Below are 57,671 nucleotides of genomic sequence, written 5' to 3'. Positions count from 1 at the left end.
CGCTGATGCAGCGAGCGAACGACATGACGCTGCGCGTTCACCAGGCCGCGGCGGCGATCTTGAGAGAAGGCATCGCTACCGATGAAGTGCTCGACTTCATCGACGACGCACATCGCGCGGTGGGAGCGCGGCGCGGGTCGACATTCTGCATCGTGCTGTTCGGACCGGACACGGCTTACCCGCACGGCGTCAAGCGTCCGAAGCGCCTCGAGCACAACGACATGGTGCTCATCGATACGGGCTGCCAACTATACGACTACCACTCCGACATCACGCGTACATACGTGTTCGGCAGTGCTGACGCGCGTCAGCGCGAAGTCTGGGAGCACGAGAAGCACGCCCAACGGATCGCGTTCGAGCGCGTGAAGGCGGGTGTCTCGGCGGAAGAGGGCGATCGTGCGGTCCGCACGTATCTGCAATCGATCGGCTATGGTCCGGGGTATACGTTGCCGGGTCTGCCGCATCGAACAGGACACGGAATCGGTCTCGACATCCACGAATGGCCCTATCTTGTCGGCGGCGATCGAACCGAGCTCGACGTAGGCATGTGCTTCAGCATCGAGCCGATGCTTTGCGTTCCGAACGAATTTGGGGTTCGTCACGAGGATCACGTCTACATCACCGCCGATGGCCCGCGATGGTTCACTCAGCCGGCAAGAAGCATCGATGATCCGTTCGGATTGGGTTGAGCATCCAAGCCGTTGTCGGGGGTGTCGGTGGTCGACGCTATCGATAGTGTCGGCACCTCGTTGTTACACGGCCGACAGCGAAGGCATGTCGGCGGTCGGCGTCGACATCGGCATGACGAGCGAGTCGGCGGAACGTGCGTTGTGTCCTGTACGTATCGCGCCGAGCGGCCGGATTTTTGCCGGTGATCGCTGCGTCCCAAAAACGTCTGACCATCGCCGATCACGCGCCGGTTCCGCTCCGAAAAAGCAATGAGGCCAACGCGGCACGCAAGCCGCATCCGAGGTTTGACGAACATTGCAGCCGCGGTGCGGACGTCGACTGCAGGGCGACGCGGATGATCATCTTGGACATCCAGAGTACCTTGCATCGATTCGGACGGTGCCGCAGGCATCGCATTGCGGATGCGTCAACAACCTCGGCTGCATACCCGATCGCGAAGATCGGGATGCGTTCGCTCACGATATCGCTGTTGCGACGGCTCGGTTCGAAACGTCACAAGCAGCGTTTCAGCGTGACGCCAATTTCGGGAGCGCAACTGCGCGCGCAATCGGCGCACTTCGACATGTGCGACATCCGTCTGTCGCTTTTGGGGCGACGCGTGCTGCGCATTGATGCAATTCGCTCACGGCCGCAGTCGATCGCGTCGACTAACGGTGTGATGGACACCGGATTGCGACGTACGATGCACACATCTTCGGTACTGCTATTCGCCGGCATCGATTGTCGGATTGCAGGCACGCGCCAACACATACCGATCGTTCGCAACGGGTATACATTTCGCTGCTCGCTGCTTGGAAAATCGATGCTGATGTCTTGTGTATCTTGTGTATAGTCTGTTCGCGCCGGGCAGGGCTTGTTGCGTATCGGCCTGCGAGCCTGCCCGAACTCGCTGGCGCGGTGCTGGCCAGATCGCTCGCCGGCCGTGCGATGTCGGTCGTTTCTTTCGAGCAGGCAGCATCCAAATCGTCGCGTGGCGCGATTCATCTTCGGGCATGCCGGTGCGGCATGCCTGCGCGGCAGACCTTTCTCCTTTGCCGGAAGGTTGCGTTCGTTTAAGCTGGACGAAAATTTAAGCTTGACGCAATTTCACCCGAAAGGTAATTTTTTTGCCTATCGGCCGCGGCGATAGCGGCTGCGCGCTTACTGACATCAATTGGGACAGCCGATGATCGACCGACTGAAATACAGTTTTCCCGACCTCACATCCTACTGCGCATCGATCGTCGACACGCATGCAGGGCTGTCTCGTCTGATCGACACGCTACAGCTCGACGCGCTCGTGGTCACGTCCCAGGACGAATACATCTCCGAGTGGCTGCCGCGCTGCAATAACCCGCGCTACGCGTTGTCCGGATTCGACGGTTCGGTGGGCTCGGGCATGTTCCTGAGCGCCGCCGCGGCGAAACGCATCGGCGCGCCGCAATTCGTGCTGTTCGTCGACGGCCGCTATCACTTGCAGGCGGAAAGGCAGTGCGATCCCGCGCTCGTGCAGGTCGAGAAACTGGGGCTCAACGTTGCGATGTGGCCGGCGATTGCCGACTGGCTCGCCGCGCACGCGGCCGAAATCAAGCGCGTCGGCTACGATGCGCCGCGATTGAGCGTCGCGCAGCGCGAGCGCTTGTTCGCGCACACCGCGAACGCCGGATTGCAATGGGCGGGTCTTGTAGGCGGCGAGATCGGTAAGGCGATCGAATTGCCGGGCTGGAGCGTCGAGCGGCCGATCTTCGAGTTGCCGCGATCGGTGACGGGCGTCGATATCGCGGAGAACATCGCGACGCTGAACAGGCGCATCGGCGAGCATCTCGGCGATTCGCACGCGAAGGCCGCGTTTCTTTCTTGCGCGGCGGACGATCTGAGCTATTTGCTGAACAGCCGCGGCTACCATCTGCCGTACGCGTCGTCGCACGTCGGCTTTCTGTTCGTCGTCGGCGAGGCCGTCGCGCTGTTTCTGCCGGACGGTTTCGATCGCTGCGCGGTGCGGATCGAATCGTATCCGGCGCTGCGCGTGATCCGCAACGACGTCGCCGAGCTCGAGCGCTTCCTCGCGCAATTCGACGTCGAGCACGTGTACTACGGCTTCGAAGCGGTCAATTGCGCGCTGCCCGATACGGTGCGCCGCGTGTGGCCCGGCGCCCGTCACGTCGATCACAATCCGGTCGAAGCGATGCGCGCGAGCAAGACGCCGCAGGTGCTGGACCAGTTCCGCGACGCGTTCGCGCGCGGCTCCGAGGCGATTGCCGAGGCGATGCGCTGGGCGAAGACGGGCGAGCCGGGCAAGCGGCATTCGGAATTCGATCTCGCGCGCGTGATCAGCGAGGCATACGCCGCGCGCTCGGCCGTGGCGCTCAGCTTCACGACGGTGGCGGCGAACGGCGCGAACAGCGCATCCGCGCACTACACGGCGGTGAGCCCCGACGTCGAGCTGACGGAAGGCGAACTCGTGCTGCTCGACAGCGGCGCGTATTTCGGCGGCGGCTTCGCGACCGATTGCACACGCGTCGTGCTGCGTCGGACCCGCGCCGATACGCAGCCGCAGCCGTGGCAACGCGAGATCTACACGGTCGCGCTGAAGGCGTGCATCAAGGGGCTCGTCACGCGCTTCTCGAAGGACGCGACGGGTGCGGACGTCGACGCAGCCGTGCGCGATGTCTGCCGCGCGCACGGCTACGACTACAACCACGGCACGGGGCACGGAATCGGCATTCACGTGCATGAAGGCGGCGTGCGATTCAACATGGGCTCGAAGTACGGCCTCGTGCCGAACGCGGTGATTTCGGTCGAGCCGGGCATTTATTTGCCGGGCAAGGGCGGCGTGCGCATCGAGAACATCGTCGTCATTCATCCGAGCGATCAAGAGCCGAATGCGATGGAGTTCGAAAACCTCGTGACGGTCGGCTACGACTGGGATCTGATCGATCTCGATCTGCTCGCCGATGACGAGCGCGCCTATCTGCGTGATTACGAGCGGTTGTGCGTCGAGCGCGGCACGAACGTCACGCATTGCCCGCTGCTGTAGAGAGAAACGTGCGGTGCGCCCGGACGCGTGCCGGACATGAAAAGAAAAAACGCCGCCGGATGATCGCCCGGCGACGTTTTTTGCGAGCGCTCGGTGAATGTGCCGACTGCGGCGCGACCGAGCGTCGCGCGCCGCCCGCCGCGCGCGTCACGCGACGCGCGTTTCGCTCCAGCGGTTCGCGCGACGGAAGGTGCCGATGTCGTTGAAGCGCACGCCGACCGCGCGCATCGCCGCGTGCGCCCGCTTCGCGGTCAGCTGGCGGATGTAGAACGGATCGCGCACGACGAAGTGGTGAATCGCATGCGTGCTGCCGAAGTTGAAGCAGAACAACTGCACCGGAATCAGCCACCACGGATTGAGCACTTGCGTTTGCTGGATGACGTTGCGCGAATCGATGTCGCCGAAGTAGTGCATGTTCGAGCTGATGAAGTTGATGCAGAAGCTGCGCACGAAATTCGGCCCGAGCCAGGTCACCGCGAGAAAGTCGACGACATGCATTGCCTGCTGGACGAACGTCGGCACGTCCGGCTGATAGCCGAGCGCATGCAGCGCGAAAAGCCCGACGTGGTATGCGATGAACGCATGCCAGAGCACGAAGTAGACGTGGCCGATCGGCATGTACGACATCAGTTGCTCGACGCGCAGCCGCACGCGATCGCCGCGCTGCTGGGCAGGCTGCGCCGCGACGTATTGCAGCACCTTGCGGCGCATGCCGAGCGGCCGCAGCGCGACGGCGAGCATGCCGTCGGCGAGCATCAGCAGGCGCTTCAGGCCCCAGCGCTCGCCGTTGGTGATTCCGTATTCCTCGAGATCGGATTCGCCGCCCGACACCTTGTGATGGTGCAGATGCATGCGGCGACGCGTCCACGGGTTGATCGTGCCGGGGCGGGTGAGCCAGCAGAGCGTCATCATCAGATGATAGGCCCACGGCGTCTTCTTGAAGTACATCAAGTGGATCAGGTCGTGCTCGAGTTCGTGGATCAGCGACGTCGCGAGCGTCGCGACGGGGAGCGCGACGTACCACGCGATCACGCCCGCCGCATACAGATATGCGCTGCCGAGCAGCGTCGCGACACACAGCGCCATCACCGTCGCGCCGACGAGATTCTGATTGTCGAGCAGCGGGTATTTCGCGCGCACGGCGTCGCTCGCGGCGTTGACCTCGTTGCGAACGTACGCGACCTTTTCCGCGTCGTTCTTGAAGCGCAAAGTCTTGGACTTGTTCATTGTTCGAATCCGTATCCCTGAAATCGGCGGTGTGCCGATGACACCATCTTAGAGCCGCCGGCGCATCACGCGTGAGAGCCGGTCGTGCCAAAGGGCGAGTCATTTGAGGCCAATTTGCGGCACTGCGATGTGTCATCTGAGGCCATCCGTCGCTATAATCGGCCGGTCAACGCTCGGAGTCGATGCATGGCCACGTCCATTCCGGACCCTACGAGGCAATTGAACAAGGCGACCGTGTCGTCGGCGTATGCACTCTTCATGCTGATGCTGGCCGAGGAGCGCGGCATTGCCGATGCGGACATTCTCGCGAACACGGGCGTCACGCGCGCGAAGCTCGAAGAGCCGGACGCGCGCATCACGCCGCTGCAGCAGGCGGCGATCGTGTTCAATTTGCTCGGGAAAACGAACGATCCGTCGATCGCGATCGAGATCGGCTTGCGCAGCAGTCTGACGAAGTCGGGGCTGATCGGCTTCGGCCTGATGAGTTGCGCGACGCTCGGCGAGGCGATCCAGCTCGGCATCCGCTATCTGCCGACGCGCGTGCCGTTCTTTTCCGTGCGTCTCACGGAATTCGAGCACACCGTGCAGATCGACATCCTCGAAGCGTTTCCGCTCGGCAGGCTGCGGCAATTCGCCGTCGAGAACTTCATGGTCGAGACGGCGATCCTGTTCAACTCGTTGCTCACGCCGTCGCATGACAAGACGATGAAGGCGAACGCCGAGCTGTGCTTCGAGTGGCCCGAGCCGCCTTATTTCGCGCGTTACCGCGATCGCCTGCCGCGCTGTCATTTCGATGCGCCCGCCAATCAGATCCGCTGCGAAGCCGCGCTGCTCGACGAGCCGATCAAGACCGCGAACGCGCAGACCGCTCAGATGATCGTCCAGCAGTGCGAAGCGGAGCTCGCGCGGCTCGGCTATGCGGAGAGCATCGTCGAGCGCGTGCGCAATCTGCTGATCCGCGGCAGCGACGGCTACCCGTCGCTCGACGAACTCGCGCGCGAGCTGCATCTGTCCGAGCGCACGCTCAAGCGCAAGCTGAGCGACTACGGCGCGACGTATTCGGCGCTGCTCGACGAAATCCGGCTGCGCGACGCGCTGCGCCTGCTCGAAGGCACGCTGCTGACGGTCGACGAGATCGCGGTGCGCGTCGGTTACACGGATCGGGCGAACTTCAGCCGCGCGTTCCGGCGCTGGACGGGCACGTCGCCGAGCAGCCGGCGCTGAGCGCGACGCGCGGCCCCGCGATTGCGCGACGCGCCTCGTCCCGGAGAGACGAGGCCGATGCATGCCTGAAGTGCGCGCAACGCGCATTTCGGATACACCTGTCGCGAGCAGGGACGTTCGCGTTCGCGTCGATGCGTTTTCGCGACATCGCGTACGCATTGCTTCGGCGATCTCAAGCCGCAATTCCCCACGCAAAATAGGATATGCCGGCAAGCTTGTGTTGCGCTGGCTCAAGGCATACGATTTTTGGACGGCGGCGCGAGATGCGCGGCGTAGTGCGAGATCGGTGCGAACGGCTCGTGTGCGTGCGCATGCCGCGTCGGGATTCCCGGCTTTCGTCACGACTCGTTCAACACGCTCCGCAACATGACTTCCGTTCTTCTTCTCGAAAACATTCACGACAGCGCATCCCGGTATTTCATCGACGCGAACGTCGAAATCGAGCGGCGCAAAGGCGCGCTCGCCGGCGACGAGCTCAAGCGCGCGCTGCAGCCTCATCAACTGATCGGCATTCGCTCGGCGACGCATCTGATGCGCGACGAGATCGACGCCGCGCGGCATCTGCTCGCGATCGGTTGCTTTTGCATCGGCACGTCGCAGGTCGATTTGTCGGCCGCCGCGCACCACGGCATTCCGGTGTTCAACGCGCCGTTCTCGAATACGCGATCGGTCGCGGAGCTCGTGATCGCGGAGGCGATCCTGCTGCTGCGGCGCGTGCCGGAGAAAAGCGCGCTCGCGCACGCGGGCGAATGGGCGAAGGGCGCGGGCGGATCGTTCGAGACGCGCGGCAAGACGATCGCGATCGTCGGCTACGGCAACATCGGCGCGCAGGTGGGCGTGCTGGCCGAGGCGCTCGGCATGAAGGTCGTCTATTTCGACGTGCAGGCGAAGCTGTCGCTCGGTTCCGCGCAGCCCGCGCGTTCGCTCGGTGAGGCGATCGCGCAGGCGGACGTCGTCACGCTGCACGTGCCGGCGAACGCGTCGACGCGCAACATGATCGATGCCGCCGTGCTCGCGCAATTCAAATCGAATGCAATCCTGATCAATGCGTCGCGCGGCACCGTCGTCGATATCGATGCGCTGCGCGACGCGCTCGCGCAAAAGCACCTGAGCGGCGCCGCGATCGACGTGTTTCCGCACGAGCCGAAGAGCAACGCGGATCGCTTCGAATCCGTGCTGCAAGGATTGCCGAACGTGATCCTGACGCCGCACATCGGCGGCAGCACGCAGGAAGCGCAGGAGAGCATCGGCGCGGAAGTGTCGTCGAAGCTCGTCGCGTTCCTGACGCGAGGCGATACCGCGGGCGCGGTCAATTTTCCGCAAGTGAGCCCCGGCGAATGCACGTCGGCCGCGCGGCTCCTGAACGTGCACGGCAACACGCCGGGCGTGCTTGCGGTGCTCAACACGCTGCTCGCGCAGGAAGGCGCGAATGTCGTCGCGCAGCATTTGCAGACGCGCGGCGACATCGGCTATGTGGTGACCGATCTCGACCGGGTGCCGTCGGATGCATTTCTCGACAAGCTGAGCCGCGATCGCGCATTCACGCGCAGCCGGCTGCTTCGCAGCGCATGAGGCGGCGCGCGGGCGTAATGGCAAGGGACCGGGCGTCATGCGGCATGCATCTTTGATGCACTGCCGCAGCCCTGTCGATTTTGACAGCGTTGGATTTCTCGCGCCCCGCGTGTAATATTGCGCTCCAATCGAATCGTCGCGCGGCGACGGCGCTCGAACGGATCTCCGAATCCGGAGCGCACGAGCGACAGGCTCGCCCATTCGCGTTACACGGCAGAGCCGGAATTGGCCGCGACGAATCACATCGCCGAGACGCGATGCACGCTCGATGGAGTCGAATCGAGATCCTGAGATTTACATAGAACAATAACGAATTTATCTGGGGAAGGGGGTTCGTGTATCGTGCGGCTTTCGATCCGCACGCTGTCGGTGTTCCATCCGGCGTCCTTATGACACCGCTTCGGCGGCGTCGTGCGCGCACGCTTGCATCCCGAACGATTGCACGAAGCCCGCGCGGCGGTTCGCGCTTGGGTCTGCCGCGGCTGACAGGCGTTTCATCGGCGTCGTGCACGACATGTGCGAGTGCGTTCGCGCCGATTTCTCGAAGAGGGCTGACGATGCAGTTCGAAGAGTTGAGCGATGACGAATGGGCGCGTATCGAGGGATTGCTGGCGGCGCAGCCGGTGAGGAACACACGCTGCGGCCGGCCGCGCGCGCAGGCGCGGGCGGTCGCGAACGCCGTGTTGTGGGTGTTGACGACGGGCGAGTGCTGGGCCGCGCTGCCGCGTCGCTATCCGTCGTCGCCGACTTGCCGCCGTCGTTTCGACGAATGGTCCGCGGACGGCACGCTTGCCGCGTTCGTCGAGCGATTGCGTTCGGCCGGGCGGCAGGTGGAACTGCGCGATCGGATCGGCTCGGCCGATGCGAAGCCGCACGCGCGGGCGCGCCGCCGGTTCCGGCACAACGCGCTCTGGAGCAGCCCTGAATCCTGGTGCGCGCCGGCCGCCGGCGGCGGCGCGGCCGATGCGGGCAGGGACGGCCGCGCGCCGGAATGCGGAGAGGGCGGCGCGGGCTGACGGACGGCGGTGCGTGCGATGCTTCGCGTTGCGGGCTGTGGAATTCGTCGTCGCGGCCCGGTGACGCTCGGCGGTCGACGAGCAATCGACCGGTTGCGAATGGCCCGTAGTATGCCGCGCGCGTTCGATGTCGTGGCTGGGCGTGATGCAAACGGCCGCGCGAGCGTGTGTCGCTCGACGCATCCATCGACGCGTTCGAGCATGCCCGCCCATTCGATCCTCGTGCAATGCGCGATTGCCTGATTTGGCCGATGCGACGAGCAATCGCGCCGTATCCCATGCGAGCGGCGAACGGATGTCGGCGCATCGTCCGTCGCAAGCGAGCCGCGCTCGGCGTTTCGCTCGCGACAAGTGCGACAGGCGAGGACCTACGCCGCTTGCCAGCGCGCGGCCGCGACGTCGATCTTGCGCGGAATCAGCTTGAGGCTCGCAAACGTATCGGCGATTTGCTGCTGATATGCGAGCGCCGAGGCGTCGATCGGCTGCACGCCGTAGCTTGCGCGCTTCAACGCGCGTTCGAGCGTCGCCGTGTCGAGGCCGACGAGCGGTGACAATTGCGCCGCGACGGCGGCCACGTTCTCGCGCGCCCAGCGATCGACCGCGCCGACTTCGTCGAGCAGCGCGCGCACGAGTTGCGGCTCGGCGTCGGCGAACTTCCGGCTCGCGAGGTAGTACTGCGTGTTGTTCACGAGCCCCTCTCCGTTCGCGATCACGCGCGCGTTCGCTTGCCGCTCGACCGCGGCGAGATAGGGGTCCCAGATCACCCAGGCGTCGACGCCGCGTTGCGCGAACGCCGCGCGTGCGTCGGCGGGCGCGAGATAGACGGGCGTGATGTCGCGGTAGTCGATCTTCGCGCGCTGCAGCGCCTTGACGAGCAGAAAGTGAACGTTCGAGCCTTTGTTGAGCGCGATCTTTTTGCCGCGCAGATCGGCGAGCGCGCGAATCGGCGAATCGTGCGGCACGACGATCGCTTCGCCCTGCGGCGCGGGCGGCTCGCTGCCGACGTAGACGAAATCGACGCCGCCCGCGAGCGCGAACACGGGCGGCGTCTCGCCGACGGTGCCGACGTCGATCGCGCCGGCGTTCAGGCCTTCGAGCAGTTGCGGCCCGCCGGGAAACTCGACCCACTGGATCGCGACGTGCTGATCCGCGAGCCGCTTCTCGAGCGAGCCGCGCGCTTTCAGGACGACGAAGTTGCCGTATTTCTGATAGCCGATCCGCAGCGTTTTCGCGTTGCGCTGCGCGCGCGCGGCGCCGCTTGCCGACAACGCGGCGAGGCCGCCCAACAGCGGGGCGGCGAACGCGGTCGCGCCCGCCGCTTTGAGCAGCGTGCGTCGCGTGTCGTCGTGGGCGCGGGGGAGAGCGGTGGTGGTGCGAGGCGTATCGTGATCGGTCATGTGGCTTTTCGGTCGATGCGGTTCTTGCGCGCGATGCGATCGCGCCGCTTGCACGATTCGCGGCCGCGCGGCCGCGTCGCGAATCCGTCGTCATCATCGTCGGCGCGCGCGAAGCGGGTCAATGGCCGGCTTCGACTTTGTTCTGCTATCGATTTCGCGTGAAAGAATTTGTGAGCGTGGCGTGGCGTGGCGTGGCGTGGTGTGGCTCGGCTTGGCTTGGCGTGCGTGCGAGGGCGCAGAACACAGGGCATGGAGCACGGAGCACGGAGCACGGAGCACGGAGCACAGAGCACGGAGCACGGAGCACAGAGCACAGAGCACAGAGCACAGAGCACGGAGCATCGCCGATGAATGCCTGCCGTGCGCGCGTGGCGCATTGGTCGAGCGCATGTCGGCGCGTCGAGCATTCGTGGCGCGCCACATCGCGCCCGGCTCGGACCGCCATGCTCGATGCGCGGCGATTATCGGGTGGCGCAGTGCACAGGCTTGACGGTGCGATTTCGGGAGCGGGAAGCGGGCGACCGAGCCGGGCCCTGAGCATCCGATGAGCGTTGTCGCACGGAGGAACTCGACGACCATCGCCCGGTTCGACGCTCGAGGATTCGCGCTCCAACATCATCGAGCGGCCCGGCGCACGGCACTCGAGCGCCAGGCGTGCGAATCCCGAGCCCCGCAGCCCGCCTGGGCGGAACCGATCCATCTCCGCGAAAGCACGATTGCTGCGTCGCAGCGCCCACGCCCGCCGCCGATCCCGCCCGGTGCGCCCCTGCTTTTCATGAGTCAAGATCGATTTCATAATAGGCGCGCCGCGGGATCGCGCGACATGCCCGAGCAGCGAGCAAGCTTGCCGATGGGGGGAACCAGAATGGGCGAGTTGGCGGACGAATCGAGAATTTTCCTGTCGACGCTACAGCCGGAGCGCCGCGAGCGCAGGCTCGCGATGACGGCGGTGGTGCTGTCCGTGGTCCTGTTCGCCACGCTCGCGCCGTTCGTGCGCATCCAGATGCCGCAGGTCTGGGCGTTCATTCCGATCTATCAGTCGGCGATCGTGATCTGCGATCTGATCACGGCGGGCCTGCTGCTCGGCCAGTTCGGCATCCTGCGCACCACGTCGCTCGTCGTGCTCGCCGGCGGCTATTTGTTCACGGCCTGCATGGCGAGCGTGCACATGCTCACGTTCCCCGGCCTCTTCCTGCCGAGCGGACTGCTCGACGCGGGCCCGCAGACGACCGCATGGCTCTACATGTTCTGGCACGGCGGCTTTCCGCTTTGCGTCATCGCCTATACGTTCGTCAGCCGCCGCGAGCGCGGGCAGCCGCTCTACACCGGGCGGCTTGCGCTGCCCGTGATCGCCTGCGTCGGCACGGCGCTCGTCGCGACGGGCGCGTTCGCCGCGCTCGCGACGAGCGGCCGCGAACTGCTGCCCGCGATCATGCAGAATCAGCACTACACGCCGCTCATGCGCGGCGTCGTCACGACGGTCTGGCTGACGACGCTCGGTGCGCTGATCCTGCTCGCGTCGCGTCGGCCGCATTCGGTGCTCGATCTGTGGCTCGTCGTCGTGCTGTGCGCGTGGCTCCTCGACATTGCGCTGTCGGCCGTCCTCAATCACGGGCGCTTCGATCTCGGCTTCTACGCGGGGCGCATCTACGGCCTCGTCGCGTCGAGCTTCGTGCTGCTCGCGCTGTTGCTCGAGAACGGCAAGCTGTACGCGCGCACGGTTCATGCGCTGCAGGGCGAGCGGGTCGAGCACCGGCGCGTGCAGGAGAAAACCGTGCAGTTGAACGAAGCGAACGAGCTGCTCGAGCAGCGCGTCGCCGAGCGCACGCGCGAGCTGCTCGCCGCGAACAGCGAGCTGCGGCGCGAGATCGCCGAGCGCGAGCGCGCGGAGGAGGCGCTCGCGCGCTCGCGCGAAGAGCTGCGCGAGATCGCCGCGATCAGTTCGACCGCGCGCGAGCAGGAGCGCGGCCGCATCGCGCGCGAGTTGCACGACGAGCTCGCGCAGACGCTCGCGATGCTGCGGCTCGATCTCGAACGCGTGTCGACGGCGGGCAATGAGCTCGCGGGACGTTTCTCGGAGATGCGCGGGCTGCTCGACGGCGCGGTGGCGGCGACGCGCCGGATCGCGTCCGATCTGCGGCCGCTGATGCTCGACGATCTCGGGCTCGTCCCGGCGATCCAGTGGCTCGTGCAGGCGTTCCAGCAGCGGCATGGAATCGATTGCTCGCTGATCGTCGAGCCGCCCGAGCTCGATCTCGGCGAGCCGCAGGCGAGCACGACGTTCCGCATCCTGCAGGAATCGCTGACGAACGTCGGGCGTCACGCGCGCGCATCGCACGTCGACATCCGGCTCATCGCCGACGATCGCGAGGTGATGCTGTGCATCCGCGACGACGGCGTCGGCTTCGACACCGCGAATCCGCGCAAGCCGAATTCGTTCGGGCTCGTCGGCCTGCGCGAGCGCGCGTACCTGGTGCAGGGCACGCTGTCGGTGGAGACGGCGCCGGGGCAGGGTACGACAATCGAGGTCCATATTCCGCTCGTGCAGTCGCACGGCGTGACTGTCCTGCAAAGCGGCGAGCTGCGCGAGTGACGCGGCGGTGCGGTGTGGCGCGGTGAGGTGCGATGTGGTGTGATGTGGTGCGGCGAAGCCGCCGCGCGCGTCAGCGGCCGGCGCCCGGGCTGCGCGGGTCGATCACGACTTCGCCGTCTTCCTTCGTGAACGGGCCGCGCAGCGGCGACGGCAGGATCTCCAGCACGCGCTCGGACGGCCGGCAGAGCCGCACGCCGAGCGGCGTGACGACGAACGGCCGGTTGATCAGGATCGGATGCGCGAGCATCGCGTCGATCAGTTGCGCGTCGGTGAGCGTCGCGTCGGCGAGGCCGAGCTCCGCATACGGCGTGCCCTTCTCGCGCAGCGCGTCGCGCACCGCGAGACCCGCGTCGGCGATCAGCCTGACGAGCGTCGCGCGTTCGGGCGGCGCGTTCAGATATTCGACGATGCGCGGCTCGATGCCGGCGTGGCGGATCATGGCGAGCGTGTTGCGCGACGTGCCGCAGTCGGGGTTGTGATAGATCGTGACGGACATCATGGACCTCGCTGGATTTCGGTCAGGCGTCGCGCTCGAGCGCCGACGCATACCAGCGGCGCGACCGGTTGACGACGCCGACGACGAACAGCATGACGGGCACTTCGATCAGCACGCCGACCACCGTGGCGAGCGCGGCGCCCGAGCGCACGCCGAACAGGCTGATCGCGGTCGCGACCGCGAGCTCGAAGAAATTGCTCGCCGCGATGAGGCTCGACGGCCCGGCGACGCAGTGCGCGACGCGCAGGCGCCGGTTGACGAGATACGCGAGCCCCGAGTTGAAGAGCACTTGCAGCGTGATCGGCACGGCGAGGAGCGCGATGACGAGCGGCGCGTCGACGATCGCCTGGCCCTGGAACGCGAACAGCAGCACGAGCGTCGCGAGGAGCGCGGCGATCGACCACGGGCCGAGCGCGGCGATCGTGCGTTGCAGGCGGTTTTCGCCGCGCGCGAGCAGCACGCGGCGCAAGCACTGCGCGAAGGCGACGGGCGCGACGATGTAAAGGCCGACCGACACGAGCAGCGTGTCCCAGGGCACGACGATCGCCGACAGGCCGAGCAGCAGCGCGACGAGCGGCGCGAATGCGACGACCATCACCGCGTCGTTCAGCGCGACCTGCGACAGCGTGAAATACGGATCGCCGTCGCAGAGCTGCGACCACACGAACACCATCGCGGTGCACGGCGCCGCGGCGAGCAGGATCAGGCCGGCGACGTAGCTGTCGAGCTCGCTCGCGGGCAGCCAATGCGCGAACAGGTGGCGCACGAACAGCCAGCCGAGAAGCGCCATCGAGAACGGCTTGACGAGCCAATTGACGGCGAGCGTGACGCCGATCCCGCGCCAGTGTCGCCCGACTTGCGAGAGCGACGCGAAGTCGATCTTCAGCAGCATCGGCACGATCATCACCCAGATCAGCAGGCCGACGGGGACGTTCACGTGCGCGATCTCGAGCCGCGCGAGCGCATGGAAGAAGCCGGGCAACAGCTTGCCGAGCGCGATGCCGGCGACGATGCAAAGCGCGACCCACGCGCTCAGATAGCGCTCGAAGAAGCCGATCGCCGGGCGGGGCGGCAGGCCGATGCGGGCCGATTGCGTCATTGCCCGGCCTCCTTGCAGACGGCGCCGCGCGCGATGCCGCAAGGCGCGCCCGCGCAGCAGTTGTCGGTCAGAAAGCCGATCAGCTCGTTCATCGCGCCGAAGTTGGCGGAGTAGATCACGTAGCGGCCGTCCTGGCGCGCGTGCACGAGCGACGCGTGCGCGAGGTCCTTCAAATGGAACGACAGGCGCGATGGCGCGATGTCGAGCGCTTGGGCGAGATCGCCGGCCGGCATGCCGTCCGCGCCGGCGACGACGAGCAGGCGGTAGATCGCGAGCCGGGATTCATGAGCGAGCGCGCCGAGCGCGCGGATGACGATGGATGAGTCCATGCGCGGAGGATAGCCGCATCGATTCATTATTTCAAGAAATATTGAAATAATGCGGCGGCGGAGCAGGCGGCCGTTGCTCGTGCCGGCCTGCTTCGCTTTGTCCCGTTCACGTTGTCCGGCCTTCCGCCCATGCCGTCCCGGCCCTCGCGAGCCGGCGGCGGCAACCGGCGCGCTGCCGGCTCGGCGGGCGCGGCGCGCGGCGTTGCGCGAACGAGCGGCGGAGCGGCGCCAGAGCGCATTCTTCGAAAAGGCGCGAACAAAAGTCGACAGCACGCCGCAGCGCGTTTCGATAGAATCGCCGATCCTTACATCGTGTTTTCGTCGAGCGGGCGCGCGCCGTCCGCGCGGCTTACGACGCGGCATCGGACGCGGCATGCGCCGCGATTCGCCGTTTCCCGCGATGGTCCGCCCATCCTCACTTCGCCTCGCGCTTCCCGCCGTTCATGGTTCAACACGCAATCGCCTCGATGCCGTCGCCGACGCGCGCCGCATCCGCCTTCCTCCGCCGCGCGCCGCGCGCGTTGCCGATCGTCGCGCTCGTGTGCGCCGCCGCGCTTCTCGCGGCCGGCTGCCGCGAGCGCGACGAGCCGCCGCGCGGCGTCATGCCGGTGCTGAGCGCATCGTTCAAGCCGACGAGCGGCTTCGTCGTGCCCGTCGCGATCGCGGGCAAGACGTATCACTTTCTCGTCGACACGGGCGCGAGCCACACGGTGATCGACAATCGGCTCGCGCAATCGATCACGCAGCCGTCGACCGACGAACAGATTCCGATCGCGTACCGGACGATGCTCGAAAAAGGCCTGACGACCTCGGATGGCGTGCTGCCGCAGGAGCGCGTGCGCCTGTGGCAGCCGCTGCCGATCGCGCTCGGCAGCTACGAAGTGCCGAGCTTCTATCCGTGGCTCGGCCTCGATCTGTCGTTGCTGTCGCAGGTGTTCGGCACGCGGATCGACGGCGTCGTCGGCATCGAGATCTTTCGCCAGCTGAGCTGGATCGCCGACAATCGCAGCGGCACGCTGACGGCGTGGCGCAATCCGCCGGCCGGGCAGCGCTTTCAGCATTGCGTCCCGTATCAGGACAGCTTCGGCCAGTCGCCCGCCGTGAGCGTCGATTTCGGCGATCAATGGGCGATGTTCCGCTTCGATACGGGCGCGCGCCATTCGATCGTGTCGGCGCCGACGCTCGCGTTCCTCGCCGGCCGTCAGGCCGCCAAGCCGCTCGGCGGCACGGTGCCGAGCGTGTCGGCGAACGGCGTCGGCCAGTCGCGCGATTACTTCGCGAAAGGGCTGTCGTTCGACGGCAAGCCGATCGGCAGCCTGCGCATCGCCGAAGGCGGCGGCGACATGCTCGGGATGAACTTCCTCGCGCGCCTCGATCGCTACATGTTCGTGCCGAGCACGATGGAGTTTTGCTACGACGCGAGCCGCTTCACGCGGGACGATCCGCGGCCGCTGCGCACGATCGCGATCCGCTTCGTCGACGGCCATGTCGAGCTGTTCCACAATCGTCCGGACGATCTCGCGCGCTACGGCCTCGAGAACGGCGACGTGCTCGTCGAGATCGACGACAAGCGCGTCGATCCTTCGGCGATCGACGACGCGCGCGACCGACTGAGCACCGCGCCTTCGGGATCGCTCGAAATCGAGGTCGAACGCGGCGGCGAGCGCCGCCGCGTGCGGATTTGACGCACGGCGTTCGTCCGGCCGCGCGCGTCACGCGCCGCGGCCGCGTCGGCCCGCGCGGACCAGCCGCGCGTAACGCATTGCCGAATAAGGAAAAAGATCGCGACGCCGAGCGAGGCGTCGCGGGGCATTGCGCTTGGCGGGCGAGCGACGAAATTCAAAAAGCATGAGATTTGCGATCGAGCGGCCAATCGACTATCAATATAAAGAAGTACTCGATTGACATGAATCAACGCAAATCAACGGCGCTCATGAGATTTTCGCGTCATTGAAAATTTGAACAACAAGTTCCCATGAGACCAATGAAAGCGATGGTGCGCGCGACGGACCCGCTTGCCTCACGAGCCGCAGGGGCGGCTCGCGTCGATGGCGGGAACTGCATGCCTTGCCGGAGAGGATGACAGTGACCTCGAGACCCACCGCTGTACTTGCCGTGCTGTGCGGCTTGCTGAGCCAGACGGCGCTATCCCAGGAACCCCAGACGGAGCGCGCGCCCGACACGATGGAGGCGCGCGTGCTCGCATGCGCCGCATGCCACGGCCGGCGAGGCGAGGGGACGTCGAACGACTACTTCCCGCGCCTGTCCGGCAAGCCCGCCGGCTATCTGTACAACCAGCTCGTCGCGTTTCGCGACGGCCGGCGCAAGTACCCGCCGATGAACTATCTGCTCGCGTACCTGCCGGACGCGTACCTGCACCGGATCGCCGACCACTTCGCGAGCCAGCGGCCGCCGTTCCCGGCGATCGCGGCGCCCGCCGTCGCGCCCGCGGCGCTCGAGAGCGGCCGGCAGCTCGTGAAATCGGGCGACCCGTCGCGCAAGATTCCCGCGTGCGCGTCGTGCCACGGCGCGGCGCTGACGGGCATGGAGCCCGCCGTGCCGGGCCTGCTCGGACTGCACGCCGAATACCTGAGCGCGCAGCTCGGCGCGTGGCGTTACGGCACCCGCACGTCGATCGCGCCCGACTGCATGCAACAGGTCGCATCCCGCCTCACCGACACGGACGTGACCGCCATCTCCGCGTGGCTCGCTTCGCAGCCCGCGCCCGCGAACCCGTCGCCCGCCCCCGCGGGCTCGCTCGACATGCCGCTCGCATGCGGTAGCGAACCGCGTTAATGGAGGCCTCGGTGCACAAGCATTTGATCGTCAAATTCCGCGGTGCGCTCGCGAATGCCGCGCTCGCGCTGCTCGCGGCGGCGTTCGCCGCATCCGCCGCGCACGCGCAGCCCGCCGCCGACGCGGCGAGCGTCAAGCGCGGCGAATATCTGGCGCGCGCGGGCGACTGCATCGCGTGCCATACGGTGCCGGGCGAGAAGCTCTTCGCGGGCGGCCGCGCGATGCCGACGCCGTTCGGCACGCTGTATTCGCCGAACATCACGCCCGACAATGAGGCGGGTATCGGCAAATGGACGGCCGACGAGTTCTACACGATGATGCACACCGGGCGTTCGCGCGACGGCTCGCTGCTGTACCCGGCGATGCCGTTCGCCGCGTACACGAAGGTCACGCGCGCGGATTCGGACGCGATCTTCGCGTACCTGCGCTCGGTGCCGCCCGTGAAGCTCGCGAACCGGCCGCACGACATGCGCTTTCCGTACAACAACCGGCAGCTGCTGATCGGCTGGCGCACGCTGTTCTTCAAGGAGGGCGAATATCAGCCGGACAACTCGAAGTCGGCGGAATGGAATCGCGGCGCGTATCTCGTGCAGGGGCTCGGCCATTGCTCGATGTGCCACACCGCGATCAACGCGCTCGGCGGCAGCTCCGAATCGAACGCGTTCGAGGGCGGACTGATTCCGATGCAGGCGTGGTACGCGCCTTCGCTCACGTCGAACCGGGAAGCGGGGCTCGGCGACTGGAGCATCGCCGACATCACGGGGCTCCTGCAGGCGGGCGCATCGCATCGCGGCGCGGTGTACGGGCCGATGGCCGAAGTCGTCTACGACAGCCTGCAGCACCTGTCCGACGACGACGTGCGCGCGATGGCCGTGTATCTGAAGTCGCTGCCGCAGCGCGGCGGCGAGGCCGAGGCCGCGCTGAAGACGACGATGCCCGCATCGGAGCAGGCGCGCCTCCACAAGCTCGGCGCGAAGATCTACGACGCGCAGTGCGCGAGCTGCCACGGCAAGACGGGGCGCGGCAAGACGCCCGCGTTCCCGCCGCTCGCGGGCAACCAGTCGATCCAGATGACCTCCGCGGTGAACCCGATCCGCATGGTGCTGAACGGCGGCTATGCGCCCGGCACCGCGAAGAATCCCGAGCCCTACGGCATGCCGCCGTTCGCCCAGTCGCTGTCGGACGACGAAGTGGCCGCCGTGACGACGTTCATCCGCACCGCCTGGGGCAATCGCGGCACGCCGGTTTCCGCGAAGGAAGCCAACGCGCTGCGTTCCGCTCCGCTCTATTGAGGACATCATGAGCGACACTTCCCAACGACACGGGGGCGACCCCGAACCGCACGACGACGCGGTCGACGAGATCGTCCGCGCGGGGCCGCGCGGCGCGCTCGCGCTTGCCGGCACCGCGACCGCGATCGTGATCGCGCTGTGGTTCGCCTTTTACTTTCTCGTCTTCCTGCCTCGCGGCGTGATCCAATAAAACGGCTCCCATGTCCAAACAACCTATGCCAGACCGTCTCGACGGCGCGCAGCTCGCGGCCCGGATCGAGCGCAGGTGGGCGATCCTGGCCGTCGGCCTGATGGTCGTCCTCGTCGCCATGATGGTGTTCACCGGCCTGCATTGGGCGATGATGCCGCCGTCGCGCGTCGAAACGATCGATCCGACGACGCTGCACGTCTCCGGCGAATTCGTCGAGAGCAACCTCGGCACCGCGCGCGAGCCGGACGGCTCGGTCACGGTGCGCGTGATCGGCCAGCAGTATTCGTTCACGCCGCAGTGCATCCTCGTGCCGGCGAACACGCCCGTCACGTTCCGCGCGACGAGCGCGGACGTCGTGCACGGCTTCCTCATCACCGACACCAACATCAACTCGATGCTCGAGCCCGGCTACGTCGCGACGTTCCGGACGACCTTCGACAAGCCGAGGGACCACCTGATGCCGTGCCACGAGTATTGCGGCACGGGGCACGAGGGGATGTGGGCGCACGTCAAGGTCATTGACCGTGCGGAATTCGACAAACTGGCGTCCGGCGCGCGGAGACTGAGCTGTGTTAAAGAATAATCGACTGGTGCTCGCCCACTTCTGGCTCGCGTTCGCGGTGTTCGGCGTCGCGCTGCTGCTCGGCGCGTGGCAGATGCTCGCGCGCAGCCCGCTGCATCCTTGGCTCGGCAATCCCGAGCTCTACTATCGTTCGGTGACGGCGCACGGCTCCGTGATGGGCTACGTGTTCCCGACGCTGATCGCGATGGGCTTCGGCTACGCGATCAGCGAGCTCGCGCTCAAGATGCCGCTCGTCGGCCGCCGCTGGGCGTGGACGGGCTTCTGGCTGATCGCGCTCGGCTCGGTCGTCGCGATGACGCCCGTGTCGCTCGGCCTGTCGTCGGTGCTGTACACGTTCTATCCGCCGATGATCGGCAGCCCGTTCTACTACCTCGGTGTCGTGCTCGTCGTCGTCGGCTCGTGGATCTGGGTCGCGCTGATGTCGGTGAACCTGTATGCGTGGAAGAAGGGCAATCGCGGCAAGCCGATCCCGCTCGCGATGTTCGCGAACGTCGCGGGCGCGTATCTGTGGGGCTGGACCGCGGTCGGCGCCGCGATCGAGATCCTGTTCCAGATCCTGCCCGTCGCGGTCGGGCTCAAGTCGACGATCGACGCGGGCCTCGCGCGCGTGTTCTTCTCGTGGACGCTGCATGCGATCGTCTACTTCTGGCTGATCCCCGCGTACATCGCGTACTACACGCTCGTGCCGCGCGCGATCGGCGGCAAGCTGTACAGCGACGGGATGGCGCGCATCTCGTTCATCCTGTTCCTCGTCGGCGCGATGCCGATCGGCATTCACCACCTGTTCGCCGATCCGCAGGTGGGCTCCGGCTTCAAGTTCCTGCAATCGGTGTTCACGGCGCTCGTCGCGGTGCCGACGCTCCTCACGGTGTTCACGGTGTGCGCGTCGGTCGAGATCGCGGCGCGCCTGCGCGGCGGCAAGGGCGCGTTCGGCTGGCTGCGCGCGCTGCCGTGGCACGAGCCGATGATGCTCGCCGTCGCGTTCTCGTTCGTGATGCTCGGCTTCGGCGGCGCGGGCGGGCTCATCAACATGAGCTACCAGCTCGATTCGACGATCCACAACACGCAGTGGATCACGGGCCACTTCCACCTGATCTTCGGCGGCGCCGTCGTCATCATGTACTTCGCGATCGCCTACGAGCTGTGGCCGCATCTGACGGGCCGCGCGCTCGGCAGCCTGCGCCTCGTCAAGACGCAGCTGTGGCTGTGGTTCATCGGGATGATCGTCACGACGTTCCCGTGGCACTACGTCGGCATCCTCGGCATGCCGCGCCGGATGGCCTATTACGACTACAGCGACCCCGCGCTCGCGCCGCAGGCGGCGTGGGTGATCATGTCCGTCGTCGGCGCGCTGATCCTCGTCGCGTCGGCCGTGCTGTTCTTCGTCGTGCTGATACGCAGCCATTGCGGCGCGAAGGTGAAGCCCGCCGAGTTCACGTTCAGCTCGGCCGTCCACGAGCCGAAGACGCTGCCCGTCGCGCTCAACAGCTTCGCGCTGTGGATCGCGCTGATGATCGGCCTCACGGTCGTCAACTACGGCTATCCGATCGCGCAGCTGATGGCGCTCAAGCAACCGTCGGTGCCGGCGATCTACATGGGGGCGCAGCGATGAGCACGGAACGTCTGTTTTCGATTCGCAACCGCTGGTTCACGGTCAGTGTCGGTCTCACGCTGTTCGCGGTGGTCGCGTCGGTGCTGATCGGCTTCGTCTGGCTGCCGTCGGTGCAGAAGGACGCGCAGTTCCAGGGCATCTGGAACGCGATCTGCAGCGCGGCCGGCGTGCCGCGCGCATGGCTCGCGTCGCAGCCGGAGCCGGCGCCTTCGGCCGTCAAGACGAGCACGGTCGTCGTCACGCCGCAGATGATGGCGGGCGCGGACAGCCTGTCGATCGGCCGCGGCGCGACGCTCGCGATGCGCTGCACGATGTGTCACGGCGCGCGCGGGATGAGCGATGCGAATTCGCCGAACCTCGCGGGCCAGTACGCGGCCGTCATCTACAAGCAGTTGAAGGACTTCCAGACGGGCGCGCGCACGAACGCGGTGATGGCGCCGATGGTCGCGAACCTCACCGACCAGGACATGCGCGATCTCGCGGCGTTCTACTCGTATCTGCCGCACACCGCGACGCAGCTCGCCGCCGCGCCGCCGAAGATCGTCGCGAGCGGCGCGCCGATGCGCAACATCGCGCCGTGCGCGTCGTGCCACGGCGGGATGGACAACAAGGTCGGCGGGCCGCGGCTCGAAGGCGAGCCGGAGGTCTACATCAACGCGCAGTTGCAGGCGTTCGCGTCGGGCGCGCGGCACAACGACATCAGCGAGCAGATGCGCAACGTCGCGCGACAGATGACGCCCGGCGAGATCGCGGCCGCCGCGCGGTATTACGCGGGCCGGCCCTGACGGGCGGCGCGGTTGCGGCCGCGCTCCGGCGCGAGCCGCGAAGGTGGCGGGCGCGCGCGAACGCTGCGTCGCAGGCAACGCCGCATTGAAAGAAGCGGCAAACGGGGCGAGCCCGTTTGCCGCTTCTTGTTGATGACGGTCGATGAAGGAAGGCGGGCGCGTAGTGCGATGCGCACCGGGCGGGATATCGCGGTTCGGTGGCGGCGGGCTTCGGCGTGCGTTGGCGGATCGCCATCGCGCGGCGGCTGACGATGTTCGCCGGGGCCGACGATGCCCGGAAGCGCCAACGGTGCTCGAAAGGGCAGGCGGGGCGCGGCGGCCGCGTTGCGTCAGGCGCGCGAGCCGCGGCGCTTCGCGCTGCGCTGCGCGGCGAGCGGGTGGGGGCGAGTGCGAGCGCATCGAACCGTCCGTCGCCGCGTGCCGCGTGCGTCGCCGCATCGCGTGTGCGGCCGCGTTGCGCGCGGCTGCCGCGCGCACTATTTGTCGTCGGCCTGCGCGTCGTGAAAGAAGCGCCCGAGCTCGGTCGCGAGCTCGTTGAGCACGCCCATTTCCTGCTGCGTGATCTTGCGCGCCGGCTGGCCGGCCGACCAGTCGCCGTACAGCAGCGCGACCGCGTTTTGCTCCGCGGTCACGGGCAGCAGCACGAACGCGCGCGCGTCGTCGAACGCGTCCCGATACCACGCGGGCAGCCGCTTGACCATCTTCGGATCATGCGCGTTCTCGATGAAGATGCCGACCGAGTTCGTGATCGCGAGATGGAACACGTCGGGCTGGAACGCCTCGTGAAAGCGCAACTGTTCAAGCGTGGCGTCGACGTTCGGCCCGAAGCCGAGCCGCGCGGCGAACATGCCGTCGTCGCGCCGCACGAACATCACGGTGCGCGTGAACGCGAGGCCCGCGAGCACGCTTTCGGACGCGAGCGCGAGCACCGGGCCGAGCACGTGCTCGGACGGCAGCGCGCGCAGATCCGCGAGGCCCGCTTCGAGGCACGCCTGCGGCGTCGACGCGCCGCGCGCGATCTTGTCCGCGTTCGCGCGCAGCTCGACGATCTCGCGCATCACCGTGTCGCTCGTCTCTTCGCGCGACAGCGACGCCGCGATCTCGGCGAGCTCGTCCGCGCCGGTGCCGAGCGCGCCGTGAAAGCGGTGCGCGAGCGCCGCGATCCGTGCGTCGCGCTGCTGCGCGTGCAACGACGTGAGCGCGGTCGCGACGTCGGTCGAGCAGTGGCTCACCGCGCGCAGCCACTGGACGTCGTGCGGCGCGCCGTCGTTCGCGTCGAAGCGCGCCATGCCCGCGCGGATCAGCTCCGGCAGCCGCCAGCGCGACGCCGCCTCGAGGCCGATCTCGTCGAAGCCGACGCCGAGCACCGTGCGGCACGCGGCTTCGTCGTCGTCGTCATGCTCGGCCGCGCGCCGGCGGATCGCTTCCCACTCGGCGTCGAGATAGCAGACGACGAGCAGCTTGCCGACCTGGCGCATCAACGTGCAGACAACCGCTTCCTCGCCCGCGCGCAGATCGACATGCTCGGTCAGCTTGCGCGCGACGCAGCCCGACAGCAGCGCGCGGTTCAGTTCGAGCTTCGCGTCGATGCGGCGCGGCGCGCTGTGATGGAAATGGTCGACGAGCTTGAGCCCGACGACGAGATGGCCGACGGCGTCCATGCCGAGCACCATCAGCGCACGCGTGACGGTCGTGATGTTGCCGCCGAACGCCATGTACATCGCCGAGTTCGCGAGCCGCAGCACTTTTTGCGTCAGCGCGAAATCCGACAGCACGACGCGCACGAGCGCCGTGAAGTCGAGATCGTCGTTCTTCATCGCGGCCATCGTCGCGCGCAGCGCGTCCGACAGCAGCGGAAAATCGCCGCGCTCGTTCATCCGGGCCCAGAGCTTGTCGAGCAGCGCCGTTCGCGGCAGTTGTGCGGTGATTGGCATACGAATCAGTGATTGATGAAGCCGGCGGCGGGCGTCATGCGGCTTCGTGCAGATAAAGCTCCTGCGCCTCGAAGCGCTGCGCGAGCTCGTCCGACGGCAGCGCGCGGCAGACGAGCCAGCCCTGGATGTGGTTGCAGCCCATCTCCGTCAGCAGCGTGCGCTGCGCCTCGGTCTCGACGCCCTCGGCGACGAGCTCGAGCTCGAGCGTCTGCGCAAGGCCGACGACCGCCGACACGATCGCGCGGTCGTTTCTCGACGTCAACAGATTTTCGACGAAACTTCTGTCGATCTTCAACTTCGCGAGCGGGAAGCTCTGCAGGTACGCAAGGCTCGAATAGCCGGTGCCGAAATCGTCGACCGCGAACCGGATGCCGAGCTCGGTCACTTCCTCGAGCAGCGTCTTCGCGTGATGCGGATCGTGCATCAGGAGGCTTTCGGTGATCTCGAGAACGATCCGGCACGGATCGATGCCCGTCAGCTTGATCGCGTCGCGCACGCTCTGCGTGAAGCGCGGATCGCGGAACTGCTGCGGCGACACGTTGACGGCCACGTATTGCAGCGCGATGCCTTGCCGGTCCCACGACACGAGCTGCATGCACGCGGCCTTCAGCACCCAGTTGCCGAGATAGTTGATGAGGCCGATCGACTCCGCGAGCGGAATGAACGTTGCCGGCGCGACGAGCCCGTGCACCGGGTGATGCCAGCGGATCAGCGCCTCGACGCCGACGACGGCGCCCGTGTGGCTCTTCGTGATCGGCTGGAAGTGCAGCGAGAACTCGCCGTTGCGCACGCCGTTGTAGAGATCGGCCTCGAGCTTCAGGCGCTCGGCGTCGGCCGGATCGTCGGTCGGCTGGTGGAACGCGAGCGCGTTGCCGCCCGCCGCCTTCGCCCGCGAGAGCGCGCGGTCCGCGCGCCGCAGCAGCGGACTGTGGTGCTGCGCGTGCTTCGACGCGGCGCGCGCGTCCGGATAGATCGCGATGCCGACGCTCGCCGACAGGTGCACGGCCTGCCCGTCGTACGCGTACGGCCGCTGCACGGCCGTCTGCAGCTGTCGGGCGAGCGCCTCGGCCGCGTCGATCGCGTCGATGCGCGTGGGCGCGTTCAGCATCACCGCGAACTTGTCGCTCGCGACGCGCGCGAGCCGTTCGCCGCGGGTCGCGAGCCGCTGCAGCCGCTGGGCGGTGTCGCGCAGCAGCGCGTCGCCCGCGTCGTAGCCGAGCGCGCGGTTGATTCGCTGGTAGTCGTCGAGATCGAGCAGCAAAAGCGCGGTGCAGCCGCCGCCTTCGTCGGCCGTCTTTTGCGCGCGCATCAGCGCGGGCAGCAGCGCGGACAGGTTGTCGAGCCCCGTCATCGGGTCGTGGTGCAGCTCGTAGGTGAGCCGCGCCTCGATCGCCCGCCACGACGACACGTCGAACGCCGCGATCGCGAAGCCGTCGACGCCGTGGTGGCGGCTGCGCACCGCGCGCACCTCGACGTCGAGCGGGTAGGTCAGCGACTTGACGAGACAGAGCGTCGCCTTCTCGACGTCGCCCGACGCGGACGCGCGGGCGAGCAGGCCGTCGAGCGTCGCGGTATCCTGCTCGGGGATCAGGTCGCGCAGCGTGAGCGTGTGCAGATATTCGCGGTGGTAGCCGATGAAGCGCAGGCCCGCGTCGGACACGTACAGGAAGCGCAGATCGCGGTCGACGTGAGCGAGGAAATCGACCGCACCGACGGTTTGCTCCAGCCAGCTTCGGACCGTATCGTCGGCGCGCGGCGTGCCGGCGCGCGCGGGCATCAGCGCGCCGCCCGACCAGGCGAAGCGGCGGAGCTTGTGAAATGCGGCGCGCCAGGAGCCTTTGCGGGGCGTCTTGTTCCTGATGGCTTCCATGTATCTCGCTGGCGTGAAGGGGCTGGAACCGGTGTCCGGACGCAATAACGGCGCATTGTGCCGATTCTTTAGCGTCAGGGAAGAAAGGATCTAGAGCATTTCGTCATGTGCGACAGTTCGGCATGCGAACGCGACTGGACGGCTTGCCGGGTGCCGGACCCTGTTGAACGTATGGACATTCGAAGACGAGGACTCAGATGAATCGAAAACTGGCATCGGGCGCGGCGGCCGCGCTCTTCGCGCTGTACACGGTCGCGGCCCATGCGGTGCTGAAGGTCGGCGATGCGGCGCCCGACTTCAGCGCGCAGGCGTCGCTCGGCGGCAAGACTTACACGTACTCGCTCGCCGACGCGCTGAAGAAGGGCCCCGTCGTGCTGTACTTCTATCCGGCCGCGTTCACGACCGGCTGCACGATCGAGGCGCACGCGTTCGCCGACGCGGTCGATGCTTACAAACAGTATGGCGCGACGGTGATCGGCGTCTCGGCGGACGACATCGAGACGCTGACGAAGTTTTCGGTCAGCGAGTGCCGCAGCAAGTTCCCGGTCGCCGCCGATCCGGATGCGAAGATCATCCGCGAGTACGACGCGAAGCTGCCGGCGATTTCGAAGGCGAACCGCGTGTCGTACGTGATTTCGCCGGAAGGGAAGATCCTCTACGAGTACACGAGCCTGTCGCCCGACAAGCACGTCGAGAACACGCTGAACGCGGTGAAGGCGTGGGCGGCGTCGCACAAGCAGCCGTGACGCGGGCGGCGGCCGCGTGAGGCGGGCCAAGGCGGGGGCGGCGCCGTGTCAGGAGGGCTGTCCATCGCGCGGAGCGCGAAGCATGCCGGGCGCGATGCCGGCAGTTGAGGCCGGCAGTTGGGGCCGGCAGCGGGTGCCGGCAACTGAGGCCGGCAGCGGAGGCCGGCCGGCGCGCTGCGCGCCCCGGCTCGTTCGTTCAGGCGCGCAGCGCCTGCTCGATCGGCACGCCGCCGCCGACGAAGCCGATCGTCTTCTTCGAGATGCCGAGCTTGATCGCCTCGATCGCCGCCCATGCGACGTCCTGTCGCGCGACGGGCGCTGAGTCGTCGAGGCGATCCTCGGTGAGCGCGATCTTGCCGACGCCCGGATCGTCGGACAGCGGACCCGGCCGCAGGATCACGTAGTCGATGCCCGATGCGATCACGCGGTCGTCGCCTTCGCGCTTCATCTGCGAATAGTGGCGCAGGAACTCGGGGCTGCGCTCCGGCCAGTATGCGGAGAGCGAGCTGATCACGACGAGCTTCTGCACGTTGTGCGCCTTCGCGTATTCGGCCGCGCGCGCAACCGCGTCGCGGTCGACCTGCTCCTCTTCGGCCGCGCCTTCGGATTCGGCGGAGCCCGCCGCGTAGATCGCGTGCGTGATTCCGTTGAATGCGGACGAGAAGTCCGCCGTCAGATCGGCGACGACGACTTTCGCGCCCGGCAGCGCGAAATCCGGCCGGCGCACCAGCGCCGTGACCTCGAAATCCTGCTGCTTGAGCAGCAGGTCCGCGAGCGCGCGGCCCGTGCGGCCGGACGCGCCAATCAGCAGTACCTTCATCGACATGAAACCACTCCTTGCATGGCGTTGCGTCAATGGCGCCCTCTGAACGAGGGACTGACGACGAACGTACAAGTGTATGCCGAATTCGCGTCCGATCGGTGGCGCCGAAACGAGATTCGGATCAAGCGCCGACGTGCGACGGCGGGCTGGCGCACATGGCGGCGCGCGCGCTCCGGTCCGGCCGATCTCGACTGCGGGCGGCGTGCGCGGGCGGCGCGCCGGCGCGATGGTGCTGCCGCCGCGCGCGGGGCCCGCTCATTTATGAATAGGCGAAGGGCTTCGTATCAGGCGTAAGCATTTGTGACATCGCGGCGTCGCCTGCGATCGCGCATCGGGCGATGCGCCGGCGGGCGGCGCGCCCGGTGCGGTTCGGGCCGGGCGAGACGGCCAGAATGGGGCGGCCCGTTCGGGACTCCCGTCCGGGACGGCCCGTCCGGGATCGCCCAGTTTGCGAGTGGCGGCGACGCGGACGGCCCGCGCGCCCGGCGCGCGCCGTCCGCGTGCGACATGCGTGCGACATGCGTGCGACATGCGTGCGACATGCGTGCGACATGCGTGCGACATGCGTGCGACATGCGTGCGACATGCGTGCGACATGCGTGCGACATGCGTGCGACATGCGTGCGACATGCGTGCGACATGCGTGCGACATGCGTGCGACGCGCAGCCGAAGCCGGCCGACCGGCGCGGCTCGCATCGCGCGCGCCCGGCGCGTCAATCGCCCACGATGGCCGCGTTGCCCGACGTCCCGCGGTTCCGGCGCTTTTCCGCCCACACGCGCAGCCGGTCCATGTACAGGTAGACGACGGGCGTCGTATAGAGCGTCAGCATCTGCGACACGATGAGGCCGCCCGCGATCGCGATCCCGAGCGGCGCGCGCAGCTCGGCGCCGTCGCCGCGCCCGAACGCGAGCGGCAGCGCGCCGAGGAGCGCCGCCATCGTCGTCATCATGATCGGCCGAAAGCGCAGCAGGCATGCCTCGTGGATCGCGTCGAACGACGACTTGCCTTGCCGCGACGCATCGATCGCGAAATCGACCATCATGATCGCGTTCTTCTTCACGATGCCGATGAGGAGAATCACGCCGATCAGCGCGATGATGCTGAACTCGGTCTTGAAGAGCAGCAGGCCGAGCAGCGCGCCCACGCCCGCCGACGGCAGCGTCGACAGGATCGTCACCGGGTGGATGTAGCTCTCGTACAGGATGCCGAGCACGATGTAGACGGCCGCGAGCGCGGCGAGGATCAGGACCGGCTGATCCTTCAGCGACTGCTGGAACGCTTGCGCGGTGCCCTGGAAGCTGCCCTGGATCGTCGGCGGCACGCCGATCTGCGCCATCGTCTGGTAGATCACCTGCGTCGCCTTCGACAGCGACACGCCGGGCGGCAGGTTGAACGAGATCGTCGTCGCGACGAACAGGCCCTGGTGGTTGACCGACAAGGGCGTCGTGCTCGGCCCGAAGCGCGCGATCGCGGAGAGCGGCACCATCGTCGACTTAGACGTCGACACCGACGCGCCCGACGACGCGCTCGACTTGCCGCTCGACGAGATCGAGTTGAGCGCCTGGTTGCGCGCCGAATCGGCGGCGATCGCGGCGGCGCTCTGCGCGGCCGTGCCGGCCGTCGACGCGCGCGTCGACGTCGCGACGTAGGTGCCCGCCGCCGCGTTCGTCGTCTGCGCGCCGCTCGCGCTGCCGCCCGACGTGCTCACGTACACCTGGTTCAGCATCTCCGGGCTCTGCCAGTATTGCGGCGCGACTTCCATCACGACGTGGTACTGGTTGAGCGCGTTGTAGATCGTCGACACCTGGCGCTGGCCGAACGCATCGTACAGCGTGTTGTCGATCTGCGCGGGCTTGATGCCGAGGCGCGCGGCCGTCGCGCGGTCGATCGTCACCATCGACTCGAGGCCGCCTTGCTGCTGGTCGGAATTCACGTCGGCGAGTTCGGGGCGTTTCTGCAGCGCCTCCGTCAGGATCGGCCCCCATTTGTACAGATCGGCCGACGAATCGCCGAGCAGCGTGAACTGATACTGCGCGTTGCTCTGCCGGCCGCCCATCCGGATGTCCTGCGCCGCCTGCAGGAACGTGCGCGCGCCCGCGACGTGCGACAGCGGCTCGCGCAGCTGCTGAATCACCTGGTCGGCCGACAGCTTGCGCTGCGGCTTGTCCTTCAGCGCGACGAACATGAAGCCCGAGTTGGTCTGCGTGCCGCCCGTGAAGCCCGCGACGTTGGCGACGTTCGGATTCGCGCTCACGATGCGCATCATCTCGGTGAACTTGAGCTTCATCGCCTGGAACGACGTCGTCTGGTCGGCCTGGATGCCGCCGATCATGAGCCCCGTGTCCTGCTGCGGGAAGAAGCCCTTCGGCACGACGACGTAGAGGAACACGTTGAGCGCGATCGTCGCGGCGAGCGTCATCAGGATCGTGCGCGGATGACGCAGCGCCCACGACAGCGTGCGCTCGTAGCCGCGCTGCATCCGCTCGAAGCCGCGCTCGAGCCAGCGCGCGAAGCGGCTCTCGTCCCGCGGATCGTGCGGCTCGGGCAGAAGGCGCGCGCACATCATCGGCGTGAGCGTGAGCGACACGACGAGCGACACGGCGATCGCGAGCGACAGCGTGAGCGCGAACTCGCGGAACAGCCGCCCGACGATGCCGCCCATCAGCAGGATCGGCAGGAACACCGCGACGAGCGACAGGCTGATCGACAGCACCGTGAAGCCGACCTCGCGCGCGCCGTCGAACGCGGCCTGCAGGCGCGGCGTGCCGTTCTCGATGTGGCGCGAGATGTTTTCGAGCACGACGATCGCGTCGTCGACGACGAAGCCCGTCGCGACGATGAGCGCCATCAGCGACAGGTTGTTCAGCGAGAACCCGAGCAGGTACATCGCGCCGAACGTGCCGACGATCGAGATCGGCACGGCGACGCTCGGGATCAGCGTCGCGCGCCAGTTGCGCAGGAACAGGAACACGACCATCACGACGAGGCTCACCGCGATGAGCAGCGTGTGCTCGGTGTCGGCGAGCGACGCGCGGATCGTGCGCGAGCGGTCGAGCACCGGCGCCACCTTGATGTCGGCGGGCAGCGCGGCCGTGAGCTGCGGCAGCGCCGCCTTCACGCGGTCGATCGTCTCGATGATGTTCGCGCCGGGCGACCGGTAGAGAATCACGAGCACCGCGCGCTCGCCGTTCGCGAGGCCGAGGTTGCGCAGGTCCTCGACCGAGTCGACGACGCTCGACACGTCCGAGAGGCTCACGGCCGCGTTGTTGCGGTACGCGATCACGAGATCCTTGTACTGCGACGCCTGAGACGCCTGGTCGTTCGTGTACAGCTGGTAGTGGTTCGGGCCGAATTCGATCGCGCCTTTCGGGCTGTTCGCGTTCGCCGACGCGAGCGCGGCGCGCACGTCCTCGAGGCCGATCCCGTAGTGAAAGAGCGCGTGCGGCTCGAGCTCGACGCGCACGGCCGGGTTCGCCGAGCCGCTCAAGCTCACCTGGCCGATGCCGTCGATCTGCGACAGCGATTGCTGGAGCACCGTCGACGCGGCGTCGTACAGCTTCGCGGGCGAGGCCGTCTTCGACGTGAGCGACACGACCATGATCGGCGAATCGGCCGGATTGACCTTGCGGTACGTCGGGTTGCTCTTCAGGCTCGCCGGCAGATCGGCGCGCGCGGCGTTGATGGCCGCCTGCACGTCGCGCGCGGCGCCGTCGATGTCGCGGTTCAGGTTGAACTGCAGCACGATCCGCGCGTTGCCGACCGAGCTCATCGACGTCATCTCGGAGACGTCGGCGATCGAGCCCAGGTGCCGCTCGAGCGGGCTTGTCACGCTCGTCGCGACGGTCTCGGGGCTCGCGCCGGGCAGCGACGCCTGCACCATGATCGTCGGGAAATCGACTTGCGGCAGCGGCGAGACGGGCAGCTTGACGAACGCGAACAGGCCGGCGAGCGCGATCCCGAGCGCGAGCAGCGTCGTCGCGACGGGGCGGGTGATGAACGGGCGCGACAGGTTCATTTACGCGTCCGGATGCGCGGCCGCCGGGCCGGAGCGATCGAAGAAGCCGCGGATGCGGCGCGCGAGCGCGTCGAAGCCGAGGTAGATCACGGGCGTCGTGAAGAGCGTGAGCACTTGCGACACGATGAGCCCGCCCGCGATCGCGATCCCGAGCGGCTGGCGCAGCTCGGAGCCCGCGCCGGAGCCGACGATGAGCGGCACCGCGCCGAGAAGCGCCGCGAGCGTGGTCATCAGGATCGGCCGAAAGCGCAACAGGCACGCCTGGTAGATCGCCTCGCGCGGCGGCTTGCCCTCGACGCGCTCCGCCTCGAGCGCGAAGTCGATCATCATGATCGCGTTCTTCTTCACGATGCCGATCAAGAGCACGATGCCGATGATCCCGATGATGTCGAGGTCGTGGCCGGTGATCATCAGCGCGAGCAGCGCGCCGACGCCCGCCGACGGCAGCGTCGACAGGATCGTGATCGGATGGATGTAGCTCTCGTACAGCACGCCGAGCACGATGTACATCGTGATGATCGCGGCGAGGATCAGGAACAGCTGGTTCGACAGCGACGCCTGGAACGCGAGCGCCGCGCCCTGGAAGCGCGTCTGGAACGACGCGGGCAGCCCGAGCTCGCGCTCGGCCGCCTCGATCGCCTTGACCGCCTCGCCGAGCGACGCGCCCTGAGCGAGGTTGAACGAGATCGTCGTCGCCGGGAACTGCGACAGGTGCGACACGAGAAGCGGCGCCGGCCGCTCGTGGAACGTCGCGATCGAAGCGAGCGGCACCTGCCCGCCGCCCGCCGACGGCAGGTAGATGCCGTTGAGCGAATCGGCGTAGTGCTGCATCTGCGGCTCGGATTCGAGGATCACGCGGTACTGGTTCGACTGCGTGAAGATCGTCGACACGATCCGCTGGCCGTACGCGTCGTAGAGCGCGTTGTCGACGGTCGCGGGCGTGATCCCGAAGCGCGCGGCGTTCGCGCGGTCGATCTCGATGTAGACCGATTTGCCGCTGTTTTGCAGATCGGTCGCGACGTCGGCGAGCGACGGCTCCTTCTTCAGCCGCTCGACGAGCTTCGGCACCCAGGTCGCGAACTCTTCCGCATTCGGGCTCGTCAGCATGAACTGATACTGCGTCGGGCTCACCGTCGAATCGATCGTCAGATCCTGCACCGGCTGCATGTAGAGCGAAATGCCCGTGACGTTCGCCACCTGCTGCTGCAGCGAGCGGATCACGTCGCTCGCCGATTCGCTGCGCTCGTCGCGCGGCTTCAGGTTGATCAGCATGCGGCCGCTGTTGAGCGTGATGTTCGAGCCGTCGACGCCGATGAACGACGTGAGGCTCACGACGTCCGGGTTCTTCAGGATCTCGGCGGCGAGCGCCTGCTGGCGCTCGGCCATCGCGCCGTACGACACCGCCTGCGGCGCCTGCGTGATCGCCTGGATCACGCCGGTGTCCTGCGTCGGGAAGAAGCCCTTCGGAATCACGACGTAGAGGAGGGCGGTGAGCGCGAGCGTCAGCACCGCGACGACGAGCGTGGAGCGCTGCCGGTTCAGCACCCACTGCAGCGCGACGCCGTAGCGCGCGATCACGCGGTCGATCAGCGCGTGCACCTTCGCCTCGAAGCGGTGGCTCTCGGGCGGCGGCGTGTGGCGCAGGAGCTTCGCGCACATCATCGGCACGAGCGTGAGCGACACGACGGCCGAGATCACGATCGTCACCGCGAGCGTGATCGCGAACTCGTGAAAGAGGCGCCCGACGACGTCGCCCATGAAGAGCAGCGGAATCAGCACGGCGATGAGCGACACCGTCAGCGAGATGATCGTGAAGCCGATCTGCTTCGAGCCCTTCAGCGCCGCCTCGAGCGCCGAATCGCCTTCCTCGACGTAGCGCGCGATGTTCTCGATCATCACGATCGCGTCGTCGACGACGAAGCCCGTGGCGATCGTGAGCGCCATCAGCGACAGGTTGTTCAGCGAGAAGCCCGACAGGTACATCACCGCGAGCGTGCCGATCAGCGACAGCGGCACCGACAGGCTCGGGATGATCGTCGCGTAGACGTTCGCGAGGAACAGGTACATCACCAGCACGACGAGCACGACCGCGAGCGCGAGCTCGAACTGCACGTCGCGCACGGCGGCGCGGATCATCGTCGTGCGGTCGGTGACGATCTGCACGTCGAGCGCGGCGGGCAGCGATTCCTGCAGCTTCGGCAGGATCGCCTTGATGTTGTCGACCGTCTGGATCACGTTCGCGCCCGGCTGCCGCTGCACGTTCAGGATGATCGCGGGCTCGGAATCGACCCACGCGCCGAGCTTCGTGTTCTCCGAGCCGGCGACGACTTTCGCGACGTCGGTCAGCATCACGGGCCGGCCGTTCTTGTACGCGACGACGGCGTCGTTGTACTGGTCGGCGCTCGTCAGCTGGTCGTTCGCGTTGATCGTGTACGCGCGCGTCGGGCCGTCGAAGTTGCCCTTCGGCGTGTTGACGTTCAGGTTCGAGATGGTCGTGCGCAGGTCGTCGAGGTTCAGGCCGTACGACGCGAGCGCGAGCGGGTTCGCCTGAATCCGCACGGCCGGCCGGTTGCCGCCCGACAGGCTGACGAGGCCGACGCCCGACACCTGCGAGATCTTCATCGCGAGCCGCGTGTCGGCGAGATCCTGCACCTGCGTGAGCGGCAGCGTCTTCGACGTGACGGCGAGCGTGATGACGGGCGCGTCGGCCGGATTGACCTTCGCGTAGATGGGCGGCGCGGGCAGGTCCGACGGCAACAGGTTGCCGGCCGCGTTGATGGCGGCCTGCACTTCCTGCTCGGCGATGTCGAGCGGCAGGTCGAGGCTGAACTGCAGCGTGATCACCGACGCGCCCGCCGAGCTTTGCGACGACATCTGGTTGAGCGACGGCATCTGCCCGAACTGCCGCTCGAGCGGCGCGGTGACGGACGAGGTCATCACCTCGGGGCTCGCGCCCGGATAGAAGGTCTGGACCTGGATCGTCGGATAGTCGACCTCGGGGAGCGCCGCGAGCGGCAGGAAGCGCAGCGCGACGAGACCGGCGAGCATGATCGCCGCCATCAGCAGCGCGGTGCCGACCGGGCGAAGAATGAAGACGCGGGACGGGTTCATCGGTCAGCCGGCGTCATTGCGATTGTGCCTGCGACGCGCCGCGGCGGCGATGCCCGCCGTGCGCGCCGGACGCGGCCGATGCGCCTTTCGCGCCCGACGCCTGCTTCGGCTGCTCGGCCGGGACCGTGATCGCCGAGCCCTCGCGCAGCCGGTCGGAGCCGTCCGTCACGACGCGCTCGCCGGCCGCGAGCCCGTCGACGATGCTCGTGCGCTCGCCGTCGACGGGGCCGGGCTTCACCTTGCGCACGGTCACGGTGTTGTCCGGCTTCACGACATAGACGAACTGGCCGATCGAGCCGGTGAGCACGGCCGACGTCGGCACGATCGTCGCGTCGCGCATCGTGTCGACGAGAAGGCGCGTGTTGACGAACTGATTCGGGAACAGCAGGTTGTTCTTGTTCTCGAACGACGCACGCAGCTTCACGGTGCCGGTGGTCGTGTCGATCTGGTTGTCGAGCGTGTCGAGCATGCCGGTTTCGAGCGGCGACGTGTTGTTGCGGTTGTACGCGGTGATCGACAGCTTGTTGCCGGCGCTCACCTGCTTGAGGATAGCGGGCAGGTTGTCTTCCGAGGTCGTGAAGATGACGCTCATCGGCTGCAGCTGCGTGATGACGACGATGCCGTTCGTGTCCGACGGCGTCACGTAGTTGCCCGGATCGACCTGGCGCAGGCCGACGCGGCCCGACACGGGCGCCGTGATCCGCGCGTACGTGAGGTTGAGCTTCGCGGAATCGATCGCCGCGCGGTCGATCTGCACGGTGCCTTCGTATTGCTTGACGAGCGACGCCTGCGTGTCGGCCGTCTGCTTCGCGATCGAGTCTTGAGCGACGAGCGTCTGGTAGCGCTTCAGGTCGAGGCGCGCGGTCGCGAGGAGCGCCTCGTCGCGCGCGAGCGCGCCCTGCGCGTTCGCGAGCGAGATCTCGTACGGGCGCGGATCGACTTGCGCGAGCACGTCGCCTTTCTTGACGATCTGGCCTTCCTGGAACGACACCGACTGCAGGTAGCCGGACAGCTGGGTCCGCACGGTCACGTTCGCGAGCGGCGTGACGGTGCCGAGCGAATTGAGGACGATCGGCATCTCGCCGCGCGCCGCGGTCGCGACCTGGACGGGCTGCGGCAGGTTCGCGAGCGCGGCCGGCCCGCCGCGCTTGCGCGCGCCGCTTTGCTGGCTCGCGGCGGTCGAGTCGCCGCCGCTCTTCCACGGATGCCACCACAGCAGGCCGCCGGCCACGACGGCCGCGATCGCGCAGAACGCGATCAGCTTGCGGCGCGGGCGAGGGGCTTCGGGGCCCGACGGCGGGTGGGCGGGAGAGCGGGGCGTGGGCTTTTCTTGATTGTCCATCGGTTCGATCTGGAAGTCGGCGTGCAGCGCTTACGGCAGGCGCGGGCGGGCCGCGTTCGCGGGCGGCGCGGCGCGGGCCGACTGCGGCCCGGTCGCGACGCAAAAGAGCGGGGCGCGCCGTTTGGGCGCGGGGTTGCATGATGCTACGTCCCCATGACGGTTACAGTCCAGCGCCCTATCTTTCAGCGAATTACGGTCGTTACAGATGAACGGATGATGACGGTGTCGCGATGACGCGCAAGATGCTGCGGTTGCAGATCGGGCGGGGCGGGGTGTTGTCGGGGCGGATCGGGCTGCGGGCTGCGGGCTGCGGGCGGCCGGCGAAGGGCGAAGGGCGAAGGGCGAAGGGCGAAGGCGAAGGCGAAGGCGAAGGCGAAGGCGAAGGCGAAGGCGAAGGCGAAGGCGAAGGCGGCCGTTCGCCGCATCGGACGCGGTATGCGCCGCCGGCGCACACCGCGCGCGCGAGCAAGGGCGGGCAGGGCGTGTCAGGGCATGCAAGGACGCGCGCCAAGGGCCGCGCGTCAGGGCGCGCGGTTCGGCCACGCGGAGCCGCCGATCTCGCGCGTGATCCTCGCGATGCACTCGCGCAGCGCCGGCACCGCGACCGAGCGCAGGAAATCGGGCGTGCACTGGTGCGCGGAGCCGCCGCAGTTGACCGCGTAGCGCTGGCCGGTCGGCGCGACGAAGCCCGCCGCGATCGCATTCAGCTCCTCGCGCCATTCGCCGATCGCGATCGCGTAGCCGTTTTGCGCGATGTCGGCGAGCGCGGAATTGAGCCTCGACACGACGAACGGCCAGTCGTCGCCCGCCGCGGCCTGCAGCGCGCCGATCAGCTCGCGGCGCGCGTCGTCCTCGAGCGCCGCGAGATACGCGCGGCCGACCGCCGTGCGCGCGATGTCCATCCGCGAACCCGTCTCGAGCCGCGTGACGAGCACGGCCGAGCGCGGACGGATCACGTCGATCGCGACCATGTCGAGGCGGTCGCGCACGGCGAGGTGAACGGACAGCGAGGTCTTTTCGGCGAGCTCGACGAGGAACGGCCGCGAGCGCGCGCGGATGTCGAAGTTGCGCAGGAAGCCGTTGCTGAGCTCGAGCACCGACGCGGTCAGCACGAAGCGCTCGCTGTCGGGCAACTGGAACAGGAAGCCCGCGTTCACGAGCGTCGCCGTGATCCGCGATACGGTTGGCTTGGGGATGCCTGTCAATTCTGCCAGTTCCCGGTTGCTGACCGGGGCGTCGGAGGTGGCGATGCGGCGCAGAACGGCCAAACCGCGCGCGAGGGCCGTGATTTCGTCGGAAGTGGCTTCCCGTTCACGGGAAATGGCCTGAGCGTTGGAGCGTGTCGTCACGGAAATCTCTCTTTTTCGAAACTTGATTTCAGATTTTTATCAATTGTAAGACGAATGCCGGAAAGTGCGCGCGTTTTGCGATAATCTTTCACGATGCGCAATACTTACTCACTTACCCTGAGTTTATTAGGGAAATGTCGGGTCGCGCACAGTCGAAAATGCGTGGGAGGCATGTATTTTTCGCTTGACTTGTCGCCCGGAAACGGAAAAAATGTCTCCCAATTTCGAAACGTTGTTTCGTTAGTTTAGTCGGGAACGACGTTCGATGCAGTCTCTCAGGTTCTAGCACGGCCCTCGGAATGGCTAGAACTTTTTTAGCGCCACGGTCTCCGTGGCGCTTTTTTTTTGCCTGTTCACTGTCCAGGTGGGAATCCCAAATATTGGGATTGCGCCGGGCAATGCCGACGCGGCCTTCCGTTGCCGTTCTCGCGCCGAGCTGCGCCGCCGCACGCGGCGAGCGCGCATAAAAAAAGGCGCGGTTCCACGAGGGCATCGCGCCAACCCGGCATCGAGCGCCGGCGAATCAGCCGTGACGGCGAAGAGAATCCGGGGTCACGCCTTCTTGAGCTGGATCGCGGCGGGCTCGGCCGTCAGATAGCCGACGCTCGCGCCGAAGCGGTCCTTGTAGTTCGCGCGCACGAGCGGATCGAGCACGCCCTTCACCTTGTCGTGCAGCGGCGATTCCCAATCGCCCGCGTGCTGCAGGTTGCTCATGATGTACGTCCAGCCGTTGATCTCGTCGACCGCGTGCAGGCCCGTCGATTCGGCGCCCGCCGGGCACGACAGCACGCGCGAGAGTTGCTTCGTGTCGACGTTGTACGCCCACAGGAAGTTGTTCACGTGCATCCCCGAGTCCTCGCCGACAAAGAGCGTGCGCAGCTTCTCCGAGTACTTCAGGTTGTCCGGATTCGCGATCTTGTCCGGATTCGCGAGGTTGCCGAGCGCGTCGGCCGCGGCGAGATCCTCGCCGACGAGCGCCGCGGGCGCGCTCATGTCGACGGGCACCCATTCGCTCGCGATCGTCGCGCCCGACGTGTCGCGTTGCCCGCCGCGCATGTTGAGCGCGTAGACGGCGCCCGCGTTGATCGCGCGGTCGAGCGCGATGTCCGGCCCGGCGGCCGCGTTGCCGCGAACCATCGATTTCTGGATGTACGACATCGCCGTATAGAGCACCTTGTCCTTCGCGTTGACCGTCGTGCCTTCGAGCTTCGTGAAGCCCATGCTGCCGCCCGCGTACGCGGCGAAGCGGTGCGTTTCGAGGAACGCCGCGGCCTTCGTCATGCCGGGCTTGATGCGGACCCAGTTGAACGTGCCGCTGAAGTTGATCTTCGAAAACGACGCGTCGCCCGGGTCCTTCGTCGCGACGTCCATGATGTCGGTCGCCGTCAGCCGGTTCGCGAGCGCCTCGATCTCCGCGCTCGTCGCGTGGCCGAGATTGATCCACGTGAGCGTCGCCGAGCCCGGGCCAATCGACGAGGTCTGCGTCCACTTCGCGACGTACAGCGTGCCCGCCGAGAGATCGGCCGCGCTGTCGGCGATGAACATGAAGAGGCCGCCGTTCGTCGCGTCGTCGCCCATCAGCACCGTGCGTTGGTCCGGCATCACCTGCACGAGCTCGTGCGAGATTCGACCGAGGCAATAGTGCTTGCGCACCGAGCCCGTGCCGTCCGGGTTCACCGTGATCTCGGGCAGGTGGCCGTAGTGGTACGGGTTCGCGGCCGTCTCGCTGCCGAACGTGTTCTTGCTGAACGCCTTGAACTGCGCGTCGGTCGCGGCCTTCGTCGCGTCCGGCTCGTACTCCTCGCTCGACAGATGCGTGTTCCACGGCGACAGGCTCGCGCCGCACGTGATCCACAGGCCGTGCGCGGCCGACGTGTCGACGTTGTGATACTTGACGAGCTTGAGCGCGCCCGTGGCCGGGTCCTGGTCGAGCGTCAGCACGGCGATCGGCGACGGCAGCCGGCCGTATTGCGACGCGCTCGCCAGGTCGCGCGTCGTGTATTCGAACTGCACGACGGCGAACACCGCGTTGCCTTTCACGCCCGGCACGCTCGCGTTCTTGAGCGTGAGCAGCGAGCTGCCGTCCGGGCAGTCGGAGTAGAACTGGCGCGCCTGGCCCGGCGCCGAGCGATCGACGATCGGCCGGTTGTCGATGTCGTAGTAGCCGCCCGCGAGGGTCGTGCCGCCTTTGCCGTCGGGCACCTGGTCGCCCGTCACGAAGAACGGCCGGTACGCGAGCTTGTAGTCGCGCGACGTGCCGTCGGTGAACGAGACGGACAGCGTCGAGCCGACCGTCGTCGTCGCCATCGCGGCCGGGCTGGCGAGCGTCGGCGCGGCCATCGACGCGAACGCGGCCGCCGCGAAGCTCGCGGCGGGCGGCGCGGCGGCGACGTCTTCGTCGCCGCCGCAGCCGGTGAGCAGGGCGGGGAGCGCGACGCCGGAAAGTGGCAGCATCGGCGCGCCGGCGAGGATCTTCAAGGCATGGCGGCGGGAGGGATTGGGCAACGCGGGCATGGGGAATCCAGTTGTTGTGGGCGACGGGAGCCGCCGGTGGCCGGCGCGGGCGCGGCGAACGGCGGTGAGAACCGCATGGAAGTGTATTTTTTGAAAATGAAAGTTTTTTGAATTGAATTTGTATGAATGGACGGGCGTCTCGCGAGGGACGCGCCGATGCGGCGTGCGCGGGCGCCGGCCCGTCGGGCGGGGCGCCGCCGATGCGGCAACGACATGTAAAAAAGAAGCGCAAGCCGTTGGGCGCGCGCCGGTGCGTCGTATCATCGCTTTTTCGCCACACGGAGCCGCTTTGCCGCGCCATTCGCCATGACGATCGAGATCGCCGACGCAACCGCACACGTTCACGCCATCGCACCCATTTCCCGCGCCGGCCGCAGCCGGCTTCGCGCCGCCGCGCTCGCGGCGGTCGCCGTCGCTGCGCTGGCCGGATGCAAGAAGCCCGACCAAGCGAGCGCGCCGCCCGACAACGCGGCGAGTGCCGCCGCGCATGCCGCCCAGCAGACGACGCAGCAGCTCGACCAGGTCGCGAGCTTCGTCAATCAGCAGATCGACGCGGCGAAGCGGGGCGTCGCGTCGGCGGCGTCCGCCGTGCCGCCCGTCACCGCGAGCTCGGCGCAGGCCGCCGCGCAGGGCGCCGCGTCCGCCGTGCTCGGGCAGGCCGCCGCCGCGGCCGGCACGAGTCTCGAAACGGCCGGCCGGAAGCTGCAGCAATGGAGCCAGACGGCCGCGCTGGGCGTATCGGGCGCGTCGGCCGCGAGCGGCTCGGCGGCGAGCCGCTGAATTTCGCTTGCATCGCGGATTAAATGTAATTATTATGGTTACACATTGTCGTCGGAACGGGGTGCGCGAGCGCGCCGTTTCAGGTGAATCATGAATACGAGCAGCCGGTTCGCGTTTGCCGTTCACGTGCTCGCGCTGTTGTCGATGCAGGAAGGCGTGCCGCTGTCGTCTGACGTGATTGCGGGCAGCGTGAACACGAATCCGGCGTTGATTCGCCGCCTGCTGTCGATGCTGGCGGCGGCGGGGCTCACGACGTCGCAACTCGGCGCGGGCGGCGGCGCGCTGCTGGCGCGCGAGCCGTCGGGCATCACGCTGCTCGACGTCTACCGGGCGGTCGACGATGCGCAGCTCTTCGCGCTGCACCGCGAGGCGCCGAATCCGGCCTGCCTCGTCGGGCGGCACATCCAGGGCGCGCTGACGGGCTACATCGGCGACGCGCAGCGGGCGATGGAGGCCTCGCTCGCGACGCGCACGCTCGCCGACGTGTCGGCCGACGTGCTGCGCTCGGAGGCGTCCGGGCGGCCGGGCGGGGCGCGGCAGACGAGCGCGTGAGCGATTGCGCGGCGGAGCGTGCTCGGCCGCTTGAAGGTTCGCGTGGACGGGTGCGATGCGGCGAAGCGGCGAAGCGGCGATGCGGCGAAAGGCAAAGCGGCAAAGCGCGCGATGTCGGGCGCGCTGCGGCTGCGAGCCGTATCGGGATTCGCCGTCGGCCCGTTGTGGGCGGGCGCAGGATGAGACGCCAAGGGCTTGCCGCCCGATGAAATGCCGCCCGGCGGTCACGACGGGCGGATGAATTGACTATGATGGGGATCGTGGGTCCCTCTTTTTTCGATTGAATATGTAATTGATATAGTTACATATTCGCCAACCAGGAGAATCGACATGACGCAACGTACTTTGAAAATCGCTTTGTTCGGCGCAACCGGCATGATCGGCTCGCGAATCGCGGCCGAGGCGGCGCGACGCGGCCACCAGGTGACGGCGCTGTCGCGCAACCCGGCGGCGGGCGCGCAGAACGTCACCGTGAAGGCGGCCGACCTGTTCGATCCGGCGAGCATCGCCGCCGCGCTCGCGGGGCAGGACGTCGTCGCGAGCGCCTACGGCCCGAAGCAGGAGGACGCGTCGAAGGTCGCCGCCGCCGTGCGGGCGCTCGTCGAGGGCGCGCGCAAGGCGGGCGTGAAGCGCGTCGTCGTGGTGGGCGGCGCGGGTACGCTGGAAGTCGCGCCCGGCAAGCAGCTTGTCGATGCCGAGGGCTTCCCGGACGCGTACAAGGCCGTCGCGCTCGCGCACCGCGACGCGTACGACTACCTGGCGAGCGTGCAGGACCTCGACTGGACGTTCTTCTCGCCCGCCGCGCTGATCGCGCCCGGCGAGCGCACCGGCCAGTTCCGCACGGGCGAGGGCAAGCTGATTGTCGACGCCGACGGCAACAGCAAGATCTCGGTCGAAGACTACGCGGTCGCGTTCGTCGACGAGATCGAGCAGAGCCGCTTCGTGCGCCAGGCCGCGACGGTCGCGTACTGATCGCGGCGCGGACGCCGGCGCGACGCGCGCGGCGGTCGCTCGGAGCGGAGCGGCCGGGCGATGGCGTTCGGCCGGGTGGTCCGGCCGGGCGACATCGCCGAAGGGGCCGGCCGGAAGTGTCGGGCCGGGAGCGTCACGCCGAAGGGGCAGTCCAAAGCGCTAGCCCGAGTTCGAAGCGCTAGCCCGAAGCGCTAGCCCGAAAGTGGCACGCCGAAGGGTCGTGGCGAAGGGGCATGCCGAAGCGCCAGGCGGGAGCATTCGGCCAGGCATGTCGACCGAGCGCGTCAGCCGAGGCGTTCTTCCGCACGCGCGTCGCGCCGGTTCGCGCCGGCACGACGCGCGCGCCGTCGTTCAGGGCGCGCGCTACCCGCGAAGCGGGCGGCGCATGCGCGCGTTGGGGCTACACTGGCGATCGTCGTCACCACTCCTACGATCGCATGCCGATTTCGCCTCGCTCGCTCTTCGCGCGCGGCGCCGCCGTCGTTCTCGCCGCGCTCGCCGCTTGCCCGTCGATCGCATCGCGGCCGAGCGGGCGGCGATCGACCCCGTCGAGCGCACGCGCCGCCGCGCTCGCGCTCGCCGCCGTCGGCTTCGCGCTCGCCGTCGCGCCGTTCGCCGCGCGAGCGGCGACCAATCCGGGCCTCGCCACCTTCCAGAAGCTGATCGCGCCCGCCGCCGCGTCGGACGCCGCCGCGCCGGCATCGGGCGCCTCGGCCGCGGCGAGCGCGTCGGCGGCCGCGCCGTCGCCGGCGAGCGCCGCCGAGATCGCGCGCTCGTTCGACTCGGTGATCCGCATGCTCGACAACGACCGGCAGCGTACGCAGCTCGTCGCGCAGCTCAAGCAATTGCGCAGCGTGGCGCTCGTCGCGCAGGCCGGGCAGGCCGCATCGGCACCGGCGGCGGCGTCCGGCGCGGCGGGCGCGGGGCTTCTCGGCGCGATCGCGTCGGGGATGGCGTCCGTCGAGGCGAGCCTGCGCGAGCGCGACACGCCGCTGCGCTACTGGTCCGCGCGCTTTCGCGCGGCGGGCCGCGAGCTCTACGGGCTCGCGAGCGGCGCGGGCCCGCAGCCGAGCACGCGAATCCTGCTCGATCTCGTGCTGATGCTGGCCGGCTGGCTCGCGTGCGCGGCGCTGTTGATCTGGGCGCAGCACGGTTTCTGGGCGCGCCACGGCGTCACGGTCAAGCTCGATCCGAATCCGAGCGCGAAGGAGATGCTGATCTTCGCGTTGCGGCGCGTCGGGCCGTGGATCGTGTCGTTCGTCGCCGTGCTCGCGATCGCGCGCGGGCTGCCCGATTCGCTCGGCCGCACGCTCGCGCTCGTCGCCGCGTACGCGATCGTGTCGGGCTCGGTGTTCGCGTCGCTGTGCCTCATCATGTTCGCGCTGTTCAGCTCGGGCCACCGCCGCGCGGCGGGGCGCGTGCTGATCGCGCGCTCGTGGCGGCTGCTGCGCCTGATCGGCGCGTTCGGCGCGCTCGGCGACGCGGCGCTCAACCGCGACGTCGCGTGGCAGCTCGGCCTCGACCTGTCGAGCCTCGTGTCGACCGCGTCGAGCATGACGGCCGCCGTGCTCTGCGCGTGCTTCGCGGTCGCATACCGGCGGCCCGTCGCGCACCTGATCCGCAACCGCAGCCATGCGCAGCGCACGGGGCATCGCGCGACGACGGAGATGGCCGACTTCGCGGCCGCGCTCTGGCCCGCGCCCGTGCTGGTGCTCGCGTTCGCGGCGGTCGCCGGCACGCTGCTCGTCAGCCGTTCGTCGTCCGATCTGCTGCGCACCTCGATCGTGAGCGCGCTGCTGCTCGTGCTCGCGTTCTTCCTGTCGGCCGTCGTGCTGCGCGTCACGCGCCCGAATCCGGTCCACCGCAAGCGGCGCCACCGCTCCGTGTACGTCGCGCGGCTCGTGCGCTTCGCGGGCTCGCTCGCGACGCTCTTCATCTGGCTCGGCTACGTCGAGCTCACGTCGCGTCTGTGGGGCATCTCGCTCGCGCGGATCGTCGAGCACAGCGTCGCCGCGCGCGGGATCGCGCAGGCGGTGACGGCGATCGTCGTCACGCTGTTCGTCGCGTGGCTCGCGTGGATCGTCGTCGACACCGCGATCCTCGAGGCGCTCAGCTCGGCGACTTCGCGCGGCAAGGCCCGCAATCCGAGCGTGCGCGCGCGCACGATGCTGCCGCTCGTGCGCAACGTCGCATTCGTGACGATCGTCACCGTCGCCGCGATCGTCACGGCGGCGAACCTCGGCATCAACGTGACGCCGCTCCTCGCCGGCGCGGGCGTGATCGGCCTCGCGGTCGGCTTCGGCGCGCAGTCGCTCGTGTCGGATCTCATCACCGGGCTTTTCATCATCGTCGAGGACACGATTTCGGTCGGGGACTGGATCGACGTGGACGGCGGCCACGCGGGCACCGTCGAGCATCTGACGATCCGCACGGTGCGGCTGCGCGACGGGCAGGGCGCGCTGCATTCGATTCCGTTCTCGCAGATCAAGATCGTCAAGAACCTGTCGCGCGACTACGGCTGCGCGGTGTTCGAAGTGCGCGCGCCGTTCTCGGCGGATCTCGACCAGGTGACGCGGCTGATTCGCGACGCGGGCGCGGATCTGTGGAGCGACGGCGCGGTGCGCCGGCTGATGCTCGGCGCGGTCGAAGTGTGGGGGCTCGACCGCTTCGAGCCGAACTGGATGATCGTCAAAGGGCAGATCCGCACGCGGCCGCAGCAGCAGTCGACCGTGATGCGCGCGTTCAACGCGCGCATCAAGCGGCGGATGGACGACGCCGGCATCGAGATTCCGCTGCCGCAGATGCACGTGTATTCGACGACGGCGGGCGGCGCCGCGGCCGAGGACGCGACGCGCGAAGATGCGCGCGATCCGGCGCGCGACGCGCGCGACGATATGGGGCGCGGCGGCGAAGGGCGGGCCGCTGGCGCCGAAGGCAGCGGCGGGAAGCGCACCGATGCCCGGGCAGCGGCAGCGGGCGAGCGGGGCGCGAAAGGTGTGTGACGGTGTGTGAGGGGCGTGTCCTGCCGGGCGTGCCGCAGGTATCGGCTGGTGCGATGAGTTGCGGGGGACGATGCTCATGACGGCCGGTGCCGGGCGGGTTCGGATGGCGCGTACGGCTCTAACGGCTCCAACGGCTCAAACGGCTCCAACGGCTCAAACGGCTCCAACGGCTCAAACGGCTCAAACGGCGCTCAAACGGCGCTCAAACGGCGCTCAAACTCAAACGGCTCGATCACGCCGCCGCGCCCCCGTCACCTCCGTTTCACGGCGCGACATGGTCGCGCCCAAGCAACCCCGCATGCTCGGCCGCGAACGCCGGGGCGTCGAATCGCGGCTTCGCCGCGTCGTCCGCGTGGGCACGGGCGATCACGCCCTCAGGCATGCGCGCCGGCGCCGACCGCGACGACGTCGTTTACGTGCGTCGCCACCCGTTCGCCCGCCACGCCGTACACGTGCAGCGAGATCGCGGGCGCGTCGGCCGGCGCGCCCGCGTGCCCGAGCCGGTGAATGGCCTCGCGCCCCGCGCGGACGTACGACACCGCGCCCGTCGGCCGCGCGTGCCTGCGCGCGTCGACCGCGCAGCAGGCCGCATCGTTCCAGCGGTAGACGATCTCGGTCAGCTTGCCTTCCAGCACCGCATAGCCGCACCACGCATGATGGCCGTGCACCGGGCTCCATTGGCCCGGCTCCCAGACGAGCGACACGACCGCATAGCGGCCGCCCGGATCGGCGGCAAGCAAATGGCGCCGATAGCCCGCCGCGCCGCTCTCGCGTTGCGCGGGCGTGAGGAAGTCGGGCGTCGCGGCGGCTTGCGCGAGCGCGATGCGCAACTCGCGCGCGAACGCCGGATGGCGGGAGGGCGCGGACTCTCGGGCGAGCGAGTCGAACGCCGCGTCGAGCCGCGCGCAGAAACGTTCGATCGCCGACGGCGCGCGCTCGCGCGGTTTCGGATGCGCATCCGGCGCGTGCGGGAGAAAAGAGGCGGCGTGATTCATCGTTGGCTCGGTCGTTCATGTCCCGCGGCGAGGTTGCGCGGGTCCGGTACGTATTTATACCGGTCGACTTGGAGAAAGGGATTCCATATTGTTCCCTCATGCGAACAATGAATAGAATAATTTTCTATTCGCTACGGACGGGGAAATGGACGCGATCGATCGTAAGTTGCTCGAGCTGCTGCAGGAGGACGCGACGCTGCCGATCGCGGAACTCGCGCAGCGCGTGAATCTGTCGCAGACGCCGTGCTGGAAGCGGATTCAGCGGCTCAAGGAGGCGGGCGCGATTCGCGCGCAGGTCGCGCTGTGCGATCCGCGCAAGCTCGGCGTCGGCACGACGGTGTTCGTCGCGGTGCGCACGAACCAGCACACCGAGGAGTGGGCGGCGCGCTTCACGCAGGTCGTGCGCGACATGCCGGAAGTCGTCGAGGTCTACCGGATGAGCGGGGAGACGGACTATCTGCTGCGCGTAGTCGTCGCCGACATCGACGACTACGACCGCATCTACAAGAAGCTGATCCGCTCGGTGCCGCTCTTCGACGTGAGCTCGTCGTTCGCGATGGAGCAGATCAAGTACTCGACCGCGCTGCCCGTGCGCGACGGCGACGCGCGCTGACTGCCGACTGCCGCTTGCCGCTTGCCGGCTGCTGACTGCTGACTGCTGACTGCTGACGGTTGACGGTCGACAGTTGACGGGGCGGCGAGCCGGCGGCCGTGCGCGATGCCCCGAATGCCGGACGCGGCGGCGCGATGTCCCGCCGACCGTTTGCGCCCGACACGCGTGCCCGACACGCGTGCCCGATGCGCCCGCCGAACGGCGCCGCGCGTCGCTCGCGCTCAACGCCCCCGCTCGAGCGCGCGCCGGCGCTCGTCGGCAAGCGCGTCGCGCCGCACGAAATCCGCGACGAACCCGCTCGCCGGATGGTGATAGAGGTTGTACGGCGCGTCCCACTGTGCGAGCCGGCCGTCGGCGATCACGCCGATGCGGTCCGCGAGCGCGAACGCTTCCGCCTGATTGTGCGTGACGAAGAGCGCCGTGTGGCCCGCCGCCTTCAGGATGTCGCGCACTTCGAACGCGAGCCGCTCGCGGGTGTCGACGTCGAGATTCGAAAAGGGCTCGTCGAGCAGCAGCAGCTCCGGCGACGGCGCGAGCGCGCGGGCGAGCGCGATCCGCTGCTGCTGGCCGCCCGACAACTCGTGCGGATACGCGTTCGCCGCATCGGCCAAGCCGACGAGCTCGAGCATCTGCGCGGCGCGCGCGCGGCGCTGCGCCTTCGGCGTGCGGCGCAGCCCGAACTCGACGTTCTGCTGCGCGCACAGGTGCGGGAACAGCGCGTAATCCTGGAACATCATGCCGACGCGGCGCTTTTCGGGCGGCACGTCTGCGTCGCGGCTCGCGAGCGGGGCGCCCGCGAGCACGATTTCGCCCGCGCGCACCGGCTCGAAGCCGGCGATCGCGCGCAGCACCGTCGTCTTGCCGCAGCCGGACGCGCCGAGCAGGCAGCCGATCGCGCCGCGCTCGAGCGCGAGATTCAGGCGGTCGACGACCGTGCGCCGGCCGCGCGGCGTGTCGTAGGCGAGCGTGACGGCGTTCAGTTCGAGCAGCATGGTGTGCCTTTCAGGGTCCGGATTTCAGTTGGGTGCGCGCGAGCACGATCACGGGCGCGAGGCCCGCCGCGACGATCGCGAGCGCCGCGACCGCGCCTTCCTCGTAGGTGCCGCGCGCGGCTTCCGCGTAGAGCCAGGTCGCGAGCGTGTCGAAGTTCAGCGGGCGCAGGAGCAGCGTCGCGGGCAGCTCCTTCATCGCGTCGACGAACACGAGGAGCGCGCTCGCGCCGAGCGCCGGGCGCAGCAGCGGCAGATGCACGCGCCAGAGCGTCATGCCCGCCGATTCGCCGAGCGTGCGCGATGCTTGCTCGAGCGACGCCGGAATCCGCGCGAGGCCGGCCTCGATGCCGCCCGCCGGAATCGCGAGGAAGCGGATCGCGTACGCGATCACGAGCGCGGCGGCCGAGCCCATCAGCACGAGCGCGTCGCGGCCGAACGCGGCGGCGATCGCGCGATCGGCGAGCGCGAGCGGTGCGAGGAGGCCGATCGCGAGCACCGTGCCCGGCACCGCGTAGCCGACGCTCGCGAGCCGCGCGCAGATGCGGCCCGGCTGGAAGCGGGCGCTGTCGCGCGCGCGTCGCGTCGCCCACGCGACGACGATCCCGCCCGCGAGCGTGACGACGGTCGCGGCGAGCGCGACGGCGAGCGTGTTCGCGAGGCTCGCGAGCAGCTGGCTCGACACGCCGCCGACGAGATGCAGGCGCTTCGCGGTTTCGTGAACCAGATACGCGGCGGGCGCGCCGAAGCCGACGACGACGGGCAGCCAGCCCGCCGCGGCCGCGCCGACGGCGGCCGCGCCGCGCAGCCGCTGCGGCTCGATCGCGCGCATCCGCCTGCCGTGCGCGTAGCGCTCGCGGCGGCGGCCGTAGCGTTCGAGCGCGAGCGCGCCGAGCACGATCGCGAGCATCGCGAGCGCGATCTGCGCGGCGCTCGCGAGATCGGAGCGCGTGACCCACGTCGTGTAGACGGAAACCGTGAGCGTCTGCACGCCGAGGAATTCGGAGGCGCCGACGTCGTTCAGCGTCTCGAGGAGCGCGAGGCTCGCGCCGACCGCGATCGCCGGCCGCGCGAGCGGCAGCACGACGCGAAAGAAGGTTTCGATGCGGCCCGCGCCGAGCGTGCGCGCGGCTTCGACGAGGCTCGCCGATTGCGTGACGAACATCGCGCGCGTGCACAGATAGACATACGGATACAGCACGAAGCCGAGCACGCCGATCGCGCCCGGCAGCGAACGCAGGTCGGGCAGGCGGAACTCGCGGGGGCCGTCGAAGCCGAGCGCCCAGCGCAGCGCGCTCTGCACGGGGCCGATCGGGTGGAGCAGGTCGAGATACGCGAACGCGACGATGTACGACGGCACCGCGAGCGGCAACAGCAGCGCCCACGCGAGCGTGCGACGCCCGGGGAAGTCGTACGCGGTGACGAGCCACGCGGCGCCCGTGCCGACGCACGTGACGATCGCGCCCACGCCCGCGAGCAGCGCGAGCGTGTTCGCCGCGGCTTGCGGCAGCACGAATTCGGCGAGGTGCCGCCAGTGCGACAGATCGGCGCCGAGCGCCGCGCACGCGAGCGCGACGAGCGGCGTCGCGACGAGCGCCGCGATCGCCGCCGCGGCGGCGAGCCAGCCGCGCGCAGCGATACCGCGGACGAACGCGCGAATGCGCGCGTCCACGCGCGAACGCGAACGCGAGCGGCGCGCGGCGAAGGCGTCGACGTCAGTTGTCAAAGCCGACCTTGTCGACGAGCTGGCTCGCGCGCTTGCGGTACTTCGCGATCTCGACGAGCGGCAGCGGATCGACCTTGAGCGGCCCGAAGCCGGCGATCACCGGATCGAGCGCGACGCCCGCGCGCACCGGGTATTCGTAATTCGCCTGCGCGTACAGCGCCTGCGCGGGCGGCGACGCGAGGTATTCGAGCAGCTTCACCGCGTTGTCCCTGTTCGGCGCGTGCTTCGCGACGGCCGCGCCGCTCACGTTGACGTGCGTGCCGCCGCTCTTCGCGTTCGCGAACGTCGGGCGCACGACCTTGATCGCGTCGCCCCACTTGCGCGCGTCGGTGCCGGGCTCCGCGTGCTTCATGTGGCCGACGTAGTACGCGTTCGCGAGCCCGACGTCGCAGATGCCGCCGAGGATGTCGCGCGCGACGTCGCGGTCGCCCCCGGTCGCCTTGCGCGCGAGATTCGCCTTCACGCCGCGCAGCCACTTTTCGGTCGCGGCCTCGCCGTCGTGCGCGATCATCGCGGCGACGAGCGCGGTGTTGTACGGATGCTGGCCCGAGCGGATGCAGACCTTGCCTTTCCAGCTCGGATCGGCGAGCGATTCGTACGTGATCGCGTCGAGCTTCATGTTCTTGTCGACGTACAGCACGCGGTCGCGCAGCGACAGCGCGTACCAGTCGCCGCCCGCGCCGCGCAGGTTCGCGGGAATCGCGTCGTCGAGCGAGCGCGAGCGCACCGCTTGAGTGAGCCCGCCGTCGACGAGGTCGAGCAGGTTGCCGATGTCGACCGTCATCAGCACGTCGGCCGGCGAGCGCGCGCCTTCCGCCTTCACACGCTCGAGCAGGCCGTCCTTGACGAACACCGTGTTGACGGCGACGCCGCTCTGCTTCGCGAACGCGTCGACGAGCGGCTGGATCAGCTTCGGCTCGCGGGTCGTGTACAGGTTGACTTCGTTCGCGGCGTTCGCGGCGTGCGCGGCGGGCGCGGCGGCGAGCGCAAACGCGAGTGCGAGCGCGCGCAGCGGCGGACGGACTGGCTTCAGGAACATGGAGGGCTCCGGCGAAAGACGTGCGATGGACGAACGCTCCGGCAGGCGGGGCATGCGGCCTTCGCGGAGCAAACATTACAAATTGAAAGATTTTGATTGTAATGCGAAACGGGAATGATTCACAAATGCGAGCCGTTTGCAAAAAACTGACGAATCGGACGGCGCGCGGCCGGCCGCGATGCGCACGCGGTTGCGCGTAGAATGCCGGCTTGACGATTTTTTGACGGAGCGCAGCAGGCGATGAACGACCCGCGCAGCAAGAAGAATCCGGTTTTCGGCGTGGCGATCCTGATCGTCGTGGTCATCGGGCTCGTGATCGGCACGGTCCTGTACAACGCGATTTCGCAGAAACGCGAATACGACGAAGCGCATCCGCAAACGTCGTCGGCGCCGAGCGCGGCGTCCGCGCACGGCTGAGCGCCGGCGGGCGGAGGCGGCGCGCCCGCGCCTGCGTGCGCCCGAGCGCTTGAGCGTCTGAGCGTCTGAGCGTCTGAGCGTCTGAGCGCCGGCGGGCGCACGCCGCGCGCCGGCGTTCGGCCGCGCGCGGGCGTTCGGATGTCGCGTCAGCGCGCGACGGCGGCGAGCCGCGGCCGGATGCGCGTGTAGAACACGAGCGCGAGGATCGCGAGCCACGCGCCGCCGACGAAGAGCGCGACGCGCGTGTCGTCGAAATAGCCGAGCATCGCGATCACGAACGCCATGAACGCGATCGTGAGCGCCGGGCCGAGCGGCCAGAACGGCACCTTGAACTTGAGCGCGGCGGTCTCGGCCGCGCTGAGCCGGCGGCGCATCGCGACCTGCGACAGCAGGATCATCAGCCAGACCCAGACCGTCGCGAACGTCGCGATCGCGGCGACCATCAGGAACACGTCCTTCGGCATCAGGTAATTGAGCACGACGCCGACGAGGAGGGCGCCCGCCATCACGAGCACCGTGACCCACGGCACGCCGCGCGCGGACGTCGCGGCGAGCGCGCGCGGCGCCTGGCCCTGCAGCGCCATCCCGAACATCATCCGGCCCGCGCCGAAGATGTCGCTGTTGATCGCGGAAATCGCCGCGCTGATCACGACGAGGTTCAGGATCTCGGCCGCGGAGCGCACGCCGAGCGCCGAGAAGATCTGCACGAACGGGCTGCCGCTCGAGCCGACGCCCGTCCACGGGAAGATAGACATCAGCACGACCATCGTCAGCACGTAGAAGAGCAGGATGCGCACCGGCACGGCGTTGATCGCGCGCGGAATCACGCGCTCGGGCTCCTTCGCCTCGCCGGCGCTCATCCCGATCACCTCGATGCCGCCGTACGCGAAGATCACCACCGACAGCGACGCGACGAGCCCGCCCACGCCGTTGGGCAGGAAGCCGCCGTGCGACCACAGGTTCGCGACCGACGGCGCGCCGCCGCTGCCGAGCTTCATCCCGGTGAAGAGGATGGCGGCGCCGCCGCCGATCATCGCGACGATCGCGCCCACCTTGATGATCGACAGCCAGAATTCCAGCTCGCCGAACACCTTCACGTGGCACAGATTGAGCCCGCAGATGATCGCGACGATCGCGAGCACCCAGATCCACTGCGGGACGTCCGGAAACCAGAAGCCCATGTAGATGCCGAACGCGGTGATGTCGGCGATCGCGACGATCACCATCTCGAGCGTGTAGGTCCAGCCGGTGACGAAGCCCGCGAACGGCCCGAGGTTCTCGGTCGCGTAGTGGCCGAACGAGCCGGGCACGGGCTCGCGCACGGCCATTTCGCCGAGCGCGCGCATCACCATGTAGACGGCCGCGCCGCCGAGGATGTACGCGAGGATGACGGCGGGGCCCGCCAGCTGGATCGCGGACGCCGAGCCGTAGAAGAGGCCCGTGCCGATCGCCGAGCCGAGCGCGAGAAAGCGGATGTGCCGCGCGCTCAGATGGCGCTGCAAGTTCTTCATCGTGTCTCCGAATGATTGGTGTCGTCGGCCGGACGAAGCGGCCCGGCGCTCGCGCCCGTGAAGTTGTATAGACAACTTGGCGCGGGAAAGATCATACCAATCGGCGCGCGTGCGCAGTAGTCAGGGAATCCCTGAGTGCGTGCGCGGCGCGAAACGGTGCAGGGGAAAGGGGGACGCGGGCGACTCACTCGGGCAGGCGGATCACGCTCGCGTCCTTGCGGATCAGCAGCGACGACGCGAGCATCTGCTTGCACTGATGCGCGAGCACCTTCAGGTCGTGCGCGAGATCGGCGCTCGCGTCCGAGCGCTCGGCGTCGACGACCATCGAATCGAGCTCGCGCGCCAACTGCTTGCTCGTCTCGGCCTGGTTCGACGGCGGCGGCGCGCCGGCCTCCGCCTGCTCGAGATGCTCGCGCACGGCGGCCATCCCGCGCTCGAGCGCGGGCGGGTTGCCTTGCTCGCACGCGTGGCGCAGCAGCGGCGCGGCCGCGGTGATCTGCGCGCCGAGCACGTGGGTCTGCACGAGCAGGTCGTTCAGCTCCGGCACGAACCTCTGGTGCGCCTTCGGCTCGAGCATCATCCGCTGGAACGCCTGGCCGAGGTTCGCGAACGCGATATGCACGTTCTTGCGCGCGAGCCGGTACGGGTAGTCGCCGTCGAGGCCGGGCGCCGCGGCATCGACGACGGCCGCGACCGCTGGCACGGCCGCCGCGCCGTCGGCCGCGGGCACGGCGGCCGCCGTCTTGCCGCGGCCCGCGCGCCACGTCGCTTCGAAGTACTTGCGGGTGGTCGTGAGCGTGTCGGCGACGAGCTTGCCGATCGCGCGGTATTCCCAGTACGGGAACAGCCGGCTCGCGGCGATCGCGATCATGCAGCCGACGACGGTGTCGATCGCGCGCTCGCCGATGATCCGCATGTTGCCGGGCGCGAGCAGGTGGAACAGGAGCAGCACGTACGACGACGTGAACACGACGCTCGCCGCGTAGTTGAAGAGCAGCAGGCTGTAGCTCATCACCATCGACGCGAACATGAACGCGATCAGCACGTGCGGCTCGTGGACCGTGTAGATGAGCGCGAGACTCGCCGTGCAGCCGATCAGCGTGCCGACGATACGCTGCACGTTGCGCTGCTTCGTCAGCGAGTAGCCCGGCTTCAGGATGATGATGCTCGTCATCACGATCCAGTACGCGTTCGTGAGCGGCAGGAGCCGCCCGAGCCAGAAGCCGACCGCGACCGCGATCGTCACGCGCAGCGCATGCCGGAAGCTCGGCGAGCCCATGTTCAGGTTCGAGAAGATGAGCAGCGGCGACATCCGGCGCTTCTGCAGGAAGCGCGTGAGCGCCTTGTCGATCTTCAGCTCGGTGCGCTGCGCGTCGGCGCTGCCCGACAGGTTGCGGCGCATCTTGTCGATCAGGCGCGTCGCGCTCCAGATTCGGCGGAAGGTCGCGAGCACGGCCGCGTACGCTTCCGGGTTGGTCGCCGCGAACTGCTTCTTGCGCATCAGCTCGATCTCGTATTCGATCGCGCGCAGCTCGGCCTTCACGCTGATCCGCGAATGCGGCAGCCGGTTCTCGAGCACCGCGAAGCCGATCTCTTCCAGATCGGCGGCCGCCTTGCGGATCAGGTCGCGGTAGAAGATCATCAGATCCGAGCCGCCGAAGGTGCTGCGCACGAGCGGGTAATCGGTGTGCGCGCCGACGAACATCTCGTGCAGGTCGACGCTGTTGATGAACAGGTTGAACATCATCGTGCGGCCCGGATCGAGCTTGCCGCGGCGCAGCTTCGGCAGGTTGCGCAGCACGATGTCGCGCGCGGTTTCCTGCGTCTCGACCGCGGTGATCTGCTTGGCGACGAGATTGCGGTAGCACTCGTCCAGGTCGGCGTCGAGATCGTAGAAATCCGCGCGCGCGAGCAGGTACGACGCGCATGCGAAGAGGCTCTCGGCGAGCGCCTGCTGCTCGATGCGGCGCGCCTGCCAGCGCGACACGAGCGTCGCCCAGTACGTGTACCAGAGCCCGCCCGCGAGAATCCACGACGCGTTGACGAGCGCCTGCAGCGGCGTGAACTTTTCCTCCAGCGTCATCACCATCATGAACAGCGTCGCGAAGCTGATCTGCGGCCAGCGGTTGCCGTAGACGACGATGAGCGACAGCATGAACGTGAGCGGCACGATCGTGAGCCACAGCGCGAAGATGTTCGGCGTCGCGAGCCCCGTGGCGAGCGCGGAGAAGAAGCCGATCACGCTGCACGCGAGCATTTCGTTGTGCTTGTACTTGAGCGGGCCCGGCATGTCGACGACGCATGCGCCGAGCGCGCCCGTCGCGATCGTGAAGCCGAGCTCGCGGTCGTGCAGCACGATGAGGCTCAGCACCGCGGGCAGCGAGACGCCGAGCGCGATCCGTAGGCCGCCGAAGAAATACTGGCTGTAGAAAAACTTTCTGATTTCGACCGAATAGCGCATCGATGGGCGAGTGAGCTGGCGACGGGGCGTCGGGGTGTTCTGGTTGGCGACGAGTCTATCGTATTTCCGCGTCGCGAAAGCCGCGTTTCGGGGCCGGGCGCCTGATGTTCGCGCGTTCGGGCTCAGACCGCCGGGCGGGCCGTAGGTTCGGCGCGTCGCCGGCGCGTCGCCGGCGCGTCGGGCCGCGACGGCGCGCGGACACGGGCCGGGATTCGGCCGGGCCGCGCGCGTCGCGCTTGCCGATGCGGCAACGGCGCGGGATCGAGGCGCGGATCGAAGCGGGATCGAAGCGCGATCGAAGCTGGATCAAAGCGAGGATCGGCCGATCGGCCAGGTTCTCGCGCGCTTCGCGCTTTGCTATCCTTGGCTCCTCGACTGGCCGGCCGTCCATCCGGCGTCCTTTGCTCCGTTTCATGCTCCATCTCTTCTACTCGAACCGCCACGAGACGCTTGCCGACGCGCTGCTCGACGATCTCGCCGTCGCGTCGGACGGCGCGGGGCCGTGGGCCGCGCAGCAGGTGATCGTGCCGAGCGCGGCGCTGCGCCGGCGGCTCGAGCTCGACATCGCGAAGCGCCACGGCGTGTGCGCGAACCTCCGCTTCAGCTATCTCGCGCAATGGCTGTGGGCGCAGATCGGCGAAGTGCTGACGGTTCCCGTGCATTCTCCGTTCGCGCCCGATCGCCTCGTGTGGCGCTGCTACCGGCTGCTGTCCGGCGACGGCGCGCAGCCCTGGCGCGCGTCGCCGCGGCTTGCCGCCTATCTGGCCGCGGCCGACGCGCCGATGCGCCACGAGCTCGCGCACCGGGTCGCGACCGTGTTCGACCACTATCTGACGTATCGTCCGGAGTGGCTCGCGCAATGGCAGGACGGCGAATCGATCTTCGCGCTCGAAGGCGCGCCGCGTCAGGGCGGCGAGGCCGCGCGCGACGACGAGGGGTGGCAGGCGGCGCTTTGGCGCGCGCTTCTCGCCGAGCTGTCCGACAGCGGGATGCCGCCCGCGCACCGGTTCTTGCGCGACGTCGGCGCGCTCGGATCCGACGTGATCGCGCAGGCCCGAGCGAAGTGGCCCGAGTCGGTCAGCGTGTTCGCGCTGCCGACGATGCCGCCGCTGCACGTCGCGCTGTTGCGCGAGCTGTCGCGCTGGATCGACGTGCGCATCTACGCGCTCAATCCGTGCCGCGAATTCTGGTTCGACATCGTCACCGCCGCGCGCGCCGAGTCGCTCGACGCGGCCGGGCAGCTCGACTATCAGGAAGTCGGCCATCCGCTCCTCGCCGAATGGGGGCGGCAGACGCAGGCGCAACTGCACATGCTGCACGAGCTGACCGAGAGCGCGGCGGCGAGCGACGCGTCGCGCTACGCGGAGAATCCCGCGCCGACGTGGCTCGCGCGCGTGCAGAACGCGATCCTCGACCTGCAGCCGGAGGACGCGCTCGGCGCGCGCCCCGCCGAGCGTGGCATCGAAGTGCACGTGTGCCACAGCCTCGCGCGCCAGCTCGAGGTGGTGCACGATCGGCTGCTTGCGTGGTTCGACGCGGACCCGAGCCTCGCGCCGTCGGACGTGCTCGTCGCGATGCCGGATCTCGCGGCGGCGGGGCCGCTCGTCGACGCGGCGTTCGGCACCTCGTCGGGCTCGGACGCCGCGCGCATCCCGTATCGGATCACCGGCTTGCCGCCGTCGCAGGCGAATCCCGTCGCGCGCGTGCTGCTCGATTGGCTGGCGCTGCCCGAGCGCAACGTCGGCGCGCCGGAGCTGGTCGAATGGTTGCGCGTGGATGCGATCGCCGCGCGCTACGGCATCGACGCGGCGGCGCTCGAGACCGTGCAGACATGGCTCGCCGCGTCGGGCGCGCGGCGCGGGCTCGCGCCCGACGCGGCGCAACAGGCGGGCGCGGACGCCGCCGTGCCCGCGCCGCGCCACACATTCGCCGATGCGCTCACGCGGCTCTTCCTCGGCTACGCGATGCCCGACGGCGCGGCGCCCGTTGCCGCGTGGCTGCCGATCTCCGGCGCGGAAGGCGGCGAGGCCGAGCTGCTCGGCCGGCTCGCGCGCTTCACCGACGACCTCGACGGTTTCGCGAAGCGGATCGCCGCCGATCTGACGCCGCAAGGCTGGGGCGACGCGTTCGCCGATGCGCTCGCGCGCTTCTTCGATTCGGGCCCGGCGTTCGCCGATGCGTTGTCCGGCGTGCGCGATGCGCTCGATGCGATGCTCGCCGCGATGGCGGAAGGGGCGGGCGACGTCGAAATGCCGGCCGCCGTCGTGCGCGCGGGCCTTGCCGCCGCGCTCGACGATCCGGCGCGCGGCGGCGTGCCGTGGGGCGGCGTCACGTTCTCGTCGCTCACGAGCCTGCGCGGGCTGCCGTATCGCGTCGTGTGCCTGATCGGGATGGACGACGGCGTGCTGCCGAGCCTCACGCGCGCGGACGAATTCGACTTGATGGCCGTGTTCGCGAAGCTCGGCGATCGGCAGCGCCGCGACGACGAACGCAACCTGTTCCTCGATCTGCTGCTCGCCGCGCGCGACCGTCTGCTGATCGCGTACACGGGCCGCAGCATTCGCGACAATGCGCCGCTGCCGCCCGCGGCGCTCGTCGACGAGCTGCTCGACCATCTGGCGACCGTGTCCGCCGGCCCGGACGCATCGCCCGATGCGATCGAAGATGCTCGCCGCGCCTACGTGATCGAGCATCCGCTGCAGCCGTTCTCGGCCGAATACTTCGCGCCGGGCGGCGCGCTGTTCACGTACGACGCGTCGCGCGCGACGCTCGCGCGCCTGCTTGCCGAAGGCGCGCAGGCCGCGGCGCGGCCGTTTTTCTCGACGCCGCTGCCGGCCGAGCCCGCGGAGCCCGTCGCATTCGCCGATTTCGAGCGCTTCTGGCGCCATCCGGCGCGCTCGCTGCTGCGCGCGCGGCTCGGCATCGTGCTCGCGGACGCGCAGGCGGAGCTCGTCGATATCGAGCCGTTCGAGCTCGATTACGCGGGCAGCG

43 protein-coding genes (2 of these 43 cut by a window edge) are annotated in these 57,671 nt (G+C 68.4%); 22 read left to right on the top strand and 21 right to left on the bottom strand.

Annotation, left to right across the window (positions count from 1 at the left end; all coding sequences use genetic code 11):
• The 3 genes from WT60_RS13800 to WT60_RS13795 form a co-directional block, all read left to right on the top strand.
• Positions 1-689: the 3' portion of a Xaa-Pro peptidase family protein gene (locus WT60_RS13800; protein WP_269435060.1), read on the top strand. 598 nt of this gene lie to the left of the window's left edge; only the last 689 of its 1,287 coding nucleotides appear in the window; its start codon lies beyond the left edge, outside the window; it ends in the stop codon at positions 687-689.
• Between the two features lie 182 nt (positions 690-871).
• On the top strand, positions 872-1,522 hold the full coding sequence (locus WT60_RS33640; RefSeq protein ID WP_145986787.1) for a hypothetical protein: 651 nt from the start codon (positions 872-874) through the stop codon (positions 1,520-1,522).
• 333 nt (positions 1,523-1,855) lie between these two features.
• Entirely contained in the window at positions 1,856-3,706 is a 1,851-nt protein-coding gene (locus WT60_RS13795) for a M24 family metallopeptidase (protein ID WP_060356768.1), read from the top strand.
• Between the two features lie 147 nt (positions 3,707-3,853).
• Here the strand turns inward: WT60_RS13795 and WT60_RS13790 are convergent, their stop codons facing one another.
• Positions 3,854-4,933, bottom strand: coding sequence for a fatty acid desaturase (locus WT60_RS13790; protein WP_038744741.1), 1,080 nt, complete (start codon positions 4,931-4,933; stop codon positions 3,854-3,856).
• A 186-nt stretch (positions 4,934-5,119) separates the two neighbouring features.
• On the opposite strand from WT60_RS13790, the gene WT60_RS13785 reads away from it, so the two are divergent.
• From WT60_RS13785 to WT60_RS13770, 3 genes are all read left to right on the top strand, one after another.
• Positions 5,120-6,157, top strand: a complete 1,038-nt coding sequence (locus WT60_RS13785; RefSeq protein WP_038744742.1) for an AraC family transcriptional regulator — start codon at positions 5,120-5,122, stop codon at positions 6,155-6,157.
• A 366-nt stretch (positions 6,158-6,523) separates the two neighbouring features.
• A complete protein-coding gene (serA, locus tag WT60_RS13780; protein WP_226377148.1) occupies positions 6,524-7,729 on the top strand; it encodes a phosphoglycerate dehydrogenase in 1,206 nt (401 codons plus the stop codon).
• Positions 7,730-8,286: 557 nt separating this feature from the next.
• Positions 8,287-8,745 (top strand): transposase, encoded by a 459-nt coding sequence (locus tag WT60_RS13770; RefSeq protein ID WP_059575290.1) that lies wholly within the window; start codon positions 8,287-8,289, stop codon positions 8,743-8,745.
• A gap of 368 nt (positions 8,746-9,113) precedes the next feature.
• On the opposite strand, the gene WT60_RS13765 is transcribed toward WT60_RS13770, so the two are convergent.
• Positions 9,114-10,142 carry a sulfonate ABC transporter substrate-binding protein gene (locus WT60_RS13765; protein WP_060356769.1) on the bottom strand — a complete coding sequence of 343 codons (1,029 nt, stop codon included), beginning with the start codon at positions 10,140-10,142 and terminating at the stop codon, positions 9,114-9,116.
• An 865-nt stretch (positions 10,143-11,007) separates the two neighbouring features.
• Here WT60_RS13765 and WT60_RS13755 point away from each other — a divergent pair.
• On the top strand, positions 11,008-12,735 hold the full coding sequence (locus tag WT60_RS13755; protein WP_060356770.1) for a sensor histidine kinase: 1,728 nt from the start codon (positions 11,008-11,010) through the stop codon (positions 12,733-12,735).
• Positions 12,736-12,805: 70 nt separating this feature from the next.
• On the opposite strand, the gene arsC is transcribed toward WT60_RS13755, so the two are convergent.
• Genes arsC through WT60_RS13740 form a run of 3 tightly spaced genes read right to left on the bottom strand, consistent with a single transcriptional unit; the run spans position 12,806 to position 14,659 of the window.
• Positions 12,806-13,231, bottom strand: a complete 426-nt coding sequence (arsC, locus tag WT60_RS13750) for an arsenate reductase (glutaredoxin) (RefSeq protein WP_038744834.1) — start codon at positions 13,229-13,231, stop codon at positions 12,806-12,808.
• A gap of 22 nt (positions 13,232-13,253) precedes the next feature.
• Positions 13,254-14,330: an ACR3 family arsenite efflux transporter gene (gene arsB, locus WT60_RS13745; RefSeq protein ID WP_038744751.1), complete on the bottom strand. Its 1,077-nt coding sequence runs from the start codon at positions 14,328-14,330 to the stop codon at positions 13,254-13,256.
• Positions 14,327-14,659 carry a metalloregulator ArsR/SmtB family transcription factor gene (locus WT60_RS13740; RefSeq protein ID WP_038744752.1) on the bottom strand — a complete coding sequence of 111 codons (333 nt, stop codon included), beginning with the start codon at positions 14,657-14,659 and terminating at the stop codon, positions 14,327-14,329. The genes arsB and WT60_RS13740 overlap by 4 nt, the downstream gene beginning before the upstream one ends.
• Before the next feature lie 443 nt (positions 14,660-15,102).
• On the opposite strand from WT60_RS13740, the gene WT60_RS13730 reads away from it, so the two are divergent.
• From WT60_RS13730 to WT60_RS13700, 7 genes are all read left to right on the top strand, one after another.
• Positions 15,103-16,344: an aspartyl protease family protein gene (locus tag WT60_RS13730; RefSeq protein ID WP_060356771.1), complete on the top strand. Its 1,242-nt coding sequence runs from the start codon at positions 15,103-15,105 to the stop codon at positions 16,342-16,344.
• 394 nt (positions 16,345-16,738) lie between these two features.
• The gene (locus tag WT60_RS13725; protein ID WP_060356772.1) at positions 16,739-17,455 is read left to right on the top strand and encodes a c-type cytochrome; all 717 of its coding nucleotides are present in this window, start codon (positions 16,739-16,741) and stop codon (positions 17,453-17,455) included.
• Positions 17,455-18,747, top strand: coding sequence for a cytochrome c (locus tag WT60_RS13720; RefSeq protein ID WP_060356773.1), 1,293 nt, complete (start codon positions 17,455-17,457; stop codon positions 18,745-18,747). The genes WT60_RS13725 and WT60_RS13720 overlap by 1 nt, the downstream gene beginning before the upstream one ends.
• 7 nt (positions 18,748-18,754) lie before the next feature.
• Positions 18,755-18,937: a hypothetical protein gene (locus tag WT60_RS13715; protein WP_004534842.1), complete on the top strand. Its 183-nt coding sequence runs from the start codon at positions 18,755-18,757 to the stop codon at positions 18,935-18,937.
• 25 nt (positions 18,938-18,962) lie between these two features.
• Positions 18,963-19,520 carry a cytochrome C oxidase subunit II gene (locus tag WT60_RS13710; protein ID WP_059575298.1) on the top strand — a complete coding sequence of 186 codons (558 nt, stop codon included), beginning with the start codon at positions 18,963-18,965 and terminating at the stop codon, positions 19,518-19,520.
• On the top strand, positions 19,507-21,132 hold the full coding sequence (locus tag WT60_RS13705) for a b(o/a)3-type cytochrome-c oxidase subunit 1 (protein WP_059575299.1): 1,626 nt from the start codon (positions 19,507-19,509) through the stop codon (positions 21,130-21,132). Before WT60_RS13710 ends, WT60_RS13705 begins: the two co-directional genes overlap by 14 nt.
• Entirely contained in the window at positions 21,129-21,917 is a 789-nt protein-coding gene (locus WT60_RS13700) for a c-type cytochrome (RefSeq protein ID WP_060356774.1), read from the top strand. The genes WT60_RS13705 and WT60_RS13700 overlap by 4 nt, the downstream gene beginning before the upstream one ends.
• 476 nt (positions 21,918-22,393) lie before the next feature.
• Here the strand turns inward: WT60_RS13700 and WT60_RS13695 are convergent, their stop codons facing one another.
• Positions 22,394-23,851: an HDOD domain-containing protein gene (locus WT60_RS13695; RefSeq protein WP_038744760.1), complete on the bottom strand. Its 1,458-nt coding sequence runs from the start codon at positions 23,849-23,851 to the stop codon at positions 22,394-22,396.
• 34 nt (positions 23,852-23,885) lie between these two features.
• Positions 23,886-25,628: a cyclic di-GMP phosphodiesterase CdpA gene (cdpA, locus tag WT60_RS13690; RefSeq protein WP_081989375.1), complete on the bottom strand. Its 1,743-nt coding sequence runs from the start codon at positions 25,626-25,628 to the stop codon at positions 23,886-23,888.
• Positions 25,629-25,918: 290 nt separating this feature from the next.
• Between cdpA and WT60_RS13685 the strand changes: the two genes are divergently transcribed.
• Positions 25,919-26,467, top strand: a complete 549-nt coding sequence (locus WT60_RS13685; RefSeq protein WP_038744762.1) for a peroxiredoxin — start codon at positions 25,919-25,921, stop codon at positions 26,465-26,467.
• Between the two features lie 196 nt (positions 26,468-26,663).
• Here WT60_RS13685 and WT60_RS13680 read toward each other — a convergent pair whose 3' ends face one another.
• From WT60_RS13680 to WT60_RS13655, 6 genes are all read right to left on the bottom strand, one after another.
• The gene (locus WT60_RS13680; protein WP_038744764.1) at positions 26,664-27,293 is read right to left on the bottom strand and encodes an SDR family oxidoreductase; all 630 of its coding nucleotides are present in this window, start codon (positions 27,291-27,293) and stop codon (positions 26,664-26,666) included.
• A 711-nt stretch (positions 27,294-28,004) separates the two neighbouring features.
• The gene (locus WT60_RS13675) at positions 28,005-31,307 is read right to left on the bottom strand and encodes an efflux RND transporter permease subunit (RefSeq protein ID WP_038744765.1); all 3,303 of its coding nucleotides are present in this window, start codon (positions 31,305-31,307) and stop codon (positions 28,005-28,007) included.
• Positions 31,308-34,418, bottom strand: a complete 3,111-nt coding sequence (locus WT60_RS13670) for an MdtB/MuxB family multidrug efflux RND transporter permease subunit (RefSeq protein ID WP_038744766.1) — start codon at positions 34,416-34,418, stop codon at positions 31,308-31,310.
• A 13-nt stretch (positions 34,419-34,431) separates the two neighbouring features.
• The gene (locus tag WT60_RS13665; RefSeq protein ID WP_038744767.1) at positions 34,432-35,760 is read right to left on the bottom strand and encodes an MdtA/MuxA family multidrug efflux RND transporter periplasmic adaptor subunit; all 1,329 of its coding nucleotides are present in this window, start codon (positions 35,758-35,760) and stop codon (positions 34,432-34,434) included.
• 521 nt (positions 35,761-36,281) lie between these two features.
• Positions 36,282-37,109 carry an IclR family transcriptional regulator gene (locus tag WT60_RS13660; protein ID WP_038744769.1) on the bottom strand — a complete coding sequence of 276 codons (828 nt, stop codon included), beginning with the start codon at positions 37,107-37,109 and terminating at the stop codon, positions 36,282-36,284.
• Between the two features lie 552 nt (positions 37,110-37,661).
• Positions 37,662-39,623, bottom strand: a complete 1,962-nt coding sequence (locus tag WT60_RS13655) for an alkaline phosphatase PhoX (protein WP_059669770.1) — start codon at positions 39,621-39,623, stop codon at positions 37,662-37,664.
• A gap of 306 nt (positions 39,624-39,929) precedes the next feature.
• On the opposite strand from WT60_RS13655, the gene WT60_RS13645 reads away from it, so the two are divergent.
• The 4 genes from WT60_RS13645 to WT60_RS13630 all read left to right on the top strand — a co-directional run bounded on the left by WT60_RS13645 (position 39,930) and on the right by WT60_RS13630 (position 44,929).
• Positions 39,930-40,403: a hypothetical protein gene (locus tag WT60_RS13645; protein ID WP_038744771.1), complete on the top strand. Its 474-nt coding sequence runs from the start codon at positions 39,930-39,932 to the stop codon at positions 40,401-40,403.
• 90 nt (positions 40,404-40,493) lie between these two features.
• Positions 40,494-40,955 (top strand): Rrf2 family transcriptional regulator, encoded by a 462-nt coding sequence (locus tag WT60_RS13640; protein WP_059646437.1) that lies wholly within the window; start codon positions 40,494-40,496, stop codon positions 40,953-40,955.
• 330 nt (positions 40,956-41,285) lie between these two features.
• Positions 41,286-41,927 (top strand): NAD(P)H-binding protein, encoded by a 642-nt coding sequence (locus WT60_RS13635; RefSeq protein ID WP_059575308.1) that lies wholly within the window; start codon positions 41,286-41,288, stop codon positions 41,925-41,927.
• 437 nt (positions 41,928-42,364) lie between these two features.
• Positions 42,365-44,929 carry a mechanosensitive ion channel family protein gene (locus WT60_RS13630; RefSeq protein ID WP_060821949.1) on the top strand — a complete coding sequence of 855 codons (2,565 nt, stop codon included), beginning with the start codon at positions 42,365-42,367 and terminating at the stop codon, positions 44,927-44,929.
• A 374-nt stretch (positions 44,930-45,303) separates the two neighbouring features.
• Here WT60_RS13630 and WT60_RS13625 read toward each other — a convergent pair whose 3' ends face one another.
• Positions 45,304-45,924: a cysteine dioxygenase family protein gene (locus WT60_RS13625; protein ID WP_038744774.1), complete on the bottom strand. Its 621-nt coding sequence runs from the start codon at positions 45,922-45,924 to the stop codon at positions 45,304-45,306.
• A gap of 145 nt (positions 45,925-46,069) precedes the next feature.
• Here WT60_RS13625 and WT60_RS13620 point away from each other — a divergent pair, with 145 nt between their 5' ends.
• Positions 46,070-46,537, top strand: coding sequence for an Lrp/AsnC family transcriptional regulator (locus WT60_RS13620; protein WP_038744775.1), 468 nt, complete (start codon positions 46,070-46,072; stop codon positions 46,535-46,537).
• A 221-nt stretch (positions 46,538-46,758) separates the two neighbouring features.
• On the opposite strand, the gene WT60_RS13615 is transcribed toward WT60_RS13620, so the two are convergent.
• From WT60_RS13615 to WT60_RS13605, 3 genes are read right to left on the bottom strand one after another with little or no spacing between them, the layout of a single operon-like run.
• The gene (locus tag WT60_RS13615; RefSeq protein WP_059575313.1) at positions 46,759-47,529 is read right to left on the bottom strand and encodes an ABC transporter ATP-binding protein; all 771 of its coding nucleotides are present in this window, start codon (positions 47,527-47,529) and stop codon (positions 46,759-46,761) included.
• A 10-nt stretch (positions 47,530-47,539) separates the two neighbouring features.
• Positions 47,540-49,252, bottom strand: coding sequence for an iron ABC transporter permease (locus WT60_RS13610; RefSeq protein ID WP_038744777.1), 1,713 nt, complete (start codon positions 49,250-49,252; stop codon positions 47,540-47,542).
• Positions 49,242-50,291, bottom strand: a complete 1,050-nt coding sequence (locus WT60_RS13605) for a Fe(3+) ABC transporter substrate-binding protein (RefSeq protein ID WP_060356775.1) — start codon at positions 50,289-50,291, stop codon at positions 49,242-49,244. Before WT60_RS13605 ends, WT60_RS13610 begins: the two co-directional genes overlap by 11 nt.
• Before the next feature lie 240 nt (positions 50,292-50,531).
• On the opposite strand from WT60_RS13605, the gene WT60_RS13595 reads away from it, so the two are divergent.
• Positions 50,532-50,708, top strand: a complete 177-nt coding sequence (locus WT60_RS13595) for a hypothetical protein (protein WP_038744779.1) — start codon at positions 50,532-50,534, stop codon at positions 50,706-50,708.
• A gap of 146 nt (positions 50,709-50,854) precedes the next feature.
• Here the strand turns inward: WT60_RS13595 and WT60_RS13590 are convergent, their stop codons facing one another.
• The 4 genes from WT60_RS13590 to WT60_RS34480 are packed head-to-tail and all read right to left on the bottom strand — an operon-like array spanning position 50,855 to position 55,095.
• Positions 50,855-52,219 carry an amino acid permease gene (locus WT60_RS13590; protein ID WP_038744780.1) on the bottom strand — a complete coding sequence of 455 codons (1,365 nt, stop codon included), beginning with the start codon at positions 52,217-52,219 and terminating at the stop codon, positions 50,855-50,857.
• Positions 52,216-52,407 carry a rod shape-determining protein MreB gene (locus WT60_RS13585; protein ID WP_081989369.1) on the bottom strand — a complete coding sequence of 64 codons (192 nt, stop codon included), beginning with the start codon at positions 52,405-52,407 and terminating at the stop codon, positions 52,216-52,218. The genes WT60_RS13590 and WT60_RS13585 overlap by 4 nt, the downstream gene beginning before the upstream one ends.
• Positions 52,404-54,680, bottom strand: coding sequence for an FUSC family membrane protein (locus WT60_RS13580; protein WP_038744781.1), 2,277 nt, complete (start codon positions 54,678-54,680; stop codon positions 52,404-52,406). Before WT60_RS13580 ends, WT60_RS13585 begins: the two co-directional genes overlap by 4 nt.
• Positions 54,681-54,735: 55 nt before the next feature.
• On the bottom strand, positions 54,736-55,095 hold the full coding sequence (locus tag WT60_RS34480; RefSeq protein ID WP_186448537.1) for a hypothetical protein: 360 nt from the start codon (positions 55,093-55,095) through the stop codon (positions 54,736-54,738).
• Between WT60_RS34480 and recC the strand changes: the two genes are divergently transcribed.
• Positions 55,094-57,671 carry the 5' portion of an exodeoxyribonuclease V subunit gamma gene (gene recC / locus WT60_RS13575; protein WP_060356776.1) on the top strand. It continues 773 nt past the right edge of the window, so only the first 2,578 of its 3,351 coding nucleotides appear in the window; it begins with the start codon at positions 55,094-55,096; its stop codon lies beyond the right edge, outside the window. The genes WT60_RS34480 and recC overlap by 2 nt on opposite strands.

This window comes from Burkholderia sp. MSMB617WGS (genome assembly GCF_001532025.2).
Lineage (GTDB): Bacteria > Pseudomonadota > Gammaproteobacteria > Burkholderiales > Burkholderiaceae > Burkholderia > Burkholderia savannae.
The sequence above is the reverse complement of the archived record's forward strand: the minus strand, read 5'-3'. Positions and strand labels throughout refer to the sequence as shown.

Excerpts from the sequence above, each read along its gene's own strand:
- WT60_RS13795 (WP_060356768.1), top strand. The coding sequence starts at position 1,856 with ATGATCGACCGACTGAAATACAGTTTTCCCGACCTCACATCCTACTGC.
- WT60_RS13670 (WP_038744766.1), bottom strand. The coding sequence starts at position 34,418 with ATGAACCCGTCCCGCGTCTTCATTCTTCGCCCGGTCGGCACCGCGCTG.
- WT60_RS13635 (WP_059575308.1), top strand. The coding sequence starts at position 41,286 with ATGACGCAACGTACTTTGAAAATCGCTTTGTTCGGCGCAACCGGCATG.
- WT60_RS13715 (WP_004534842.1), top strand. The coding sequence starts at position 18,755 with ATGAGCGACACTTCCCAACGACACGGGGGCGACCCCGAACCGCACGAC.
- WT60_RS13580 (WP_038744781.1), bottom strand. The coding sequence starts at position 54,680 with ATGCGCTATTCGGTCGAAATCAGAAAGTTTTTCTACAGCCAGTATTTC.
- WT60_RS13725 (WP_060356772.1), top strand. The coding sequence starts at position 16,739 with ATGACAGTGACCTCGAGACCCACCGCTGTACTTGCCGTGCTGTGCGGC.
- WT60_RS13685 (WP_038744762.1), top strand. The coding sequence starts at position 25,919 with ATGAATCGAAAACTGGCATCGGGCGCGGCGGCCGCGCTCTTCGCGCTG.
- WT60_RS13790 (WP_038744741.1), bottom strand. The coding sequence starts at position 4,933 with ATGAACAAGTCCAAGACTTTGCGCTTCAAGAACGACGCGGAAAAGGTC.
- WT60_RS13785 (WP_038744742.1), top strand. The coding sequence starts at position 5,120 with ATGGCCACGTCCATTCCGGACCCTACGAGGCAATTGAACAAGGCGACC.
- WT60_RS13695 (WP_038744760.1), bottom strand. The coding sequence starts at position 23,851 with ATGCCAATCACCGCACAACTGCCGCGAACGGCGCTGCTCGACAAGCTC.
- WT60_RS13755 (WP_060356770.1), top strand. The coding sequence starts at position 11,008 with ATGGGCGAGTTGGCGGACGAATCGAGAATTTTCCTGTCGACGCTACAG.
- WT60_RS13675 (WP_038744765.1), bottom strand. The coding sequence starts at position 31,307 with ATGAACCTGTCGCGCCCGTTCATCACCCGCCCCGTCGCGACGACGCTG.
- arsC (WP_038744834.1), bottom strand. The coding sequence starts at position 13,231 with ATGTCCGTCACGATCTATCACAACCCCGACTGCGGCACGTCGCGCAAC.
- WT60_RS13590 (WP_038744780.1), bottom strand. The coding sequence starts at position 52,219 with ATGAAGAACTTGCAGCGCCATCTGAGCGCGCGGCACATCCGCTTTCTC.
- WT60_RS13720 (WP_060356773.1), top strand. The coding sequence starts at position 17,455 with ATGGAGGCCTCGGTGCACAAGCATTTGATCGTCAAATTCCGCGGTGCG.
- WT60_RS13605 (WP_060356775.1), bottom strand. The coding sequence starts at position 50,291 with ATGTTCCTGAAGCCAGTCCGTCCGCCGCTGCGCGCGCTCGCACTCGCG.
- arsB (WP_038744751.1), bottom strand. The coding sequence starts at position 14,330 with ATGACGCAATCGGCCCGCATCGGCCTGCCGCCCCGCCCGGCGATCGGC.
- WT60_RS13770 (WP_059575290.1), top strand. The coding sequence starts at position 8,287 with ATGCAGTTCGAAGAGTTGAGCGATGACGAATGGGCGCGTATCGAGGGA.
- serA (WP_226377148.1), top strand. The coding sequence starts at position 6,524 with ATGACTTCCGTTCTTCTTCTCGAAAACATTCACGACAGCGCATCCCGG.
- cdpA (WP_081989375.1), bottom strand. The coding sequence starts at position 25,628 with ATGCCCGCGCGCGCCGGCACGCCGCGCGCCGACGATACGGTCCGAAGC.
- WT60_RS13710 (WP_059575298.1), top strand. The coding sequence starts at position 18,963 with ATGCCAGACCGTCTCGACGGCGCGCAGCTCGCGGCCCGGATCGAGCGC.
- WT60_RS13595 (WP_038744779.1), top strand. The coding sequence starts at position 50,532 with ATGAACGACCCGCGCAGCAAGAAGAATCCGGTTTTCGGCGTGGCGATC.
- WT60_RS13655 (WP_059669770.1), bottom strand. The coding sequence starts at position 39,623 with ATGCCCGCGTTGCCCAATCCCTCCCGCCGCCATGCCTTGAAGATCCTC.
- WT60_RS13640 (WP_059646437.1), top strand. The coding sequence starts at position 40,494 with ATGAATACGAGCAGCCGGTTCGCGTTTGCCGTTCACGTGCTCGCGCTG.
- WT60_RS13765 (WP_060356769.1), bottom strand. The coding sequence starts at position 10,142 with ATGACCGATCACGATACGCCTCGCACCACCACCGCTCTCCCCCGCGCC.
- WT60_RS13700 (WP_060356774.1), top strand. The coding sequence starts at position 21,129 with ATGAGCACGGAACGTCTGTTTTCGATTCGCAACCGCTGGTTCACGGTC.
- WT60_RS34480 (WP_186448537.1), bottom strand. The coding sequence starts at position 55,095 with ATGAAACGGAGCAAAGGACGCCGGATGGACGGCCGGCCAGTCGAGGAG.
- WT60_RS13680 (WP_038744764.1), bottom strand. The coding sequence starts at position 27,293 with ATGTCGATGAAGGTACTGCTGATTGGCGCGTCCGGCCGCACGGGCCGC.
- WT60_RS13620 (WP_038744775.1), top strand. The coding sequence starts at position 46,070 with ATGGACGCGATCGATCGTAAGTTGCTCGAGCTGCTGCAGGAGGACGCG.
- WT60_RS13645 (WP_038744771.1), top strand. The coding sequence starts at position 39,930 with ATGACGATCGAGATCGCCGACGCAACCGCACACGTTCACGCCATCGCA.
- WT60_RS13630 (WP_060821949.1), top strand. The coding sequence starts at position 42,365 with ATGCCGATTTCGCCTCGCTCGCTCTTCGCGCGCGGCGCCGCCGTCGTT.
- WT60_RS13665 (WP_038744767.1), bottom strand. The coding sequence starts at position 35,760 with ATGGACAATCAAGAAAAGCCCACGCCCCGCTCTCCCGCCCACCCGCCG.
- WT60_RS13615 (WP_059575313.1), bottom strand. The coding sequence starts at position 47,529 with ATGCTGCTCGAACTGAACGCCGTCACGCTCGCCTACGACACGCCGCGC.
- WT60_RS13730 (WP_060356771.1), top strand. The coding sequence starts at position 15,103 with ATGGTTCAACACGCAATCGCCTCGATGCCGTCGCCGACGCGCGCCGCA.
- WT60_RS13625 (WP_038744774.1), bottom strand. The coding sequence starts at position 45,924 with ATGAATCACGCCGCCTCTTTTCTCCCGCACGCGCCGGATGCGCATCCG.
- WT60_RS13740 (WP_038744752.1), bottom strand. The coding sequence starts at position 14,659 with ATGGACTCATCCATCGTCATCCGCGCGCTCGGCGCGCTCGCTCATGAA.